At 37.3% G+C, this 42,696-nt stretch carries 31 protein-coding genes, 1 pseudogene and 1 riboswitch; of the genes and pseudogenes, 14 read left to right on the forward strand and 18 right to left on the reverse strand.

All coding sequences use genetic code 11. The annotated features are described in order from the left end of the window. Positions 1-111: 111 nt before the first annotated feature. The 3 genes from P6940_RS07205 to P6940_RS07215 are packed head-to-tail and all read right to left on the reverse strand — an operon-like array spanning position 112 to position 3,035. Positions 112-828 (reverse strand): LutC/YkgG family protein, encoded by a 717-nt coding sequence (locus P6940_RS07205; RefSeq protein ID WP_028257948.1) that lies wholly within the window; start codon positions 826-828, stop codon positions 112-114. A gap of 3 nt (positions 829-831) precedes the next feature. Continuing rightward, positions 832-2,283 (reverse strand): LutB/LldF family L-lactate oxidation iron-sulfur protein, encoded by a 1,452-nt coding sequence (locus P6940_RS07210; protein ID WP_028257947.1) that lies wholly within the window; start codon positions 2,281-2,283, stop codon positions 832-834. Positions 2,284-2,297: 14 nt separating this feature from the next. After that, positions 2,298-3,035 carry a (Fe-S)-binding protein gene (locus P6940_RS07215; RefSeq protein ID WP_028257946.1) on the reverse strand — a complete coding sequence of 246 codons (738 nt, stop codon included), beginning with the start codon at positions 3,033-3,035 and terminating at the stop codon, positions 2,298-2,300. An 871-nt stretch (positions 3,036-3,906) separates the two neighbouring features. On the opposite strand from P6940_RS07215, the gene P6940_RS07220 reads away from it, so the two are divergent. Beyond that, entirely contained in the window at positions 3,907-5,127 is a 1,221-nt protein-coding gene (locus P6940_RS07220) for an S-layer homology domain-containing protein (RefSeq protein WP_028257945.1), read from the forward strand. Positions 5,128-5,290: 163 nt separating this feature from the next. After that, the gene (locus P6940_RS07225; protein WP_277293631.1) at positions 5,291-6,574 is read left to right on the forward strand and encodes an S-layer homology domain-containing protein; all 1,284 of its coding nucleotides are present in this window, start codon (positions 5,291-5,293) and stop codon (positions 6,572-6,574) included. Between the two features lie 330 nt (positions 6,575-6,904). Here P6940_RS07225 and P6940_RS07230 read toward each other — a convergent pair whose 3' ends face one another. Together P6940_RS07230 and P6940_RS07235 are read right to left on the reverse strand one after the other, a co-directional pair. Then, a complete protein-coding gene (locus P6940_RS07230) occupies positions 6,905-7,528 on the reverse strand; it encodes a hypothetical protein (RefSeq protein WP_038153225.1) in 624 nt (207 codons plus the stop codon). A gap of 628 nt (positions 7,529-8,156) precedes the next feature. Continuing rightward, positions 8,157-10,244: an OPT family oligopeptide transporter gene (locus P6940_RS07235; protein ID WP_028257943.1), complete on the reverse strand. Its 2,088-nt coding sequence runs from the start codon at positions 10,242-10,244 to the stop codon at positions 8,157-8,159. A 257-nt stretch (positions 10,245-10,501) separates the two neighbouring features. Here P6940_RS07235 and P6940_RS07240 point away from each other — a divergent pair, with 257 nt between their 5' ends. Continuing rightward, positions 10,502-11,857, forward strand: coding sequence for a class II fumarate hydratase (locus P6940_RS07240; protein ID WP_028257942.1), 1,356 nt, complete (start codon positions 10,502-10,504; stop codon positions 11,855-11,857). A gap of 456 nt (positions 11,858-12,313) precedes the next feature. On the opposite strand, the gene P6940_RS07245 is transcribed toward P6940_RS07240, so the two are convergent. The 3 genes and pseudogenes from P6940_RS07245 to P6940_RS07255 all read right to left on the reverse strand — a co-directional run. Further along, positions 12,314-13,453 (reverse strand): metallophosphoesterase, encoded by a 1,140-nt coding sequence (locus P6940_RS07245; protein WP_231562230.1) that lies wholly within the window; start codon positions 13,451-13,453, stop codon positions 12,314-12,316. A 97-nt stretch (positions 13,454-13,550) separates the two neighbouring features. Further along, a complete protein-coding gene (mutY, locus tag P6940_RS07250; RefSeq protein ID WP_414625610.1) occupies positions 13,551-14,576 on the reverse strand; it encodes an A/G-specific adenine glycosylase in 1,026 nt (341 codons plus the stop codon). Positions 14,577-14,606: 30 nt separating this feature from the next. Beyond that, a pseudogene (locus P6940_RS07255) lies at positions 14,607-15,110 on the reverse strand (8-oxo-dGTP diphosphatase); the annotation flags it as partial. A gap of 397 nt (positions 15,111-15,507) precedes the next feature. On the opposite strand from P6940_RS07255, the gene P6940_RS07260 reads away from it, so the two are divergent. The 4 genes from P6940_RS07260 to P6940_RS07275 all read left to right on the forward strand — a co-directional run bounded on the left by P6940_RS07260 (position 15,508) and on the right by P6940_RS07275 (position 18,449). Then, positions 15,508-16,275 carry a DUF4931 domain-containing protein gene (locus tag P6940_RS07260; protein ID WP_028257940.1) on the forward strand — a complete coding sequence of 256 codons (768 nt, stop codon included), beginning with the start codon at positions 15,508-15,510 and terminating at the stop codon, positions 16,273-16,275. A gap of 19 nt (positions 16,276-16,294) precedes the next feature. Next, positions 16,295-17,029, forward strand: a complete 735-nt coding sequence (locus tag P6940_RS07265) for a metallophosphoesterase (RefSeq protein ID WP_038153221.1) — start codon at positions 16,295-16,297, stop codon at positions 17,027-17,029. After that, entirely contained in the window at positions 17,026-17,256 is a 231-nt protein-coding gene (locus P6940_RS07270) for a hypothetical protein (protein WP_028257938.1), read from the forward strand. The genes P6940_RS07265 and P6940_RS07270 overlap by 4 nt, the downstream gene beginning before the upstream one ends. Positions 17,257-17,924: 668 nt before the next feature. Next, positions 17,925-18,449 carry an ECF transporter S component gene (locus P6940_RS07275; RefSeq protein WP_028257937.1) on the forward strand — a complete coding sequence of 175 codons (525 nt, stop codon included), beginning with the start codon at positions 17,925-17,927 and terminating at the stop codon, positions 18,447-18,449. Positions 18,450-19,921: 1,472 nt separating this feature from the next. On the opposite strand, the gene crcB is transcribed toward P6940_RS07275, so the two are convergent. After that, on the reverse strand, positions 19,922-20,299 hold the full coding sequence (crcB, locus tag P6940_RS07285; RefSeq protein WP_277293633.1) for a fluoride efflux transporter CrcB: 378 nt from the start codon (positions 20,297-20,299) through the stop codon (positions 19,922-19,924). Positions 20,300-20,476: 177 nt separating this feature from the next. On the opposite strand from crcB, the gene P6940_RS07290 reads away from it, so the two are divergent. Beyond that, on the forward strand, positions 20,477-20,818 hold the full coding sequence (locus tag P6940_RS07290; protein WP_277293634.1) for a helix-turn-helix domain-containing protein: 342 nt from the start codon (positions 20,477-20,479) through the stop codon (positions 20,816-20,818). Between the two features lie 436 nt (positions 20,819-21,254). Here P6940_RS07290 and P6940_RS07295 read toward each other — a convergent pair whose 3' ends face one another. Continuing rightward, the gene (locus tag P6940_RS07295) at positions 21,255-21,962 is read right to left on the reverse strand and encodes a GntR family transcriptional regulator (protein WP_277293635.1); all 708 of its coding nucleotides are present in this window, start codon (positions 21,960-21,962) and stop codon (positions 21,255-21,257) included. 204 nt (positions 21,963-22,166) lie between these two features. On the opposite strand from P6940_RS07295, the gene P6940_RS07300 reads away from it, so the two are divergent. From P6940_RS07300 to P6940_RS07320, 5 genes are all read left to right on the forward strand, one after another. Then, positions 22,167-23,126: a diacylglycerol/lipid kinase family protein gene (locus tag P6940_RS07300; protein WP_038153214.1), complete on the forward strand. Its 960-nt coding sequence runs from the start codon at positions 22,167-22,169 to the stop codon at positions 23,124-23,126. Between the two features lie 373 nt (positions 23,127-23,499). Further along, positions 23,500-23,606: riboswitch (TPP riboswitch) on the forward strand. A gap of 282 nt (positions 23,607-23,888) precedes the next feature. Beyond that, complete coding sequence (gene thiD / locus P6940_RS07305; RefSeq protein WP_277293636.1) at positions 23,889-25,346, forward strand: bifunctional hydroxymethylpyrimidine kinase/phosphomethylpyrimidine kinase; 1,458 nt, start codon at positions 23,889-23,891, stop codon at positions 25,344-25,346. Between the two features lie 9 nt (positions 25,347-25,355). Next, on the forward strand, positions 25,356-26,543 hold the full coding sequence (gene cytX, locus P6940_RS07310; RefSeq protein WP_277293637.1) for a putative hydroxymethylpyrimidine transporter CytX: 1,188 nt from the start codon (positions 25,356-25,358) through the stop codon (positions 26,541-26,543). Further along, positions 26,530-27,054 (forward strand): energy coupling factor transporter S component ThiW, encoded by a 525-nt coding sequence (gene thiW, locus P6940_RS07315; protein WP_277293638.1) that lies wholly within the window; start codon positions 26,530-26,532, stop codon positions 27,052-27,054. Before cytX ends, thiW begins: the two co-directional genes overlap by 14 nt. Positions 27,055-27,293: 239 nt before the next feature. Further along, positions 27,294-28,343 (forward strand): nicotinate-nucleotide--dimethylbenzimidazole phosphoribosyltransferase, encoded by a 1,050-nt coding sequence (locus P6940_RS07320; protein WP_277293639.1) that lies wholly within the window; start codon positions 27,294-27,296, stop codon positions 28,341-28,343. Between the two features lie 226 nt (positions 28,344-28,569). On the opposite strand, the gene P6940_RS07325 is transcribed toward P6940_RS07320, so the two are convergent. Next, positions 28,570-29,889 (reverse strand): autotransporter domain-containing protein, encoded by a 1,320-nt coding sequence (locus P6940_RS07325; RefSeq protein WP_277293640.1) that lies wholly within the window; start codon positions 29,887-29,889, stop codon positions 28,570-28,572. A gap of 301 nt (positions 29,890-30,190) precedes the next feature. On the opposite strand from P6940_RS07325, the gene P6940_RS07330 reads away from it, so the two are divergent. Next, positions 30,191-30,523 carry a nicotinate-nucleotide--dimethylbenzimidazole phosphoribosyltransferase gene (locus tag P6940_RS07330; protein WP_277293641.1) on the forward strand — a complete coding sequence of 111 codons (333 nt, stop codon included), beginning with the start codon at positions 30,191-30,193 and terminating at the stop codon, positions 30,521-30,523. A gap of 225 nt (positions 30,524-30,748) precedes the next feature. Here the strand turns inward: P6940_RS07330 and P6940_RS07335 are convergent, their stop codons facing one another. From P6940_RS07335 to P6940_RS07365, 7 genes are all read right to left on the reverse strand, one after another. Then, the gene (locus P6940_RS07335) at positions 30,749-32,065 is read right to left on the reverse strand and encodes an autotransporter outer membrane beta-barrel domain-containing protein (RefSeq protein WP_277293642.1); all 1,317 of its coding nucleotides are present in this window, start codon (positions 32,063-32,065) and stop codon (positions 30,749-30,751) included. A 170-nt stretch (positions 32,066-32,235) separates the two neighbouring features. Continuing rightward, on the reverse strand, positions 32,236-36,120 hold the full coding sequence (addA, locus tag P6940_RS07340) for a helicase-exonuclease AddAB subunit AddA (RefSeq protein ID WP_277293643.1): 3,885 nt from the start codon (positions 36,118-36,120) through the stop codon (positions 32,236-32,238). Continuing rightward, positions 36,107-39,643, reverse strand: coding sequence for a PD-(D/E)XK nuclease family protein (locus tag P6940_RS07345; protein WP_277293644.1), 3,537 nt, complete (start codon positions 39,641-39,643; stop codon positions 36,107-36,109). Before P6940_RS07345 ends, addA begins: the two co-directional genes overlap by 14 nt. A gap of 1,082 nt (positions 39,644-40,725) precedes the next feature. Beyond that, positions 40,726-40,902 carry a hypothetical protein gene (locus P6940_RS07350; RefSeq protein ID WP_277293645.1) on the reverse strand — a complete coding sequence of 59 codons (177 nt, stop codon included), beginning with the start codon at positions 40,900-40,902 and terminating at the stop codon, positions 40,726-40,728. A 195-nt stretch (positions 40,903-41,097) separates the two neighbouring features. Further along, on the reverse strand, positions 41,098-41,589 hold the full coding sequence (locus P6940_RS07355) for a YfbM family protein (RefSeq protein ID WP_277293646.1): 492 nt from the start codon (positions 41,587-41,589) through the stop codon (positions 41,098-41,100). 23 nt (positions 41,590-41,612) lie between these two features. Further along, on the reverse strand, positions 41,613-42,368 hold the full coding sequence (locus tag P6940_RS07360) for an SMI1/KNR4 family protein (protein WP_277293647.1): 756 nt from the start codon (positions 42,366-42,368) through the stop codon (positions 41,613-41,615). A gap of 70 nt (positions 42,369-42,438) precedes the next feature. Continuing rightward, a complete protein-coding gene (locus P6940_RS07365; protein WP_265416445.1) occupies positions 42,439-42,510 on the reverse strand; it encodes a hypothetical protein in 72 nt (23 codons plus the stop codon). Positions 42,511-42,696 lie beyond the last annotated feature (186 nt).

Here is a 42,696-nt window from a genome sequence, read left to right on the forward strand (position 1 = left end):
ACTGACCCCCAGTTTAACTGGGGGTTTAATCATGCCTATTCGGCGTACAATACAATAAGTTTCTAATTATATCAACCACGGACTAATAACGTATATATTGGCTATATACTATTAATCTTCATTAACCAATACATAAGAAATATTAACAGGACCATGAACACCTACTACACGAACCAATTCAATATCCGCCGTACTAGATGGCCCAGTAATATGTACAAAATTAGATGGGAATCCTGCTGGATCAGCATCATATATTTCTTGTACTCGTTGCATAGATTGTGTCATACGAGGATAAATATCTTTCGTCTTAATAACAGCAATATGTACAAGTGGCAATAATCCTACAGAACGTCCCGATCCTACATCACTACGTTGCAACACAGTAGCTGTTTCTGCTATACCCAATGTAGCAAATGTAATCCCCATTTCAGCATTCTGTGCTTCACCAATACAATAATCACGGCCCTTTTCTGCATCCCATTTTACAAATGTAACATCTTGATTGGTATTATTGTTAAAAGCATCTCGTAATTTATATTCATCTAGTTCTGGCGCATCAGGATAAATAACTTTACCATTACCCCAATCCTTAATAACGTCCATTAATACAGAATATAAATTATCTTTTGTCGTTTCCACATACTTAGTATTATTTTTTTTACATTCTGCTTTAAATAATTCGACAATTTCATCACGGCTCATATTCTGCATAAGTTTGCCTTGTGGGCCTTTACTATAATCGAAAGGTTCCACAGATGTAGGTACTTCAGTACGGCCCAAAGATTTTGATAAACGCCCTAAAAAGGCTTTACGTTTAGCTTCATCCATTGTTTATTTCTCCTTTTTCTGAGCTTTCTTTTGTGCTTCATATTCAGCATACACATCACGGAATTTTTTAGTTTTTAATACGCCTAATTCTTTAGACTTAGTCCAACCACCTAAAACAGGGATGACCTTTGTCCATTCATCCATTGTTCCATTATGGCTCAAGAATTTCATACCAATAGCGCCGGCTTTAGTGCCCAAATCAAATAATTTATTGTTACCAAACACGGTACCAACCACTTTGAATATCGCTTTTTCTACTGGTGGTCGTAAATTTTCTTCTTCTGCAATCTTCACGCGGTGTTTTAATAAAAGTTCATGTAATGGGATCTTAACTGGACAAGCATCCGTACATTCCCCACATAAAGTAGAGGCATATGGCAAATCACCAGCTTTATCATAGCCTACTAGTAATGGTGTTAAAACCGCACCCATTGGACCTGGATAGATAGAACCATATCCATGTCCAGTAATCTGACGATACACTGGGCACACATTCATACAAGCGCCACAACGAATGCATCGTAACATTTCTTCAAATTCACTTCCCAAAATGCGAGAACGTCCATTATCTACAAGGATAATATGCTGTTCTCTAGGTCCATCAGCTTCTCCATCTTTAGCAGGGCCAGTAATCATTGAGAAGTAACTAGAAATTTTACTACCTACCGAAGAACGAATTAATAGTTCCATCATAATATCTAAAGCTGCAAAGTCAGGAACAATACGTTCAGTCCCCATCAACACAATTTGTGTTTCAGGAATGGAACTAGCCATACGACCATTACCTTCATTAGATACAATAGTAACTGTCCCAGATTCAGCCACGCCAAAATTACATCCATTAAATCCTACATCTGCATTCAAAAAGCGCTGACGAATATATTGGCGCACATATTTTGTCATTTCTTCTGGATCATTAGAGCCAACATAGCCTATTTTTTCCATAAATATTTCACGGATTTTATTACGTTCCAAATGAAGTGCTGGTACAACAATATGTGATGGTGGATTATTATCTGCAGTTTGCAAAATAAATTCAGCTAAATCAGTTTCATTAACTTCAATACCTGCTTCAATAAGTATTTCATTTAAACTTATTTCTTCAGATACCATAGTTTTAGATTTTACAACCATTTTTGCTTCTTTTTGTCGCAAAATTTCTAAAGCAATTTTAGAGGCTTCTACACCATCTTCAGCAAAATGTATATGAGCTCCTGCTTTTTCAGCATTTTCAGCAAATTGATTTACATAATAATCAAGATTTGCTAATACATGATCGCGAAGTTCTGCTGCATGTTGTCTAAAATCTTGCCATTCTGGTACTGCTGCCACTAATTTTTCACGATTATCGCCAAATACATCCTGCGCTCTTTGAATAGCATGTACCTTAAATTGATTATCAATACACTCTTTTATACGTGTTTTAAATGGTCGGTTATCATAAATTATAGCCATGTATTGTCATCCTCCTATCGGCAGTTCAAAACTTCTGCAATATGCATTGTCTTGATACGACGATTAATTTCGCCTTCTTTATGCATACGATCAAGCATACCAGCAATATTCATAAGACAAGCTTGGTCACTACCTACAACTACGTTAGCCCCAGACTCAGCAATTTTTTGTGCTTTATAACGAGTCATTTGCTCAGAAATTTCTGGTTGTTTTACGGAGAATGTACCACCAAAACCACAGCAACGATCAGAATGTTCCATAGGTATATATTCTAAGTCTTTTACATTATTTAATAATGTAAGTGGTTGTTCTCGAACACCTAACAAACGAGTAACGTGACAAGATTGGTGATAGGTTACCTTTTCTTTAAAACGAGCCCCTACATCAGTAACGCCCAATACATCGACAATAAATTGGTTAAATTCATAAATATGTTCACTTAACTTATTTGCTCTTTCAAGCCATTCTGGTTCATCTTTTAAGATTTCACGATATTCATCTTTGATGGCGAATGCACAAGAGCCTGACATACTAACTACATAGTCAGCGTCTTCAAATGTTTCAATAGTGTTTTTAATGGAAGACATTGCTGATGAGTTCCACCCTGAATTAGTAAACATTTGTCCACAACACACTTGTTTCTTAGGAACTGTAATATCACAACCCAGATTTTCTAACACATGTACGCCAGCCATACCTACATGTGGATAAAACATATCAATCAAACATTGTGAAAATAGATGAATTTTCATTTTCTCACATCCTCAACTTTACTAGTACTTACACATTTATGGATAAATTCTAACGCATCCATTTACATTTCATTCGAATAATGAATGATATTCATTACTCACATTATAAAATAGAATATTAATAATGTCTAAGGATATGCAATATCAGTAAACTAGCTATTTTGTAAGCTACCATTATGATTAAAAATCATACCTTGAATTATAAATTATTATTTCAATAATCATTATCAAATACATTATATGAAAAATACAGATATTTACAATTCTAACAGGCATTCAATTTATCATCTATATCAATACCTTTTTTACCTTTTATCATCACTTTTGCTAACAAAATAATTCAAAAATATGATTTTAATCTTATATTAATCAAAAAATCTTCTATATCTATGCAATTTAGAAATACTTATAATTATAAGTATAACTGTAAAATTATATAAATTATCATCATTTCTAATCTACACAATACAGTTTTTTGAAAGCATCTCTCATAATTAACCATTTTACTTCACATATTACCCATAAAATGTCACTAGTATAGTCCATATTATCAACTAGTTAGCTACCATCCAAAATTCTAATATTAACTATTCTATACAACGCTTGTCTCTATACATACACGTATTTCTTGTCTATAATATATAAATAATAAATCCATTAATTGTTTCTAATATACTATGGACCACATAAATTTAGCCTTCATAATACTAATCAAACATCGTTTCATAATGCTAATCAAACACTGTAGCACTAACAATATTATATTTTAGAGTATATAATAACTATCATCCTAGCACTCTCTATACAAATAGGAAAAGTGTGAATGACAGTCTACGCCTAGTTATTAATCAATAAGAAAGAGGTCTGTCCTATGAAATCATCTAAATTATCATTAGTAGTAGCAATCTGTTTATCATTAAGTACCACTGTTATCTCTGCGAATACTCCATCAGCAAATATCGCCTCACCCGCAAGTGCCACTCATAAGACTGCATCTGTAGATGCTTTATTACCATTGCCTGCTGGCGTCTACAGTGACACTGTTAATCATTGGGCTAAAACAGCTATCGCTGCTATGAGTAATGCAGGGTATATATCTGGCTATAGTGACCACACCTTTCAACCAAATGCTTCTATGACACGAGAACAAATTGCTTGTGTTTATGCTACTATCATAAACAAAGAACATCATATTGATTCCCAAACACCTATCTTAACGAGTGCTTTTTCTGATGTATCGATTACCCGTTGGTCTAATAGTGCTATTGCCACTGTATGTAATAGTAATATTATGGGAGGCTATCGAAATGGCACGTTTAATCCTGAAAAGGCAATGACTCGTCAAGAATTTGCTGTTACAGCACTAAACTTTGCCAAGTTAGAGCATGTCAAAACCAGCAATAAAAATGAAAACATCCAATTTAAAGATCAAGATTCATTTACAGACTGGGGCAAATCAGCTATCATGGCACTGGCAGAAAAAGGATATTTAGCCTATGGTCCAGATGTTACTTTTAACCCATCAGACCCTATCACACGTGCAGAAGTAACATCTATTTTATATCGTATCATCACTAATCAGCCAGTAATGATTGAAAAAGCTAATGCTTCTACCACTCATAATGTATCATCAACAGTGGAAAAGAAAGACGCTTCTAAGTCCAACCAAGAGATGACTGCAGAAAATAAACAACAAAAAGATTTGGAAAATAGCGTATTTAATAAATTGAATAAAATCTATAAATCATCTAATAAATTTCAGGACTATGGCGTAATATACTGGAAAGACAATATACTTCACATAGCGGTAAAAGATAGAAAAAAATTGTCGTTAATAAAAACTAAATTTGCTGCTATGAAACAAGTAACCGTCGAATCCTCTAATTATAGCCAAACAGAATATAATAAAATCGAAAAAAACTTCCGTAAGTATTATGGATCCCACGAAAAATCTGGTATGATTATTGTCATTTTTCCAGACGTGCAAAACAACCAATTATACGCATTAGTAACAACAGCCTCTGCTAGTACCCAACAAGGTGTAGATAAAACATTTGCTTCTAAAGTTAAAATGGTTGTAAAAACTAATTAATCCAATAGTGTAATCTATACCCACTAATATGAGGAGTGAATTTTCAATAAATCCACTCCTCTCACTATTTTATATACCATTAAACAAATTTTACAAAATCTACCAAAATACATACTGATTCTGTGATACAATACAACTATAGTAATCGCAGGAGGAATTTGTAATGAACAAAAAAAATCACATCCTAACAATACTCATGACTGGCTTATTCACTATTAGTTTAGGTGAATTGCCTAATGTTCATGCCAATACGATTTCGCACGCTACTATATCCGTTGTGAAACCAGCATCGCATAGCGTGCCTATCAATGCTAATACAATAGATACTTCTACCTCTATTACCAATAGTGTATCTTCCTTTAACAATTCTCGCCAATATATATTTGCTGATGTACCGCCCAATTATTGGGCTTACCAATCTATCTCTACCATGACACAGGAAAAAATTATTAATGGCTATGCTAATAATACATTCAAGCCTGAAAGTCCATTAACACGAGAGGAAGCAGCAACCCTATTTAATAACCTCTTAGGCGAAACGCCAACAGTTATGTTATCGAGCACATTTTCTGATATTACTTCCGATCGATGGTCTGCACTAGCTATTGAGTCAGTAGCTAAAAAAAATATTATTAGCGGCTACGGAGATACAACATATCGTCCTGAAAAATATATGTCGCGGCAAGAATTTGCAGTGGTAGCTGACAACTATATCCATTATATTGGTTACGTAACGGAGGATCCTACCATATTAGATGAGTATAATTACAGCGATCAAAAATTTATAGCCCCTTGGGCACAAGATGCGGTACGTGAATTGGCAAGTCTTAAATTTTTAGCCTATAATCCGCATAGCATGTTTAATCCTGAAAAATACATCACTCGTGCTGAAGCCGCTGAAATCGCCTATCGTATGACACATACACCACAAGCTCTTGCCTTTATGGATACAATACATCGACAAACCATTGAAAGTAAAACTAATAAATTATTAATGAATACATTCAAATACCATGATATAGAGATAGATTTTAGAAATGATGGAGTCATGTTCTGGAATCACGGGAAACTATATGTTACTTTTACTAAGGAAAATAAATTAAAACAATTTGGTGCCGCCTTAGCCACCTCAAATGATAAAGAACTAACTACCTCTGTCATTACTCATATAGGTAGCTATACACAAGCTGATTTAGATAATTTACAACTAGAAACAACATATATGTATAATCAATTAGAGCCTCAAGGGACTGTCATCTCCATCACTCCAGATATATCTGTCTCCTCTCTTATTTTGACCGTAGATGAATTATCACCAGCCACAAAAAAAGCCTTTGTTAAACGATTTGGCAAAAAAGCTTCTATACAATTACCCCCTGTGACTGAAACAAATTGGTCAAAACCTGTCAAATGGCATATTGCTAATGAAATAAAAGCCCATCAATAAAACAATCTCAATGATACACTACAACATCATCATATACTCATAATGAAATAATAGTTACTCTTTCTAGCCGTATAATTACAGATAGGAATATGAGTTATATGTATAATCTGCCATAGCGATGTATTCTGTAAACTACTTCTTTACTATAAAACATAAAATAGAGGAACATTGATGCAACATGCTCAATGTTCCTCTATTTCGTTGAGTATATAGTTACGACTTCTTATAAACTATCATGAGTGCTTACATCGTATAAACCTTAATAAGGCTAATAACGATAGATATAGACATTACATGTCACCCATAGATTAGTAAAAATATTATGGTTAATTATATGCTTTTACCAGAAGTAGTATTAAAGATAAATTCTTTCGTAACCATAGTACCTTCTATCGCATTATCTTCAATCGTATATGTATACATAACAATACGAAGTAATCCATCTTGATTCTTTTCTATATCATAACTCATAAGAATATTATATGTCATATGTTCTTTTTCATTTCGTTTATCTATTGATGTTTTTATAGAAGTAGCATAATTAGCTAATTTCTTATTAATTCTATGAGTAACAACAGGACTGACAGAGTTAATGGTAGGATATACAATATGAATATGATCGCCTAATATAGCAGTAGGTGTAATGCCTACACGCAACCTAGATGTATACTCTTCTGCTGATGGTACAGCTACCATCGTGCAAGTCTTTGAAAGTCCTTCTAAGGTAGTACGAATCGTTCTATTTGTTTCTGGAGATGCAGTGCTTGAAATTCGTTGCTTATCTATATCCTGCTGACCAGATACAGCATTAACAACCACCAACTTATCTGCTCCTTGTACTGTTTTATGATCCTTTACAACTTGGACAGGAATAGTATCAGCATTTGCTGTAACAATTGTTCTATAACCAATAACAGCTCCTACTATCATCATAATAGCAATTTTTTTATTCATCAGACTTGCCCCTTCTATTCTTATACGATTATACTATGCATCTATTATTCTAATTCAGAATTTACATATTTCTATACGTCTTAATGTCCACTATCCCCATATGTGCTATATATGTCTACGATAACACACTTTGTCATGATTGTCGTATCCTAAGATAATTATTACACACTGACGCTCAATCACTCTTTCTATATATATAATATTATAGCAATCGATATAGTAAAAGAGCAACCTATAGTCACCAAAGGTGCTATCTTCCTATATAGTATGTAATGTAACCTATCCTATAAAATATAGTGAAATCACCGCAACGAGGAATCTAGGATGTCATCGTTTTGTATATAATCTACTGATTGTCATAAGCAATGTAAAAGAAATATCTTAGTAATGAGTAATACAACTATACTATATTGTATTTAAATATATGTTATGCTTCATATAATTTTAACAGACCTATCGGTGATTTTAGTACATTCTATCAGCTCTACTCTGATACTATTATTATCTCGCATACACATTAGAATCATTTTCCTACTAAAAAGACTGTACGGTACATAGTTACCATACAGTCTTTTACATCCTTATTATTCTCTATATATACATATACCTATTATCTGTATACTAATGCCTATTTATTTTCATTTGCTTTACGTTCTGCCAAAATAGCTAGGGCTTGTTCCTTATCAAATTTGGTAGTAATTACAAGGCGAGCAATGTACACCATCATAAGAACGAATACAATTAATCCCAACCACTTGCTAGTATCTGCAAAATCATCGCCAAATATGGCCAATGGTGCATCACTACCACCAGATGTTACGGAAAATACAATGATAACTGCAATAATAACGCCCATCAAACTTTCCCCAACAATTAATCCAGATGAGAATAAAACACCACGACGATTACATTGTTCTGCATCTTCTTCAGCTAAGACCTCACCTGAGCGTTCTTTAGCTCTTTGTAATATATAACGACCAACAAAGAAGCTCAATACTGAGCCCATGACTAATGGCATTTCTAAGGATGGAGGTAAATAAATCCCCATGCCTACTGCCAATGGAGGTAAGGTTAACGATGCAGTCGTATTTTTCAATATTAAATCAACTAAAATAACAACAACACCTACACCTACGCCGATTAAAATATATGACCAATCCATGCTATCACTAAAAATACCTTGTGCAATCGTCGTCATCAATGTAGCTTGTGGTGCCGATAACGCTTGGCTTGGATCCATACTAGCTCGTGGCATAGCACCAGTAAATCCGTAAGCTTGGTACAACAAGTTTAACACTGGTGCAATCGCTAAAGAACCAGCTACACTACCAATCAATAAAGCTACCTGCTGTTTCCATGGTGTAGCTCCTACTAATTGTCCAGTTTTTAAATCTTGTAGATTATCATTCGAAATAGCTGCAATAGATACAACTACACTAGTCATGAAAATCGCCAATGCTGTCGCAAAATCAACGCCTGCTTGCGTAGCAAATAAATGGTTAGCAGAAGCAATGGCATATACAACAAGTGAAGAAATAATGATACCAATAATACCAATCCCAGAAATTGGACTAGCAGAAGTACCAATTAAACCTGCCATATATCCGCAAGCAGCGGCCACAAAAAATCCTACGCACACAGAAATAATAACGCCACAAATAATTAATATAATCATTAAAGAGCTACTAATATCCACAGCACTAACGAAAGAGTAAAATGTAAAAATTAACCCAATCATAATGGCAAGGAATACAACGGCAATCGTACTAGCTTTCATATCTGTATCCATGCGATGTGTAATGCGTTCATCACCGCTCATGCCCATATTATGTACAGAAATTTTCATACCTTCTACAATTGGTTTGACTAATTTAATTAATGTCCAAATAGCGGCAATAGCAATAGTACCAGCACCGATAAAACGGACCTTTGATTTCCAAACACCCATGGCAAATTTAGTAGTACTATCACCATCCATCGGTAATACACTAGTTAAGTATGGTACAAATCCTCCCCATGCAATGATCATACCAACTAAAATAGCAATCCCACTAGCAATACCAATCAAATATCCTGCGCCAAGTAATGCTGTAGAAAATCCTAGAGGAAATTGTGTAATACCTTTTCCTGCTTGAAACCAAAAACTAGCAGAATCAGCAAGTGCATGAAATCCAGATGTACATAAATTAATAAGTCCTGCTACGACACCGCCACTCACTATTTCCTTCATACCTGAGGATTTTCCAGCATTAGTAGCAGAATGGCTACCTACTTTCAAAATTTCTGCCGCTGCTCGTCCTTCTGGATATGGGAGATCACTATTGACAACCATCGCACGGCGTAATGGAATTGTAAATAACACGCCTAGGCAGCCACCGCAAGTACATAGTAAAAATGTTTGCCAAAATGGAAACCCTTGCCAATACCCTAACATTAGTAAACCTGGCAATACAAAAATAACAGCAGACAATGTCCCCGCTGCTGAAGCCTGCGTCTGTACCATATTATTTTCTAATACATTAGAATCTTTAAAAAACCGTAAAATGGCCATAGAAATAATAGCAGCTGGAATTGATGAGGAAAATGTCAATCCCACCTTCAAACCTAAATATACGTTAGATGCAGTAAATACAATAGTAATTAAAATACCTAATAGCATTCCACGTAATGTAAGTTCTGGCAATCGCAGTTCATGACTCATAAAATCATGTTTCACTTAAAATACCCCCTTTTAATATACGAGATAAGGATAGATTAATTTTACCCTTTTTCACGATAAAGCACAAGAAAAAAATGTTTTTTTAGTATATACATTTGATTATCTCTAATGGATATTCTTTAATTTATTTTTGTTAGTCAATCTAAATGAAAATTATTATAAATTTCATGATGACTTTTTTATAAATTTCCTTTATAATATAATTTGTAATTGATATTTATTATCATTTTATTATTAATTGAGGAGGTATTATCATGGAAACTCGCACTGAATATGATTCTATGGGCCCTGTCGAAGTCGACGCAGCACGTATTTACGGTCCTCAAACACAACGTTCATTTAACAATTTTAAAATTGGCACTCATTGCATGCCATTGGAACAAATTAAGGCCCTCGCTTTAGTCAAAAAGGCGTGTGCTAAAACAAATGCAATTTGTGGCGCCATTAGTGAAGAAAAAGCAAAACTCATTGCACAAGTAGTAGATGAAATTCTAGCTGGCAAATGGGATGAAGAATTTCCTCTTTGTGTATTCCAAACAGGTTCGGGTACACAAACTAATATGAATGTGAATGAAGTAATTGCTCATCGAGCAAAACAGATTAACGAATCCATTCCATTACATCCTAATGATGATGTAAACCGTGGTCAAAGTACTAACGATACATTCCCTACAGCAATGCATATCGCTTCCTATTTTGAAATAGAAAAACGCGTGTTGCCTGCTCTTGATCGACTCATTGCCTCCTTTGAAAAGCTTCAAGAAAAAGGTAAAGGACTACAAAAAGTAGGTCGTACACATTTACAAGATGCTACTTTCATTATGGTAGATCAAGAAATCAGTGCTTTCGTAGCAGGTCTTAAAACAGCTCGTAAAATTATTGTAGAAGCTACTGATTATTTATTAGATGTTCCTTTAGGTGGTACTGCGGTAGGAACTGGTGTGAATACACCAAATGGCTACCTTGCTGCTATGGATGCTATTTTGCCAGAAGTAACCGGTGCTCCATTCCGAGTTGAAAATAATAAATTCCAAGGCATGTCATTAAAAGATGCGATTATGACAGCTCATGCAGCACTCAACACATTAGCTACTACTCTATTTAAAATTGCGAATGATGTTCGTTTCCTAGGCTCTGGTCCTCGTTGTGGATATGGTGAATGGACATTACCAGCTAATGAACCAGGTTCCTCCATTATGCCAGGAAAAGTAAATCCTACCCAATGCGAAGCTTTAACAATGGTATGTGCTCAAGTATTTGGTATTAATACTACCATGACAGTCTGTGCTGGTAGTGGGGCATTCCAACTTAATGTGTATATGCCGATTATGATTTATGATTTTATCGAATCTACTCGTCTATTATCTGATGCAATGAATTCATTCGCTGAAAAATGCATTGATGGAGTCGAATTTATTCCTAAAAAACTAAAATTCTTTGTAGAACAATCACTACAAATTGCTACAGCGTTAACACCATACATTGGCTATGACAAAGCAGCAAAAGTAGTAAAAGATGCATACAAACGTGATACTTCTATTAAATCCATTATTCTCGAAGAAAAACTTATGTCGGAAGAAGAGTTTGATCAAGCCGTAAAAATGAAGTAATGTGCTAACGCCACTATTTCATTGATTTCATATCTCTTTTCAGCACACACTATATCACTAGTAATCAACTCCTCCAACCTAGATGATACGTATAATAATGTACCACTACATATTCATAAACTAACAAAATGACTATACACTATCTAATTGTATAGTCAACTCGATACACTCATACCTCATACCTCAACTTGTGTATCGATTTCTACAAAAGCGATAGCATATATACCATACCCTCCTAATATGTATTTGGTATATATGCTATCGCTATTTATATAATAATTGTAATTTATGATTACCCTACTGCATAAAATTTCTCATGCTATAGGGAGGATGCATTCCTAACCCCATACCATGTATGAATTACTAGTAAATGCTATACCTATTCGTAATCAACCATGTACATAGAATACTTTGATTATTCTGAGTCCATATCAGGCTAACACGCACTATATGGTATCATTGTGAGCGAAATGTAAAAACAGAAATTTCTCGCGGGCAATTAATCCGTATAGGCCACCAATGACCAGATCCACGATTAACATAACAACAAGATGTACCATGCACGTACATACCTTTCACATACGGTGTTCCAATAGGGACTACATTCACTCCCAATACATTAATTTGGCCTCCATGAGTATGCCCACTAAATGTCATTGGTATATTTCTTTCCATAGCCTCTGTAAAAAACTCAGGATGATGGGCCATAAGCAAAACAAACGCATCGTCTGGAATACCTGCTAATGCTTGTTCCATCATTTCTTGACGGCAAGCAATACGATTACGATTCATATTATAATCAACGCCAGCCAAATAGACCGGCCGATCGTCTATACTAACATCCTTATTTAATTGATAGTTTTCATTAATCAGTACCCTCATAGATGTATTCCGCAAAGCCCTAGTAACGCGCGTTACATCCCTAAAATGCTCGTGATTTCCCAATATATAATCAATTCCATCTGGAAATTGAGAAACCAGTTGATTAATGCGCTCACATAGATTAGGCAACCATTCTAGTGTATCAATTAAATCTCCCGTAATTAATAATCTCTGTGGTTTTTCGGTTAACACATAGTCCATAATGCGATCAAATTCTTGTAAATCAATACAGGGACCTATGTGAACATCACTAATTTGCGCCAATCGATAGTTATGTAAGTACTGTGGTAGACGAGGAAAAGCTAACTCATGATGGGTTACTTCAATACGATATTGTCCATCAAAAGCAACTACACTAGAACCACCAATCGTCACAGCAGGTACAGCGATACCTATTTTCTTAAATAAGGCACGCCGAGACTCTCCTATTGTTACAGTCCTGGGTGGTCTATAATAATTTATAATCTTTTCTACCGCAATCGTTATGAGTAAGCCCATAATAGAAACTACGATACCAATGCTCCACGCATATGATTCTGTACGCCATATTTGTAGTACCTCATACAACCAAGTGCCATATAGATCAGTTTGATGCATGATAAAATAATGAACACCAATCATCAACGTACCACCCACAGCACAACAAGTAGCAGCAAGTAGTAGTCTTTGTTTTGGTTGCCATACCCACAACCATACACTAATAAATAGTATCAATAGAATAATTAATATGCCTATAATAATAGGCTCTAGATAGGCTTGCATGCATAGTCCTTTCTATACAACATTTTAATTCACCTCAGCATTACAATCATTAACATAGAGTCGTTAATTTACCATGCGGACCTGCCCATACATAATCAGCAAATTCGCTCCTTTTTAACAATTGCCAATCTGCTGGCAATTGTGCCTGTAAACTTTCTAATGTACCTTCAAACGTTATTATGCCCCGATATGCACGCATAATCCATTTGCGATGTGAAAATAAATGGGTAAGTTCTTGTATACACTCATTCTCCAATACTACTGTACAACCAAATTTTTTAACTTGATTTTCTAAATGACTAGCGCCTTCTATAAAAGAAGCTGGTTCTTCCACACTTGGAAATTCCCACATAGATCGCAATAGCCCTGTATTAGGGCGTTTATGTAACAAATAATAGTCCCCCCACTTTAATAATCCTACCATCATAGAAATTGTAATCACTTTTGTCTTTTTAATCCGTATAGGCAATGAAGGCGCATCGCCTCGTGCATACGCAATACAAACAGCGGATAAGGGACACTCATGACAACGCGGATTTTGTGGTATACAAATAGCGGATCCAAAATCCATTAAGGCTTGATTGAATTCTCCTGGGCGATCATATGGTAACGTTTGCTCTACTAAATAGGTAATTCTTTTTCTTCCTTTAGTTGATAATATGTCGTCCTCTATATGATACAAACGAGCATATACACGTAATACATTGCCATCCACTGCCGCTTCTCGTTGATTAAACGCCATGGATAATATGGCTCCTGCTGTATAGGCACCAACTCCTTTTAATGATTCCATAGCCTTTCGATTCCGTGGCACATGACCGCCATATTGCTCTACTACTTCTTGTACGCCTAGTCGCAAATTTCTTGCCCGACTATAATAACCTAACCCCTGCCATGCGTGAACCACCTCTTCTTCTGATGCATCTGCTAAGTCCTGCATAGTAGGAAACCGCATCATCCAATTATCAAAATATGGTTTCATCGCTTCAATCCTTGTCTGTTGTGACATGATTTCTGATACCCAAATTTTATACGGATCTCCCGTATTACGCCATGGCAACTCACGTTGATTCACATCATACCAATCTAACAAATGATTTGTCCATTCTAGCGGTAATAATTCTGTTTCATCTATAACCGTATCAACCTCTACTAAATCCATAGATACCACAGTTTCATTATCGTCTCCAAACTGTATCATTCCTTCTAATTTTTTCCCTTCCAGTATCTTGGGCACCCATTTTCGATCACCGGACCACATAGAATCATAAGGAATATGGTCCATTGAAATCCAACAAGGCTCCATTTCTTCTGTTTCTATGACGGTCCCCCCATAATCGCGGATGAGATACACATATCCAATATGTGTTAATGATGTGTCATGAGGAAATTGAAAGTTTAATAATGCCACTGGTTCTAACGCATCTGCTTTAACTATAAGTCCAGATTCTTCTTGTAATTCACGAATCATACATTGTACAAAACTTTCTCCATCTTCAACTTTTCCTCCAAAGCCATTATATTTACCAGCACCAAACCCACGTTTTTTACGTCCTAATAAAATTCTATTCTCTGTATCAATGACAAAACACAATGTCGTTGGTTTCATATGTTCTCCCTTCATCATTCATATATCTTTATTCATTATATCAAATATAACAATCCCCCACGACATCATAGGTAGTTGAGTAAAAGTATCGAGCATGTTACTATATAATCTCATCATATACTAGATTGGTCATATCATTCAGTCATATGTGCTACCATGACACTCTATATGGTAAATCCTATAAGACCTACAATACAATCATTGCTAATCTACGCTCATCTACACTAGAATCTACTCTTTCATAACCTATACTATAATTTTCTCACTACTACACTTTTACTATATATCCACAATATGTAATAGGCGAATCCCACAAGCTACGGTATAATAATAAATAGTTACATACTTATTATACTTTACAAACATTTATAATTTACGATACATCTGTGAGGCATCTATGAATCAACCTTTAATATTTGATATTGCCCTAGGCTATAGAAAGCCAGTCAATATTCGTAATGAAAAAATAGCCTGCCCTTTTTGTGATACCAGTCACTTAACAGACATATTGGACAGAAACGGTACCATGATATGGTTAAAAAATAAATATCCCGTATTACAAGATACTTGGCCTACAGTTATTATTGAAACCGATGATTGTCACGGTGAATTTTCAGCCTATGATCCGCATCAAGCAGCCGCTATTATCTCATTCTCCATGGATAAATGGATTGAAACTATGAAAGATAGTCGCTTTAAATCTGTTCTATATTTTAAAAATTATGGTCCTTTATCAGGTGGTTCAATTCGTCATCCCCACAGTCAAATTATAGGTCTTGAAACATATGATTACTGTGAAGATATTAAACCATATCATTTTGACGGATGGCTCTTAAAAGAAGATGATACCATAAAAATTACATTATCAAAGCATCCACTTATCGGCTTTTTTGAATACAATCTTCAATTTCCCCATTCTGTAAACAGAAGCAAATTAAGTCGTCGCATGCAACAAATTACCAAATACATTATAAGCACCATGAAATCCTATACCAAATCATATAATTTCTTTTTTTATAATCTGCATGACGACTATTACTATGCTAAAATTATACCCCGTTATGTGACAACGCCTCTCTTTATTGGCTATAAAATTCCACAAATAGGTTGTGAAAGCCGCGTTGCTACCATTCAAGAAGAATTAAAAGCCTACTGGGACCTATAATACCAATGAAAGGAACTCTATGAAAGTTTTTGCTATTGGCGACACCCATTTATCTGGTACGCCACCTAAAAAACCAATGGATATTTTTGGACCCCATTGGGCCAACCACTGGGAGAAAATCAAACAAGCTTGGCAAAAAAGCGTCACCAATGATGATATTGTTTTCATCGTAGGCGATATTTCTTGGGCCTTGCGATTACCCGAAGCTCTCGAAGACTTACAATCGATTCAAGCTCTACCTGGCATGAAATACATGATTCGTGGTAATCATGATTATTGGTGGTCTAGCACAAGTAAAATGACTGCCGCCACTAACCATGAAATTACATTTCTTCAAGGTCATGCCACTGGTATTGGTCATATAGCATTTGGCGGAACTCGCGGATATCTTTGTCCCGGCGATAGCGCTTTTGATATAAACAGGGACCAACATATTTATGAACGTGAATTACTCCGTACAGAAGCGGCCTTACAAGAAATGGACCGCTATCTTGCTACTCTTTCAGGGACGGATGCTTCTTTTGCATCAAAAAAAGGAATAAAAATTTTATTGTTACATTATCCCCCATTTAATGATACAATCAGTTCCAGTGGATTTACAGAATTAATGGATACGTATCATGTAGACCATTGCATTTTCGGACACTTGCACGATAGTGCCTCTTTCAACCGTATCCCTAGTCACTATCATAATACGCAGTTACACCTAGTATCTGCCGATTTTTTAAATTTCACGCTTAAGGAGATTCTATGAGTCGTATTCATGCTGAACATTTACAAGCTGGTTACATTTTTGGTGACCCACACAATCAAGAATATATCTATTTACCACCAGGAGAAGTAGGAACAGATTCACCGTTATGCATTTTAGAAACACCTACTAAACGGGAAGATATCTCCATCGACAAAGCTATTCATATCATTGATACACTTAGCTTACGTCGTTGCTCTCACCCTATATTAGGGAAAAAATCATTCTAATGCATATCATAGCTAGTACGATAGGTACCACATACAACGCACGTTACACGTAACAAAGATAAAACCAATTATACGCACTGTAATCTAAATAAGAAATCAAAAGTGTTGTATCTGCTGCTAATATAGATATAGCACACCCTACTAGCCATACAAGTAACATCTTGTACCAGAAAATCCTCCTAAGAGGATCTACTACGCTTAGCGAATTACCATAGTTATGAAATACTTGTCACTATGGCATACGAGTTAATCTGTACTAAGAAACCACATACCATAGCTAATCCGTTACAGATAGTATCCTAATACAACTAATACTGTATGCGTATAACACATGCGTGGTAAATAAGCAAAAAAGAAGCATGCACTCTGTTATGATGAATGTAGGTCACTAAACTGAATCATTATTTTAAAAGGATGTACGAGTATAATACATTTGTGACAAATAAAAAAAGAACACTCTCTGTGATAATCAATGCAGCTGACTAAACCGAATCATTATTTCAAAGGAGAAACCTTCTTATGACATGTATCATAACCGAAGAGCTACAGTTTCGTAAACGTATATGTGAATATGCTATAAACATCAAACTAATACTGTATTGACTAAAAGAATAAAAAAATATACTATGATAAGCAATTGACTATATACGTAATTAGGAGTGATTGAAATGAAGTTGTCTACAAAAGATATAATATATATCGGTTTATTAAGCGCTATTTGTATTGTTGCTACATTTATACTATTTCCCTTACCTACTGGTGGCATGACTCATCTAGGATCGGCCGCTCTGTTTACCATTGCCGCCGCTTTTGGTGGCATGTATGCTGGCTTGGCTGGTGCCATCGGATCAGGTATATTTGACCTAATCAGCGGTCATACATCGTATACATTATTTTCTATTATCATAAAAGGATTGGCTGGCGTGGCTGTTGGTGTACTCACTGTAGGCATGTATCCATCAGCACAAAATTATCCAATCGTAAGTCGAGGTAAAATTTTACTAGCCACCATAGTAGGTGCTATTATTACAGCTATTGGTTACTTTATTGCTTGGGCCATTGTATTAGATAGCATCGCCGTCGCTGCCACTCGTTTGCCTGCTACTTTCATCACTAGTGGTGTCGGTATTATCGTAGCCCTTCTATTGGCACCAGCAGTCCAAAAGATTGCAAAACATGTATTTAAAAAATAATTTGTTATAAGTCACATGATAGTGATAAATGAAGCTAGTATGCTACAATCTACGACAATACAAGGTCTGTAACTAAATAGCCTCATATAAAATAGAGGACCGTCGATTTAAAAGTATGCACTGCAGCACAACGTTGAATCCATTTTCAAAATGCAGTTCAATATCAATGTTCCTCTGTTTATATCGTTTACTAAAAAAGACTATCCATACACCTTTCTACAGTCCATCTACATAAGATAGATGGCAAAAAGGATATGGATAGTCTTTTATTATTGTTACGCATTCGTCTAACATCAAACAGCAATCTACTAAACAGGCGTATAATTACTTGTTATCTATGTACTTATAATAGTCCACCATGTCCCATGGCAATACAATCTTCTTTTGTAATTCTATCATTAGCAGCTAATCGTGGTAATAACACATCGAATGCAGTAGGTTCGCTAAATAATACGCCCCCTGGTAATCCTACGATAGGAGTTCCGCTACTCGTATAGGCAATACACACCATGGATCCTGGTAAGACTGGTAAGCCATAGGTAACAACCGTTTCGGCAGAACGAGATTTTTTAATGATACGGCGACCATCGAGATCTACACTCATACCACCAGTACAAAAAATAATATCTACACCAGCTGTTTTCATAGTCTCTATGGCTTTTACAATTTCATCCGTATCATCTGGCACAATAGTATGGGCCACCTTCTTCATGCCATAAGGAGCCATACGTTTTTCAATAATCGGTGTAAATGCATCCGCAATGCGGCCTGTATACACTTCTGTACCAGTCGTAACAATCCCTACAGTTTTTATGACGAAGGGCTTCACTTGTAAAATAGGTTGATTCTTAGCAATTGCTTGTGCCGCTTCTACCTCTCGTTTATCAAGCAACAAAGGAATACAGCGCATACCTGCAATTAATTCGCCCTTTTTAACAGCTCTATGATTTAGTTTTGTAACGATGGTTAATTGTCCAATGGAGTTAATCGCTCTTAATCGTTCTACATCAACTTGCAACATGCCATCTATATCAGCAATCGCTTCCACTTTACCTTGATTCACTAAGGTATTATGCATATAATCACCTGCTGCCAAATCATATAATGCATAGGCCACATCTTCTTCATGCAATAAATTTTCATCACCTGGTTCCATAACAAATACATGCTCTTTACCAAGTGCCAATAATTCCTCTATATCTTCTTCACGAATAACATGTCCCCGTTTAAAAGCACGTTCTTTTACAGTCCCAATTACAATACGTACAATATCATGACACAATGCTTGTCCAATTGCATCTTTTATATCGATTTGTTTCACAGTTTATCCTTTCTATCATGCTACCACTATTAACGTAAATTCTTTATAAGGCTCACTCATCATAGTTCCTACTAAAAACTGTACTGAATGAATGCTCCATACAAGTATCTTACCTCTATTATATGATATCATGAGCCTCGATAACATACTTTCACACCAACAATTTACTAATACTTATCCCTATAAAGCATAATACAAGCCCTGCAATGAATTGTATACCTATATAACAAACTGCATGTAGATACTGTCCTAACAGGACTAATTCTATAGCCTCATACATACATGTAGAAAATGTAGTAAAACCTCCTAACCCGCCAGACACAACTAAAAATTTTACCCATACCGGCATATCTGGTCGTGCGGACATATAGCCTAAACACAATCCAATTAATAGGGCCCCCAACAAATTAACCGCAATGGTTCCACAAGGGATTCCATAATAACTCCGTTGCTGTATCCAATCACTTCCATATACACGACAAATGGCACCCAATGCGCCGCCTATGGCAATCATTATTAATTTCATCATCCTGTCCTTTCTAGAATTTTCACAATTCTTTACTAATTTATATTATTTTATAAATTTTATGTAGCATATTAATCAAATTTACTCTATACTATATGTAATATATATTCGTAATTGAATAGGTACACGATGTATATAGTAAAAGTAGCTATGAATAACTACTACGAGGGAGAGATTATCTTGGACTACACAGCTTATACTTGTCAAATTTTATTACACGCTATTGGTCATAAAATTACCGTACTGCGCACTGCTAATGGATTAACACAAAAACAACTAGCCTATCGTGCTGGTATTAGTGCAAGTTATTTAGGTAAATTAGAAAACGGGCGACATATTGAAGGTGTATCCTTAGAAATACTCTATCAAATTGCCTATGCATTAGGCGTAGAAACCTATCAATTATTACGAGTAGAAGCCAGTGATTTACGTCGCTATCAACGCTTAACTTCTTACGATACAAGCAATATTCCTCTAGTTGGTAGGCAACAAAAATCACCTACATTACAGATGTATTTGTGATGCCTCTATAAGAGTTTATTATATCATTAGTTTACATCGATGATGATAGAAACTATCACATCGTCTACTACCGACAAATAGAATCTCAAACACAAAAACCTCGGCCGGAGCCGAGGCTTTTGTGTTTGAGAAAAAAGAGAGAGAGAACATTTGAATCTAATTCAAATGTTATGGGGCTTTGGGGGATGCCCCAAGGTATGAGATATACTCACTACCTTGCATAAATTATAGCAAATAACAACCTTCTTGTAAATAGAACTTCAATAGATTTATAAACCCTATACCCTCCATTATAGGGGATTGATTTAAAAAATCCTTTATTAATTTATTTAATGATACACCATTATATTGCTATCTAACGCTTCTATGTACTATCATGAATAATACACCCCATCATAAAAACCTATTTCCCACGGCCAATGAATAAAAATTCTCACTATAAATTACTATTTTCTCCAAATTTTTTTGCTCGTAAATCAGCATGCGCTTTTTTAAATACAAAAGCATTTCGAATATGGTTTCTCATCTGTTGCTCTGCTACCTCTCCATCATGCTGACGAATCGCTTCCATAATGGCATCATGTTCCTTGTCACATTCCAAACTGCGTTCCGAATCCATAGTACTAATATACATATCACGATTCACCATTTCTCTAAAATCTGATAAATAGTCCGCCACTCGTTCATTACCAGATAACATAGCTATCAATGAGTGAAAACGACTATTAATCGCCACTCTTTCTTCTAGATCTTCCTCACGCCGTCCTTCGTCACACACCTCTTCTAACTCACGAATTTGCTCATCTGTCGCATACAAGGCACATAATCTAGCTCCAAGTCCTTCCATAACCTCACGACACTGATACATAGCAATAATTTCTTCTGGTGTATACCCCTTAACCGTTACACCTTTCCAAGGTTTTATAACTACTAAATTATCTTTAGCAAGTTTTCGAAACGCTTCTCTCACAGGCGTAGCACTCACTTGTAATTGCTCTGCGATTTTCACTTCATTTAATTTAACTTGCGGTTTTAATTCTCCTCGCAATACAGCTTGCTTTAATGTGATATATACTTGTTCACTCAATGGCAATCTTCCAATAGAATCAATGGGCTTCAAATGATACTCTTCATGCTTATCCATATGCAATATTCCTCAAATCATGTTATATAACTACTAGCTAGTAAATCCTAACTACTAACTATATTGTCTTTCATAAGAAGCTAGTATATTTTCTAACATCTTCTCTTTTATTCAAGAACAAATACAGTTATAATATAAGATAGATTAATTATACGAGGTGCTTTATACACTGTCAATTTTGATTTATAACTAGGAGTATTATATATGAGTCGTTGTTTAGTCATCATAAATCCTTCCTCTGGTGGAGGCGCTGCCCGTCGCTATATGATGGACTTGCAATTACAATTAACCAGCCTATTTGATCACACAGAAGTGAAATTTACTGCTGGCGAATTAGATGCCACTCGCTTTGCTAAAGCCGCTACAGAAAATCACTACGATGCTGTCTTTTGTATGGGCGGCGATGGAACGGTTAATGAAACAGTAAATGGCATTGCACAAGCTGGTGGTGACATTAACTTCGGCTTTATTCCTGTTGGTACTGTAAACGATATGTCCCGTGCCCTAGAAATCCCCCGTTCACCGCTAGCTGCTATCCATGCCTTAAGCCATAGTGTAATTCGCCACATTGATATTGGTCGTTGCAATGATAAATATTTTTGCAACAATATTGCGGCAGGTATCATACCTAAAGTAGTAGAAGAGGTAACACCTAAGGAAAAAAGTATTTTAGGTCCTCTTGCCTATTTTGCCCGAGGTGGACAAGCTTTATTAAACAATAAAAGCTTTAATTATCGCATCATAACAGAAGACAAAGACTTTGTAGTCAAATCACCATTGGTGTTAGCCCTATTGACGAATTGTGTATCCAGTTTTGAAAAATTTATGCCTACCGCCACCGTTGATGATGGCTTTATGCGCATTATTATTTTTAAAGAATACTTTATTCTTGATATTCTCCGTATATTTCCATTGGTTATCAGTGGTAGTATTTATAATTCCCGGTATGTAGATATTATAACCGTCAAAAAAGCGCATATCCAATTATTAAATGAAGTCAATGATCTCCCTACCAATATGGATGGCGACCGAGGTCCCGATATGCCTGTTGAATTAGAAGTATTGCCAAAATTCTTGCGTGTCTATGTACCGGATCAACATCATAAATACAAAAAAAAGGCTAGTTTATTGCCGAATCCAGCTAATTTGTTACCTAAAATATAAAAATCTCACTAGACTTAGCATATATTAAATGCCTACTAGACTATGTATTCTTCTAACACATAATCTATCCTATTTTAGAATGATGTCACAAGGTTGATGGAAAACGATTTTACAAAAGAACGTTCACAACTCATAATGCTTGTAAGCATAGTACAATATGCAGTAGATATACTATCATAGCCCAAAAAGTATTGGTATTTACATTACCTAATAAATATATAGAAGAGTACTGTTTACATACATCATTCGGATTCTGTGTCACATATGTTAACTACTCCAGATAACTCTTTCGATTACATAGGTATCAACAGTTTAATTTTCCCATATTTTATGATAAAATTAACTATATCATAGTAATAAACTATGATATGTAAATTAGACAACGGGGTGCTCGAATGTTCGGGCTGAGAGTAAGCTACTCGCTTTAACCCATAACCTGATTTGGATAATGCCAACGTAGGGATATACTAGAACTATATACGGCGACAACATATACTGACGATGATATACATTGTATGCTATATGACGGCAGTACATATCAAGTCATACCCATGCCGTATTTATAAAAAGGAAACCTACTAGGTTTCCTTTTTTATATTTCTCTCTTCTATATGTCTTTCTACATTAACTACCTATCCTATAACCGTAAGCGTACACCACCCTTATAGGCCAGGAGCTTAGTGCTAGTATGGGCATTCATTCACCTATTATTTGTAGTATAGAAAGGAGCCTATGATACATCTATGTATCATATAACCGATTATGAAACTAACACGTTCTCACCTAACGGTGTATGCAATTACACCTCCCCACGAACCGACAGGTAGTGCTTTACTCAATCAAGTAGAAGCAGCCATTCGTGGTGGTGCAACTATGATTCAATTACGACGTAAAGAAATCCCTCTATCACAAGTAAAAGAGGAAGCATTACAAGTACAAGCTCTATGCCGTCAATATAAAGTGCCCTTCATAATTGATGACAATGTAGCACTAGCTAAAGAAATACAAGCAGATGGTGTACACATTGGACAAGATGACATGCCTTTACGTGAAGCGCGCTACATTCTCGGCGATAATGCTATTATTGGCGTTACTGCCAAAACAATCGCACAAGCCGAATTAGCCTATGAAGAGGGTGCTGATTATATTGGATCCGGTGCAGTATTTGCTACAGATACCAAGAAAGATACTACCCGTATAAGTCATGATATATTCGAATCGATTTGTCGTGCTGTGCCTATTCCCGTAGTAGCGATTGGCGGTATTACAAAAGACAACATGTCCCTCTTAGATGGGCGTGGTATGGCCGGTTTTGCTATGATTGGTGCTATTTTTAACAGTTCTAGCACTATAGATGAGGTGTATACAAAAACGCGTCAAGTAGCCACAATAGCACATCGGTTAGTAGACACCGTAACAGCTCTCACCATTGCTGGTAGTGATTGTAGTGGTGGTGCAGGTATACAAGCCGATCTTAAGACTATGCTAGCTCATCACGTATATGGTATGAGCGCCATCACGTCTCTCACCGCACAAAATACGATGGGGGTAAGTGCGATTTCTAATGTGACGCCCGATTTTATGGCGGCTCAATTAGATGCTATTTTTACAGACATTCCACCAAAAGCTATAAAAACTGGCATGCTATCTAACAAGGAGCTAATTACAGTCATTGCTGAAAAATTACGACATTATAAAGCCACTAATATTGTCGTAGATCCCGTGATGATTGCTACTAGTAGTGCTCGATTAATTGACGAGGATGCTATCGAAACTTTGGTCAATACATTATTACCGCTAGCCACCCTAGTAACGCCTAATATACCGGAAGCAGAAACATTATCTCACATTTCTATTACCTGTGGCGATGATATGCTACAAGCAGCTTCTACTATCTACAACGCCTATCACTGTGCAGTCCTTGTAAAGGGTGGTCATCGCATTAACGATGCGAATGATTTATTATATATCTCCCCAAACGACTATACTTGGTTTACAGGCAAGCGTATCAAAAATAATAACACCCATGGTACAGGTTGTACCTTATCAAGTGCCATTGCCGCTAATTTAGCGAAGGGCTATGACATTCCTAGTGCCGTACAACGCGCTAAAGACTATATTTCACTAACCCTATCTGCCATGATGGATATAGGTCATGGTAGTGGTCCTATGGATCATGGGGCTGGATTAATTCACACACAACCATATACTAATCAATAAGGAGTTTTTATGAAACAAGCTATAGAACGAACAACATTATTATCAAACGGCTTAATCTGGTTTGGTGCAGCCGTTTCAATTGCCGAAATATTAACAGGTACTTATTTTTCACCACTTGGCATTGAAAAAGGCCTCCTCGCCATCGTCATTGGTCACATTATTGGTGGCCTTATCCTCTTTGGGGCTGGTTATATTGGTGCTAAAAAAGGAAAAACCGCTATGGAAACGGTAAAAGATGCTTTCGGTACCTCAGGCAGCCTTTTATTCATCATTCTAAACATTATCCAATTAATTGGTTGGACATCCATCATGATTTATGATGGTTCTCTATCCGCTAACAGCATTATCAATCTAACTCAACCTGTTTGGGCTTGTATTATCGGCCTTTGTATTTTAGGTTGGTTGCGCATTGGTCTCACCAACTTTACGAAAATAAATGGTACCGCCATGGGCATGTTATTTGCTTTAACCCTCGTATTATGTGGTCTAATTGCCAATCAAACAATTATGCCCACTGTAACTGATGATTCCTTAGCATTTAGCATGGCCATCGAATTATCAATAGCCATGCCCCTTTCTTGGTTACCATTGATTAGCGATTATACGCATCATGCGAAAGAGCCTGTAAAAGCAACAGTAGTCAGCGTTATCATCTATTCTCTTACTAGTACGTTTATGTATTGCATTGGTATGTGTGCCGCTATCTACACAGGAGTAACTGATATTGCCGTTATTATGAGTACTGCTGGTCTTGGATTGGTTGGTTTATTAATCGTTATATTTTCAACGGTTACTACCACCTTTCTCGATGCCTATTCAGCCGGTGTATCTGGCGAAGCACTCAGTCCCCGTATACGAGGCATGTATTTAGCAGGAATAACCACTATTATCGGTACCATTGCCGCTATGCTATTCCCTATGGATGATATCACTAATTTCTTATATGCTATCGGCTCTGTATTTGCACCTATGACAGCCGTATTAATCATGGACTACCTACTCAATGATAGTGCCTATACTAAACCTATTAATGTTGTAAATATGCTATCATGGATAATCGGCTTTATCATCTATCGCTATTTCTTAGCCACAGAGTTTGTACTTGGTTCTACCTTACCAGCTATGGTACTCACCGCCCTTGTCGTTCTTATCTTACAAAGCATTAAGAAAGGAGGCAAGCGTCGTGAAAGAGCATAATACATCCAACTATCGTTTATCGCAAACGACCAAGCTCGTACTAACGGGTGTCCTTTCTGCCATTGCCATTATAGGATCTACCTTTTCATTCCCCATACTTGGTTCTAAATGTGCACCAGTGCAACATCTTATCAATATCATAACCGCTGTCGTACTCGGTCCTAGTTATGCCGTAGGAGCTGCTTTTATTGCATCCCTCTTACGAAACCTATTAGGTCTAGGAACCGTATTTGCCTTTCCAGGTAGTATGTGCGGCGCCCTACTAGCTGGTCTATTATACAAATATACTAAGAAACTACCGTTTGCCTATATTGGTGAGTTAGTAGGTACATCTATTATTGGTGGATTAGCTGCCTATCCAATCGCCTCGTATGTCCTAGGTAATCAAAAAGCCGCTCTCTTAGGATTTATTCCTCCTTTTTTTATTAGCACCGCTGGCGGAACTATATTAGCAATTATTATCATTTCTGCTTGTAAGAAAAAAAGAATTCTTCCGCTATCCCATAAATGATATGATGCCTAACATTTATAAATCTAATTGCCCTCTTGTAACTATGATGTAACACAGACTAGCATAGTCTGTGTTCACCCTTCACGAACGTATCACCGCTCGAATGATGCATCATCTTGATAGTAAGAATCCTTCAATGAAGTAACTAGCTTTCAAAGTAAAAGAAGCATATAATAGATATATACATAGGTATATGTATACATATATCAATATATAATCTATCCTATTGGAGGTGCCCTATGAATCAAAATACACAAACGAAACAAGCTGGTCCTATGCTTACCGGAGAAGAACAAATCAGTTCTCGTTGTATTAGACCTCATAGTTTTGGAGTTTGGGAAGACTATTTCATACGTCTCACTCATATTTGGGGATGCATGCACAATCGCATTAATCCACTTCATGTAATATTTGCTGCTGACCATGGTATTGCTAAAGCAGGTATTGTTGGTTGTAATCCTAAATTAACACGGCTACAAGCTAAAACAATGTTACAACAAAAATCAGCAGCTACACAATTGGCTACCTTCTCTCATATTCCCTATGAAATTGTTGATGTAGGTTTAAATAGCCATAAAGCCGTTGGCGTTGATTGTAAGTTTCAACGCGGTAGTGCTAACTTCTTAGAAGAACCTGCCATGACGGTAGATGCATATCAATACGTGTATGAACAAGTAAGTAAGCTGATAACAACTCTTATTAATCGCAATTTTAAGGAAATTAATTTGCTATCTTTTGGTGAAATCGGTATGGGAAACGCCGTAGCCAGTGCTGCCGTACTATCCGCTTTGACTGGTGAACCTTCATCGATGACGGTGGATGATATGGCTGGCAATGATGAAGAGTCTGTCGCCAAATATCAACGTGTCGTAGCCGATGCGCTAGCATTCCACAAAGGAAAGTTAAATTCTACGGAATGTATTTTACAACGACTTGGCGGATTTGACCTCGTCGCCTTAACCGCTGCCATGGTAACTTGTGCGCGGGCGAAAGTTCCTTTCGTCATTGATGGTTTTACAACAGCCGTTGCCTTGGTCTGTGCCCAAACCATATGCCCTACCGTATCACAATATGCTATTCCATCGCATATGTCACGGGAAAAAGCTATGATCTTAGCTCTATCTCGTGTTGGCATTACCCCAAGTCAAGTACCACTTCATGCTCATATGGCAGTGGGTGAAGGAACGGGGGCTTTATTAATGGTCCAAATGTTACAAGCCACCTACCATGCATGTATGCATATGGCTTCTCTCGACGATATGATGGCAATGGATACCATTGTAAAATAAGAAACTACGAAAAAAGATGCTCTAGCTGCTAGGTCTTACAAATTCTTGTAAGGTCTAGCTCCTACAGAGCATCTTTTTATATGTGTACATCTATGGGTAGATACAACTAAGCATCGTTTAGGAAAGAACATCCTATTCCCAGATATACTATTATCTATGAACGATAATATACTATCTCCCTATTCCCTATCGTTTTCTCTACGCCTATCGACAGACAATGGATCTATTAAAATTTCTTTTCCACTGCTAAGGATATAGATTTTTGATTTTTATGAGTATCTGTATTCTGTCGACGTGCCCACACGGCATGCACGTGTATATCATGTGGCAACGATGTATCAACACCAATTTCGTGTCCCCAAGAAGTGTAGTTTTGCCCTGCATCGTGCATAATGTATCGGTTCACCGCTACATATGCAGGGCCATAGGTCGCTTTTACCCCCAGTCTTGCTTCTCCATAGGTTTTATGTACCGCCACAACAGGGTGCTTTAAACTATCTGTGTATGCACTTTGATGATAGTCACTATAGGTATACTGTAACTCAGGTTGTATCGATATCCGTTTATTCACCTTAATTGTATGTCCCACCTCTAGTGAGGCATCCCAATGATGGGCACGATTATCCGATGTTTGTGTATAATACACCCCTTCATTCACGGTCCACACATGGCAGCGCATCATGGCGCCTTGTAGATACGCATCATAATACGTGCCCTGTTTCCACCGCTTCGTTTGATGTATACCAAGTCCATACATCGTGGTGCGACTATTCGCTACGTGTACCCCCCCATCATTTCTAAGGAATCGAATCTGATCATCCAATATTGTCTTTCTATAATACTTAGTGCGATCGGATCCATAGAGGACATACATGCCTTGCGTAGTCGTGTCAGATTTTATACGATCCAGGCCCACCCGTACTATCTTCATATTCTCACTTTTGCTAAATACAATATATTTACCTTTTTTTGTCTTATATCCATTATATAGTTTATCTAATCGATTCTCATGATACGATACCCATACGAAATGGGTATCTGTTACTGGCACCCTATAAGAAGGACGTCCATCTAAACTATATCGACTGGCCTTAGCAAAATCACTGCTGTCATCATACCACGTAGGCTGAATCCAAAATTTATTGTTATAACTTATGCCTAGCGAATGAGTCTCTATCAAACGTTTCCCCGTCTTATGATCCGTCATCCATAATCCATCCCAAAGCAGTTTACTTATAAGCTCTTCTCTCGATAGATGTCGAATCCAACTTGTTATCTCACTTCTTCCTTCTACCTCACCAGAAAGTATTAGCTTATACCCATCTCCGTCTCGTTGTAACTCCATTTGCATCCGACCCGGTCTCCCCTCAGTCGTCAGGCCTTCCCATAGCGTAACTGGTGGTGCCCCTTCTATAATATCAGTCACTTCATGTGTATCTTTATTCACGACACGAATACGTGCCTCCGCCGCCATAGTCATCGATGTACTAACCACTGCTAGAAGCATCCCTAAGATAATACCTTTTTTTATATATCTACCCTTCACACTATTACTCCTTATAACTAGCGCAACATATCCTATCTATGTATCCAACTATATAAGCCACACTGTAAAATAGTGTGGCTTATTTTCTATATACATATTATATACTATTTTTTAACAACTACCCCCCCCCGATTATGAAATTTAGTTATGTGGTTATAAAAATTATTTATTGCTAGGTAACTAATATTGCTTCATGTAAGCGTAAACTATATAGATACGTTTCTTTTACGGGATAGGACGTCAATTGTGCTAGTGCTTTGTTATAGATAGACACTTGTATACCATAGCGATCCATGAGATCTTGTGCATTCTGAACTCTACTTGTGCGCGGGCGAAAGTTCTTTTCGTCATTGATGGTTTTACAACAGCCGTTGCCTTGGTCTGTGCCCAAACCATATGCCCTACCGTATCACAATATGCTATTCCATCGCATATGTCACGGGAAAAAGCTATGATCTTAGCTCTATCTCGTGTTGGCATTACCCCAAGTCAAGTACCACTTCATGCTCATATGGCAGTGGGTGAAGGAACGGGGGCTTTATTAATGGTCCAAATATTACAAGCCACCTACCATGCATGTATGCATATGGCTTCCCTCGACGATATGATGGCAATGGATACCATTGTAAAATAAGAAACCACTAAAAAAGATGCTCTAGCTGCTAGGTCTTACAAATTCTTGTAAGGTCTAGTTCCCAAGAGCATCTTTTTATATGTGTACATCTATGGTTAGATACAACTAAGGATCGTCTAGGAAAGAACATCCTATTCCCAGATATACGATTACCTATGAAAGATAGATACGAATCTCCCTATTCCCTATCGTTTTCTCTACGCCTATCAACAGACAATGGATCTATTAAAATTTCTTTTCCACTGCTAAGGATATAGATTTTTGATTTTTATGAGTATCTGTATTCTGTCGACGTGCCCACACGGCATGCACGTGTATATCATGTGGCAAGGATGTATCAATACCAATTTCGTGGCCCCAACAAGTGTAGTTTTGCCCTGCATCGTGCGTCATGTAGCGGTTCACCGCCACATATAGAGGGCCATAGGTCGTTTTTACCCCTAGTCTTGCTTCCCCATAGGTTTTATGCACCGCCGCAACAGAGTGTTCCAAACTATCTGTATATCCACTTTGATGATAGTCACTATAGGTATACTGTAATTCAGGTTGTATCGATATCCGTTTATTCACCGTAAATGTATGTCCCACTTCTAATGAGGCATCCCAATGATGGGCATGATTATCTGATGTTTGTGTATTATACACCCCTTCATTCACGGTCCACACATGGCGACGCATTATGGCACCTTGTAGATACGCATCATAATACGTTCCCTGTGTCCACCGCTTCGTTTGATGTATACCAAGTCCATACATCGTGGCGCGACTATTCGCCATATGTATCCCACCGTCATTTCTAAGGAGTCGAATCTGATCATCATATTTTGTCTTTTTATAATACTTAGTGCGATCAGACCCATAGAGAAAATAAATGCCTTGAGTCATCGTGTCAGATTGTATACGATCTAGACCGACCTGCAGGATCTTCATATCTTCACTTTTTCTATATACACTATATCCACCCTTTTTTTTCTTAGGCCCATTATATAATCTATCTAATCGATTCTCATGATACGTTACCCATACGGAATGGGTATCTGTTACTGGCACCCTATAGGAAGGACGTTGGTCTAAGCGATAGCGACTGGCCTTAGCAAAATCACTACTGTCATCATACCACGTAGGCTGAATCCAAAATTTATTGTTATAACTCAGGTTTAGCGTAGGATCTGTTGCAAGAAGTTTACCAGTCCCCTCCGCTATTATTCGTACACCTCCCAACGGACTCCCAATCAACCGTTCTCTCGACAAAGAGAAGGAATATGATGTTATATGACTCCGCCCTTCTACCTCGCCAGAATATATTAGCTTATACCCCTCGCCTTCTCGTTGTAACTCTACTTGTATCCGACCAGGTCTTCCCTCAGTAGTGAGGCCTTCCCATATCGTAACTGGCGGTGCCCCTTCTATAATATCAACCACTTGATGTGTGTCTTGATTCACGGAACGAATACGTGCCTCCATCGCCATAGTCATCGATGTACTAGCCACTGCTAGAAGCATCCCTAAGGCAACACCTTTTTTTATATATCTACCCTTCACACTACTACTCCTTATGCCCACTGCCACTATCATATCTATTTACACAATTATATAAGCCACACTGTAACATAGTATGGCTTATTTACTATATACATATTATATACTATTTTTGAACAATTACCCCCCCCGATTATGAAATTTAGTTATGTAGTTATAAAAATTATTTATCGCTAGGTAACTAATATTGCTTCATGTAAGCGTAAACTATATAGATACGTTTCTTTTACGGGATAGGACGTCAATTGTGCTAGTGCTTTGTTATATATAGACACTTGTATGCCATAGCGATCCATGAGATCTTGTGCGTTCTGCACTCTATCCGTTTTATAATCGATGAGCACCCATCCATCATCTTCCAAGAAGGCTGTATCAATGACACCTTGTAAAAATATCTGTTCCCCCGATTCCAATTGAGGATAGATAGTAGTACCATCAACTAATAGGCTAAACGGCCATTCTTTTTCAATACGCTTTGCTTGTACTAATCGTTGTCCTAACGGGGATGTAAAGAAACGACTAATCGCCTGATCAGAAATCAACTGCCGCTCTTTGTCTGTAAAGTACCCTTTATGCTGTAATTCATCGAGTGCATCATGTACACTATCTAGCGTGTAGGGTGCCACCGGGAGCCATTGCATGGCTTCATGCATCAACGTTCCCCAACTGGCGCCACTTGCTTGTGTAACCCGCGTATCTAAGAGCGCCGGTGTATGAGAAAATACATCATCCATTGTAATATGTTTATCTGTAGGGTACATATCCTTAGGAGTAGACTTGATATCCATAGGCGCTAAGGCACTCGTATCAGGAGAATTTTCATGTTGACCCTCTTTACTATGGCACGGAGGAACCGACTTTTCTTCACTAAATGAGTGATACTTTTCTTTCTGAGATGTGTCCATTCCTATGTTAGGAAGAAGCAATGTTTCTAGCTCCGCTTCCTGTTCTAAAAAGCGTCGTTTCATTTCGCTAACAGACAGTTTAGCCGCCGTTTTTGTGGCTACTTGCTGAGGATATACAAAATTAAATCGTTCTATTAATGATTCTGGTAATCTAGCACTAGATACACTATCCAATCGGCTTAATCCCTTAATAAGACCTTCTTGTTTATCCGATGATGTATCCAATTGACCATACTCGTTACCATCATGAATGGTCAAAGATATGTGACATTCCTTATCGGGTAAATCTAACCGTCCCACCTCTTGTGCTTGTGCTTCTACACGAATACGATTACCGCCCGCCCAATGGCGAGCCACACTCATGAGTATCCAATCTAGATAGGAGTTACTTTGCCGAATCACATCGTCTGGTAAAGCTGGCGTAGTCGCCATCAAGGCCGATTGTACCATATCCTTTTCACAATATTTTTTTACATTTTTCACAAAGCTTGTTAAATAAAGTTTATCCCTTGCCCTTGTCATGGCAACATATAACAATCTTTCTTCTTCCGCCTTGGCAGCGCGTAATAATTTTTCATGACAATACATCCATGGTATAGACTGATACATAATGCGGTACTCAGAATAGTAACCTTTCATACCTAATCCGGCCTCTTTATGCATAAGCATAGGCGATTGTAAATCTTTCACATTGAATCGTTTTTGTAGATTACTAACAAATACAACAGGAAATTCTAAGCCCTTACTTTTATGGATGGTCATAATGCGAACCACATCATCTGCTTCGCTAACCGTTTTAGCCATTCCTAAGTCTTGATTAGCAGCTTGTAGGTTTTCAATGAATCGTAAAAATCTGAAAACACCTCTAAAGGAACCTGCTTCATATTCCTTAGCTCGTTGGTACAAAGCGAGTACATTCGCACGACGAAGAAGCCCATTCGGCATGGCGCTTACATAGTTGACATAGTCTAGTGTTTCATAGATGTGCCATAATAAATCGCTGATACTATGATGTCGCGAATAGGTGCGCCACGTATGCATATAGTCCACAAATTGTAATAATCCTTCATGTTGCATTTCATTGGCAAAATCTGGTAATAAGGACCACAATGAACCAGTCCCACTCATACGTAATCGGCCAAGTTCATTTGCATCAAGGCCCACCACGCCTGAATGTAATACGGCGACGAGCGGTAAATCTTGCTCTGGATTATCAATAATTTGTAAGAGCGATACAATCAATTTTACTTCCAACGAATCAAAGTACCCACTTTTTTCATCGGCATAGGCGGGAATACTGGCAAGGCGAAACATTTCTACCATACGGGTTGCCACATAGGATGTGGATCGCAATAGGATTACTATGTCTTTCCACATAAGTGGTCGAAAATGTCCATCCCCCTCTTCCACTGTTGTCCCATTGGCTTTTAACTCTTTAATTTTTTCGATGATAAAAGATACTTCTTTTTCAAAATTGTCTAACTCTTGTGTGCTATTTTCATCATCTTCATCGGAAGAGGGAGATTCACTGTCACATTCAATGAGATGAATCTCTACATCCCCACCGCACCATGAATCTGGGGGATCATTGACGGTCCGCCCCGCATAAAGAGCTTCATCATCACCATAGTCAAGTTCTGCCCCCGCCTCTGTCATAATCTGTCGAAAGATAAAGTTAGTCACCGCCAATATATTATCATGGGACCTAAAATTCTTGGATAAATCAATGCGACGCTCGATGGCATCTGTATGGCGAGAAAATGATGTATATTTTCCCATAAATAAACTGGGATCTGCCATACGGAACCGATATATGGATTGCTTTACATCCCCCACATAGAATCGATTATCTTTCTTAGATACGAGATTTACAATGGCTTCTTGCACGCTACTTGTATCTTGGTATTCGTCAACCATCACCTCTTTGAATTGTCCTTGTAGTTCTAACGCCACCTCTGATGGTTGTGGATTCTCTTCTGTACCAGGGAGCACTAAGAGTTGTAAAGCTTTATGTTCTAAATCTGTAAAATCTAGTAAGCCCTTGTTTTTCTTTGCTTCGCTAAAAGCTTTATAAAAAGCTAATGTAATGTCAACAATGCCTTCTACTATAGGCAATTGTAATGCCATTTGGTGGGACCACTCTTCATCACTAACCAGGATGCCCACTTGTCCAACTCGTTGCAAGTCATTTTTATTTTGATCCCTAAGCGCTTTTACTTTTGTTAGTATCTCCGCATCCACCAACGGTTTAAGACTACTCGTAGGGAACCTCTCAAATTTCATAGATTGCAAGCGACTAATCATATCCCGATAGTCCGACCACGTAGTGCATGTATGTGCCTGATGTACCATATCGATGATGGCCCCTTCTAGGACATCAAATTTTTTCCAAGCTTCTTCCTCAACTAACAGGGATCGTATTTCTTTATATCGCGCCTCTACGCGATCAACTATTTCTACCACATCCGACAAAATTTGCTGTCCCCAAATCGTCTCCTCTAAGGGTAATTTACTATTTCTCTGATACGTGTCTTTAATCGATGTGAGCCATCCTACGGGGTAGCTAAGCCCCATAGAAAATGTATATAATTGTAACACTAATTCTTGAATTGTTCGATCCGATTGCATGTCGCTAAACATATCGGCTAGTTCATACATATGGCATGACCCATCTTCATAGGTCTTTTGTAGTACCCGATCTAATACGTCGAGTTCTAATAACCTAAGTTCTCCTTCATTACCTACTCGAAAGGATGGATCCATGTCAATGCGATAAAAATAGCTGCGAATTAACCACGTACAAAAAGAATGTAATGTAGAAATATGTGCCGATGGCAGTAGGCGCAATTGTTCTTCCAAATGGTCGGCTAAGGCGCTATCCTTTCTATCATAGGCCTCTTGAATCGCTTCATTTAATTTACGAGCAATACGTGCACTCATTTCTGCGGCTGCCGCTTTCGTAAAGGTAACCACTAATAAATCTGTCACCGACAAGGGTTTGTCTAAATTTTTAAGCCGCGAAATAATTCGTTCTACTAATACGGCCGTCTTACCCGATCCAGCAGCTGCAGCGACTAATATAGTTTGTGAGTCAAGTCCTGATGCGATAGGTGGCGCATCAATGACTGACTGTTGTGCCTCAGTCCACTTCATATAATTCGTCCCCTTTCTTCATGGCCTCTAATGCTTCTTGTTCTTGCTTTTTATGAATATATCGATAGGAATTGCGAGTGCCATCAAAGCGGCAAAGCGACCGATACTCACAATAGGAACAAGGTATTTTCTTATCTAATTGGTAGGGGCTAATAGGAAATATACCTTTCGTAATATGTGTACCAATACTCGCCATCATACGGCTTGCATAGTTCGTTAAGGTGTGAAATTCTGATACAGTTTTTAATTTAGGTAAAGACGTACTATATACATTCCCCTTCGTAGTCAATTTAACTGGCACATACGATGATGGTGTAAGCCGATAGGTGTCATCAATCGTATCCAGTACATCTAAGTCATGGATAAAATACCCTGTATTATGTAACGATGTATCATCCTTTGCCACTTTTTTCGCCTCTTTTTCTGTTAAAAATGGCTTGGATAGGCGCGGATTTCTCACATACGTATACAAAACGGCAGCTGGTATCATGCTATGGTTTTTTTCTAATTGTTCTAAAGCTAATAAATACGTAACAAGCTGTAACTTCAAGCCGTAATAAATATCAGAAGCACTCACTGAAGCGCCACCCGTCTTATAGTCAATAATCATCCCATATGTAGTGTGTCCATCATTATATTCATCGATACGATCAATTTGACCTTCTAAACGAATCGACGTATGTTCTGATACGTCAATATAGAGAGGTTTCCAACTCTGATAGTTACTACCAAAGCTTTGTTCTAAGTATTTAGTATTAAATCGACTTTTTCGTGACCAATCACACAAACGTTGTACCGTTTTCTGTAACGTTTTCAATAATCGAATTTGTAAATTATTTTGATAGGCATCGCTTTCATCACGTTGAAATGCTGGGGTATTCGCAATATTTGTTACGATTTTTTCACAAATTTCTGCTTGTTCTTCATTACTCATATCACGCCACTGCTGCTGTCGCTCTAATAATTCCATCCCTAACATGCGTAAACATTCATGTAAAAATATACCAATTTCAGGGGCCCCGAATGATTTAATGGGGCGTTCCTGTAAACGTAAACCGTATTCTGCATAAAATTTAAATGGACAAGTTTGATATTTCTCCAATCGAGTGACTGAACCAACCATATCTTGATGACCTGCGTGCTCTTTCAAAAATAAAGCACGAACTACATCACCATGAATGAGTGGTACTGTATTCGAGTCCATAAGGCCTCGCACAGCTTGTGCCAATAGAGGCCGCTGCGAACTAGTCCGCAACCACTCATAGAGGCCCCACCAGATAGATGCTATCTCACACCCTTTCAATACATTCCCAAATTGGGCAGATAACAAGGAGATGCTTTGTGGTATACGCCATATGTAATTTTCTATATGGTCATCATCAATTGCTAACGGTGCTGAAAGGATGGTCTGAACAAATCCTTTTTTCATCAATCGATCAATCGATAAGGATTTTTCTAATCCTACGCCTTCCTCATCTGTAGCTGCCAACGATAGGTATACATGTTCAGAAGCCCTCGTACAGGCTAAATAGAATAAGAAATTTTCATGATATGTTTTACCCAAGGCACCTGCTGCTAAAGTAATACCAATTTGTGCGAGCTCCTGTCGATCCGCATCACGCAATAATCCTTCATCACCCATTCGTTGTGGGAATACCCCTTCATTTAATCCCATAACAAATACAATCGGTCTCGATAGATTATATCCACGTTCAACGGTAGTAATCACTACGTGATCCAACGTAGGTGGTACTATGGAGTAATTAACATCACGCAACCCTTCTTGCATCAATAATGCCATTTCATCAAGAGATAGTATATCATCGGTGGCTAACAACATAATCTCATCTATTATGTCCATAACTCGTTTATACATCTGTTCATGAGCCGCCACAGTTTTTGTATCGCCTTCCTCCTGTGCTAGTTGACACCATTGACGTAACTGGTCCGGTATATCCATATGTACCAATAACTGATAAAATTGTTCTCCCCATTCACGCCCCGTATGTGATGCATTAGCAAACTGATACCATGGTTCTAAGATTTCCATAATATATTGGCGGTGCATATTCACTCGCTTTAAACGGGCTTCTTCTTGTGCTAATAGTTCCTCATTATGGCCATTACTTTGACGCGTATACTGCCATCTGTCACACTGCCACATATGTTCACGAATGCCAAATTCTAAGCAATAATTCTCTAATTCATCTACCGCTTCCCGTGAAAGGGGAAATAAATCTGTTTTCAACATGCGAAACATAGCATCATGATTAAACGGATACTGCACAATTTCCAATACAGCAAGCAAGAGTTCCGACACAGGATGTGTATCCATAGGATGTTGGCGATCTATAAAATAAGGAATTTCATAGCGACGTAATGTTTTTTCCAATATATCGCCATATGTTTCTGATTCTCGTAGTATAATCATCATATCTCGCCAACGCCGTGATGATTTATTCCTATTCGTAGATGCGTTTTCTACGTCTTGTTTCGTTGACCTATTTGCTTGTGTATCATTAGTAATTCCATCATCACCGTGAATATAGGAAACTATCTTACGACATACTGCATCTACTTCACGTTCGCGATGGTATCCTTCTACCACCTCAATCGTTTCATGACTTGTATTATTCTTGGCTGGGCTTTGAAAGAAATCCGCTTCTAACGACGCTAATACAGGGCTTTTATAGCGATACGTTTTAGTAAAATTACGAATAGTCACATGTGTGTCATATCTCTGGCACAACGTATCAAATACTTCCCATGGTCTATTAAATAATGTTCCCCTTTGCCTATATTTTTCCCGTTCCTTTGGATTCGTAGGTAATGTAATCGTTATAATCGATTCCTTAGCTCGATCGAATAGATTATATAAGAGTTCATATTGCACCGGTGTAAACCAGTGAAATCCGTCTACCACTATATGTGCTTGTTGCAATAATGGTGTATCATCTAATAGGCCAATTAACTCCTCTATCGGATCTGCATCCACTTGCCCCTGCACTGCTAACGCCGCCTCATAGGATTCCATGATTTTCGCCAATTCCTGTAATTTTCGACTCAATACAATATTAGTCGATTCTATCTGACGAGCGCCCGTCACCAACTCTTGCGATGATACTTTAAATGCCTGACATTCTGAAAATATACTCTGCAACACATCTGAAAAATGAGGCTGCTTAGCCGCCTGTTGTAATATATCAAGCGATGCCCCCTCTCGTTTCATAATAAGACGTAATAATAAGTTGCATCCCACTTTTGAAATACTATTGCTACGCACTTTTCCAATAGATTGAAACACTTGATACGCCAAGCGCCTAAACCCCACTACGCGAACCGTAGTAAATCCCCCTTGTGGCATATGCTCTGCCAATTCTCGTTCAACTTGATACGTTGCTGGTTCTGGCACTAGCAAAATAATCGGTTCTCCTGGACAAGTATCTATGATGTCTTTAATCTTTTCATAACAAGCATAGGTCTTACCCGTTCCTGCTCGTCCCATATATATTGAAAGTCCCATACATCCTCCTTTTGTATATGTAGTCATTCCCACACATATTGTACGCAACTAAGAGTACATTACTAATTCATAGCATCTTACATAAGAAACTACTATACGGTTATCAACCGACTTCACTATCTACAAATACTGTAGAATAACTAGTAAACACCTAATATACACCTATCATATACACGTCTCTTTATATCACACTATAGTATCTATACACTATTCCTTTTGCACTCCAGTGAGTATCTCTTAGTCATGCCAACTCCTATCCAGTTAAGAATATATACTATTATTGTATGATGATATATGAGAACTAACAAGATAGGAATACATATTTTTATAGCATCTATTCATGGGCTCCATACGACTAGTCTTGTAAAAGTACGTAATACTAATTTTTATAAACACCATAAAACTATAGCAAATAAAAAATACCATTTTATTAGTATAAAATTATCCTACGCATAATAAAATCATACTCTACATGTTCCCCTATTCATAAAACAAAATAAGGAATTCCCCACATGGCTTACATGTAAAGAATCCCTTATGCTAGTTAAACATCATAAAAAATTACAGTAAAATATTATTTCTTTCTTCCACTACATTACAGACTACGGTTTAAACAATTACGGAATTATCATAAATACATCATACATTGTTCTTTATAATTCCAATTCGTCTAACAAATAATGCATACGCCTCGGCTTGGCTAGAGGCGATAGCATAGCTTACAATGACACATTTTACTGTTTTTTAATGTTCACGGGACCATATCAAACCTATTTTATATAATTTTCACTTCGTGGAAATATATCTGCGTTATTCACTATTTTAAATAATCCGACAAGCCGGGATTTATTAGTCAATATATTAGGTCAGTTTACAAGGAACTACACAGAGACCACGAAACGGGGGCTACTGACAACAAATAAAGGCTGAGTATCAAGCACCGGGAAAGTGCGAGATATTCAGCCTGTTTTCAGAGAACGGCGGCAGGTATATGAAAGCCCCCGTTCTTCGTCCTACGCCAGACTTCAGGACAAAATGTTCCGAACCATTTTGATAAACAAGCGCACTTGTCCACCTTTATCCTATTTGAAAGAACCACTACCACGATAAGTGTTGACAACACAGGTAAAGACTTGTCCACAGTGTTTGCACCGTACCATGTGAACCATAATTTCATCCGCCCATCCGTCTTCGGTCTTTACCTGATTCAACGGGCAAGTGGATTCTTTCTCAAGCAGTTCAAAACCGCCATTCGTCACAAGCTGTTGGATGTATTCGATACACGCCAGATAATCTCTCGGTGCCTTAAAGCTCTTCCATTTCTGAATATTATGGCAATAGTCACACATTGCAACGCCCTCCCTACACAAATTTTTCTAAATTTTAAAATGGGTGGGAAGCCATTTTAGGGCTTTCCCGCCTTTGCTATTTCCGCAACAATTGAAATTGTACAGTTAATAAATTGACACTAAAACGGCGCTCTCTTGTGCTGCCATTTTCTCATAAAATTTTTTCAACCTTTCAAATGAGGTTCTTAAATCATCTTTAATTTCATCTGCTTCATCTTCGTATTCCCAAATATCAGGGTAAATATCGTTTTGGCGAAACGCACTCATATCAAATTTATCAATATATGTTTCAAAATCAAGCTCTTGCAATGCTTTTGCAATTTCTTTCACTCTATCACTTTTCGTTCCGGATATAAATTCTTCGATTTCTTCCCCGGAAATATTAAACTGTCCTACAATCGTTTCACTGATTAAATTATCTTCAATCGGTTCGTTGGCAGATTTTCCTGTCAACAAAAAATGAAGTGCGTCCCACGTTTTATCTATATCACAAATTTCTAAGTTCTCATTTTCCTGTGCGTCTTCCACATCATCAAGACACATAAATTTTTCTAATTCAATATCAGTAGTTGACTGATAATTTGCAATCATTCCCATTTATTTTTCCTCCATATTTGTCTTTACCTGCTCAGATACCTAGATAATTTCTTCTCAAGAAATTCATTCATATCATTGCAAAGCTTCTTTACTTTATTTTGTTCATGGGCATAGTACCAAATTGTTTCTTCATCATGACAAAGCAATAGCTGATCTCCGTCTGCCTCTTTCCAAAACTCTCCAAGAACCAAATATTGCTTCTCTTTTATTTCCATTGAAAACATTTCGTTTAGCACAACTTTTATGCCAGTTGAAAGATCAATGCCGCTTGTGATTAAGAAAAACCTTTGTACTTGTTCAGGAAAGGTAAAACTTAATTTTTCTTCTGCTTTCCGAATTTCCTCTTGTGTAGCACCTTGTTTTATAACGTCATTTTCATCAAGAGATTTCACTAAAGCATTTGTAAACTTTGGATAATGCTCAAACAAATTTGGATGCTCTTCTTTAACCTTCTTTTTCTTTTCTTGCTCTCTTTTTTTCTTATCCTTACAATAGACATCCAGCTCCTCTAAATATTTCTCTTGATACAGATTGCTTTTAGAAAAAGGTAGCCCTTTCCTCTCCAGTATGGCTATGGCTCCTTTTTGGCTTGTTAAAATCGGCACCCAGAGGAAATCATGGTCTTTTGGCTTAAGTCTTAAAAATTCTCCCCTATTTAAAACCCTCTCTAATTCATGTTCGTGTTTTAGCCACCAATTTTGATAGCTTTCAGGGGTTTCCCTGCCCTCTACCAAGGAAAGTAGCTTCTCATTTATAGTTTTCTCATTCAAATCATCCATGAAAACCATCCTCCTCAGGTCATCTCTCATTAAAATTAAATTTCGCTGTTTCGAGCTTATCTTTTGATTTTCACCATTCTCTTTCACGAATTGCTTCTTCAACATCATTAGGAATTTCAAACCACTTTAAAATATGAGTCACATCACCACCGATACACTCACGTGCATTAGAAATTGTCTTTGTTTCAAACGATTTATCAGTCGCTCTATTTCTATGCTTCGTAGTTCTTTACGAAAGTTATCTACTCCCAATTTTTTTATAATATCTAAATATGCTTAATTATAAAATGAAATTGAACACATAAAAAATCCATAGTGAACCTTGTGT

The sequence above is a fragment of the Veillonella montpellierensis genome, assembly GCF_947090115.1.
GTDB lineage: Bacteria > Bacillota > Negativicutes > Veillonellales > Veillonellaceae > Veillonella > Veillonella montpellierensis.

Coding starts and splice junctions, on each gene's coding strand:
- cytX (WP_277293637.1), top strand. CDS start 25,356: ATGAAACAAGCTATAGAACGAACAACATTATTATCAAACGGCTTAATC.
- thiD (WP_277293636.1), top strand. CDS start 23,889: ATGAAACTAACACGTTCTCACCTAACGGTGTATGCAATTACACCTCCC.
- P6940_RS07265 (WP_038153221.1), top strand. CDS start 16,295: ATGAAAGTTTTTGCTATTGGCGACACCCATTTATCTGGTACGCCACCT.
- P6940_RS07355 (WP_277293646.1), bottom strand. CDS start 41,589: ATGGGAATGATTGCAAATTATCAGTCAACTACTGATATTGAATTAGAA.
- P6940_RS07210 (WP_028257947.1), bottom strand. CDS start 2,283: ATGGCTATAATTTATGATAACCGACCATTTAAAACACGTATAAAAGAG.
- P6940_RS07295 (WP_277293635.1), bottom strand. CDS start 21,962: ATGGATAAGCATGAAGAGTATCATTTGAAGCCCATTGATTCTATTGGA.
- P6940_RS07230 (WP_038153225.1), bottom strand. CDS start 7,528: ATGAATAAAAAAATTGCTATTATGATGATAGTAGGAGCTGTTATTGGT.
- P6940_RS07225 (WP_277293631.1), top strand. CDS start 5,291: ATGAACAAAAAAAATCACATCCTAACAATACTCATGACTGGCTTATTC.
- addA (WP_277293643.1), bottom strand. CDS start 36,120: ATGAAGTGGACTGAGGCACAACAGTCAGTCATTGATGCGCCACCTATC.
- P6940_RS07240 (WP_028257942.1), top strand. CDS start 10,502: ATGGAAACTCGCACTGAATATGATTCTATGGGCCCTGTCGAAGTCGAC.
- crcB (WP_277293633.1), bottom strand. CDS start 20,299: ATGATGAAATTAATAATGATTGCCATAGGCGGCGCATTGGGTGCCATT.
- P6940_RS07345 (WP_277293644.1), bottom strand. CDS start 39,643: ATGGGACTTTCAATATATATGGGACGAGCAGGAACGGGTAAGACCTAT.
- P6940_RS07215 (WP_028257946.1), bottom strand. CDS start 3,035: ATGAAAATTCATCTATTTTCACAATGTTTGATTGATATGTTTTATCCA.
- P6940_RS07205 (WP_028257948.1), bottom strand. CDS start 828: ATGGATGAAGCTAAACGTAAAGCCTTTTTAGGGCGTTTATCAAAATCT.
- P6940_RS07220 (WP_028257945.1), top strand. CDS start 3,907: ATGAAATCATCTAAATTATCATTAGTAGTAGCAATCTGTTTATCATTA.
- P6940_RS07270 (WP_028257938.1), top strand. CDS start 17,026: ATGAGTCGTATTCATGCTGAACATTTACAAGCTGGTTACATTTTTGGT.
- P6940_RS07320 (WP_277293639.1), top strand. CDS start 27,294: ATGAATCAAAATACACAAACGAAACAAGCTGGTCCTATGCTTACCGGA.
- P6940_RS07360 (WP_277293647.1), bottom strand. CDS start 42,368: ATGGATGATTTGAATGAGAAAACTATAAATGAGAAGCTACTTTCCTTG.
- P6940_RS07300 (WP_038153214.1), top strand. CDS start 22,167: ATGAGTCGTTGTTTAGTCATCATAAATCCTTCCTCTGGTGGAGGCGCT.
- P6940_RS07275 (WP_028257937.1), top strand. CDS start 17,925: ATGAAGTTGTCTACAAAAGATATAATATATATCGGTTTATTAAGCGCT.
- P6940_RS07260 (WP_028257940.1), top strand. CDS start 15,508: ATGAATCAACCTTTAATATTTGATATTGCCCTAGGCTATAGAAAGCCA.